The organism is Mesorhizobium sp. M7A.F.Ca.US.010.02.1.1, assembly GCF_004023085.1.
In the GTDB taxonomy this organism is placed as follows: Bacteria; Pseudomonadota; Alphaproteobacteria; order Rhizobiales; family Rhizobiaceae; genus Mesorhizobium.
In genome coordinates this window covers 56,421-111,968 of the sequence record NZ_RZRV01000011.1, presented here as the reverse complement: position 1 = coordinate 111,968, position 55,548 = coordinate 56,421, and the positions used below count along the sequence as shown (strand labels likewise).

Genomic DNA, 55,548 nt, shown 5'->3' with positions numbered 1-55,548 from the left:
TATTGCGATAGGCGCTCGAAACGCCGGCGGAAGCCGACAGCTGCGGCAACAGCGCGCCTTCGGCCGACTTCACCGAAAACGCGGCCGCGTCGACCAGATGCTGCGTGGCAAGGATGGCCGGATGCTCGTTCGAGGCCACCCCGACGGCGGCGGCGAGGCTCGACGGCAACAGCTTTGCCACCGGCGAAGCGCCCTTGAGCTTGCCCGGCTCGTCGCCGACGATCTGGCGGTAGATCGCCGCACTTGCCAGCGCCTGCGCCCGGGCGGCACTCAGCGATGCCACGGCGGCGGCCCGCGAAGCATCGGCCTGGGCGACATCGGTGCGCGTGCCTTCGCCAACTTCGAAACGCGAACGCGCCGCGCGCGCCGTTTCGGTCAGGAACTGAAGGTTCTGCTCAGTCAGCACGGCGACCTGCCGGTCGCGAATCACGTTCATATAGGCTTGGGCCGCGCTGAACAGGATACCCTCTTCGGTGTTGCGCAGGCTTTCGACGGAAGCGCGGACCTGCGCTTCGGCGGCAGCGACATTGTTCCTGGTCTGAAAGCCATCGAACAGCATCTGGTTTATCTGGACGCCAAAATTTCCGGTGGTCAGCCTCACGCTTGAATTGGTGCCATTGAGATGGCTGCTCGAATAATCAATATCCGCCGAGCCGGTGACAATCGGGCGGTAGCCCGACTTGGCGATGGCGACACCCTCGTCGGTGACACGAACGCCGGCGCGGGATGCATTCAGCGAAGAATTGTACTGATAGGCCTTTGCAAGCGCGCCGGAGATGCTTTCGGCTGAAGCCGCCAGTGGGGACAGCATGGTCGCCGAAACGAGGACGGCGGTGAAAAGTGACTTGCGTAAAGACGGCACGGTTAAACCCTCATTCGTTTTCCATGGGAACCGCGCCGCGCCTGCTTCTCTCATAGATCAGCCGGCGCCGCGTGTTCGATGTTCCCTGCTGCTCACCCCAAAGTGCCCCCAGTCTGGGATCCGCAGCGATCGTTCAAATGCAAGCGATCATGACACAGCCTCTCCTGCAAGGCCAAATCATTCAGAATTCGAAAGCACGAATGCGTTCAAACCCCGGTAGTGGCTTAATTGCCGCATTAAATGCACGTCTTCCGGTTACAACCCCCCCGGCTTTGAAAAAGAGACGGGCCACGCCGGAATTGCCCTGCCCTTCGACGGCGACAAGGCGGCCGCCTTCGGCGAGTTGGTCCAGCAGCGCCACCGGCACTTCCGCGACGCTGCCACCGACGAAGATGACGTTATAAGGCGCCTTAGCGGCATGCCCCTGCGGCAACGCGCCCTGGACGACGGTCACATTGCCGCAGCCCAGCGACGAAAGCGTCGATCTGGCGGTTTCCGCCAGCGCCGAATCACTTTCGAGCGCCACCACGGACCTGGCCAGTCGCGACAGGATGGCCGAGGCGTAGCCGGTTCCGCAACCGACATCGAGCGCCGAATCGGTCGGGTTGATCTCCGCCAGCTGGATAAGCTTGGCCAACGGCGATGCTTCCATCAGGTAGCGCGCGCCGTCCGCGCCGGCGGCAATGCGGATGTCCTCGTCGATATAGGCCAGATCGCGCTGGGCGGCGCCGACAAACATCTCTCTTGGGACGACAAGCATTGCATCGAGCAGCGGCGCGCTGGTCACATCGGTGGTGCGGACCTGGCCGTCGACCATCTTGACGCGTAGTTCGGAGAAATCAGCGCTCATGTCCCAACCAATCCGCTTGCCGCGCCAGAACCGCGGTCCATTGTGTCAGGAACTTCAGGCCCCTGCGCTGCCGCGCGGGGGCCCGGGCATTGGAGGCCTCGCCCGGAATCGAACCGGGGTGCAAGGATTTGCAGTCCTCTGCGTAACCACTCCGCCACGAGGCCTCATTGCTCCCGGCGTTCCACCCGGTTCCAATAGGTTGCGGCGAAAATGACGTCAAGCGGCCACCGTGCATTCCGAACGGTTTCCTCGCGTCAGTCCGGACGGCACCCGGCAAATCGTCGGATCGGGCCTGACCGCTCCATTAGCGGACAATTAAGCATAGCCTGCCCGGAGAAGAAACTCATCGGCGGCCGTGCGTTGGACATGGCAGGAGGAAGAGCCATGCACCGGACAGTGGCAGCAAATACAAGTGCCTCGTCCGGCCTGTCCCTGCCACAATGCGGAGAGCCTCTGCATTACGCAATCGACCGTCTGTCCATCGAAGGTGCGGACAGCCTGTCGCCGCATGACAGGGCAAGGCTTGCCTCGGCCGCGGCGATTCTCAAGCAGATCCGTGAGGCGCTGGAAGAGCACGCCGCCCGCTGAACACCCGCCTTGCGCTATCGGCGGTCAATCGGGCCGGCGACGCCGTTCCCACCAGACGACAAAGCGACGCCGGTGACGGCGAACCATGGCGAATTCATAGGACAGCACCAGCAATCCGAGCGGAACCATCCAGAAGCCGAGGATCGGCAGGAAACCGAGGACGCCGCCAACGGTCAGCAGGATGCCGATCGTGATTCTGAGCCCGCGCGAGCGCGGCATTTTGAACTCGCGCCCGAAAACGGAGATTTTCCGCGCCGGCATCTGGTTGTCTTGTGCTGTCATCGTCTCGAAAGATTGACCCGTTTGATTGTTCGCAAGCATGCTTGAACCAAAGCAGCCGCCGCGCTTTCGGTTCCATATCCCCGCCAAGACGGCTAATATGAGGGCTTCCTTCGACGATTGCGAGAAACGCCTGCGCGAAAAAGCCTCGGAAAAATGTGAAAAGCTTCTTTGCAAAGCCGAAAAGGGCAGCTATAGGCTGCGCCACTCACATAAGAGCATCCGTTCCCCGGTAGCTCAGTGGTAGAGCAACCGGCTGTTAACCGGTTGGTCGCTGGTTCGAATCCGGCCCGGGGAGCCAATCTTTTCAAAGCCTTGAGACGGTCAGGTCGCCCATAGGGGCTGATCTATGGCATGTCTGCAAAATCGCGGTCAGCAGGTTGATTCTCAACTTGACCTGGCCCCGCTGTCCAGCGCCGTCGATGACGCCGCGGCATCGGGACGGTTCGCGGGAGCAGGCATAAGGCCTTGCTTCGATCTCGGCGATCTCATCTCTTGTCGCCGTTCGGGTTGGGTGCCGGTGCCTCTCGCACATCTCGCGGTGGCGGGTCGACATGCTTAAGCTCTGGCGGGACTTCTTTGTCCCGGCGTTGCACAGGTATCTTCTCCGGTGCGGGCTTCGATGGTGGCTCTTTGATCTTGCTCGGCATAATCGAGTTAACCGCCCTGCCGGTCTCTTGTTCCGTAGCGAGCAGAAAACCTGAATGCGTGGGGAACCGGGAACATCGAAGAGCGTTTTCTCGCATGCTGAAGAAGATCGCCCTCGCCGCCGTGCTGGTCCAGGTTGCCGCGTTTTCGGCTCTCATCACCCAGACGGTCCTCTTCGCGTCCACGGCCACACAGGCCGCCGACGCGAAGCCCGGCGACGCAGTCGCCGTCACCATTGAGAACGAACGGGACAAGGCGGCGCAACCTATTGTTGCCGGCCAATGTCCAACGCGGCTTGTGGCGAGCAAGGTCTTCACGAGGAACGTAATTACGGCGCAACAATAGCTCGCCATCGATGCCGGCCATCCGTCGATCCCCCCAATTTAAGTCAGGGCAATGTGCTTGAAAGCACAATGATTCCTGTTACTTGCGACGTAGGGCGAGTGCGTTTGGGTTGGGCAAGAATTAGTATGATTTCATCGAATATGGAATGCCCGCGCTGTCATGGCAGCGGCAGGGTTTTCGACTGCTCCAAGTGGTATGCGTCAAACGGGCACTGCTGCCCGCAGGGAACCCATCGGGGTGGCTGCCCTGGAAAGACGGGCGCCTGCGCGGAATGCGACGGCCTGGGGACGATGGCGGAGCCTCCGCTGAGAGCCGTGGCGTAATCTGCGAGAGCCGCGCATGCCGCTGATGACGGCGCGGAGGCGCCCGAACGAGCATATTTTACTCTGTTGGTGTTTCTACGGGTGGTGCGGCCAGAACCGTGATGTCCATCCTGGCGATCTTGGATGCCGCGCGGCCTTGCGCGCCAGCATCCATATCGCCGCCTGCGGCAACCATGATTTTGGCCAGATGTCCCACGGCGTCCGCGCTGCGGCCCGGCGAAAATCCTTCCCCGGTTTGCGGCTTCCCCACTGCCGTTTGTTTTTCCGGGACATGCGGATGTTGACTTACGATAGCGGAAACCATTGAACCTCCTGTGGCGACGCTTCGAACATTATATTAGCGTTGACTGTTGCGAGGCTGACCTAGCCAGTCGCCAAAAACCGCACCAGGGAGTTCGAACAAAAGATCGAGCCGCCCCGCTACAAGGTGAACTGGTAGGGCAGCTCACCTTGCAGCGATGTGAAAACGACGATGCAGGCCCAGCCGTCCTGGTAGCGCCGCCCCTTTTATCAAGGCTAAGCGGTAATCCCACCGCGACCTGACCTTGTGTCCATCCAAGGGAACTGAGCAAGCGGGTCCTGCAGGATCTTGACGGATCTTGCGAAGCCGGCGACGGCATCGCGCGCCACCGTCAGCGGAACCTGGCCGTCGTAAGCACGCTGGCAGGCTCGAAAGGCCGTTTCGAAAATCGGACCCCGCCTTTCCCTTGGCCACTCGTCAAAGAAGTCAAAGGCGTCGTCGAGGCACCCTATTTCTTGAATGAACTCGCCATTCTTGACCAGGACCGGTTGGTCGAACGTCCTGTCACTCATGTAATCCTCCATTCGGCACGGTGGGTTGTTGCTGGTTCGGGTCATCATGCGATTGCATGCTCCGGCTCGGCCAACATGCCGCCACCTCCACGCCCAGGCGGTACCGTTGCAATGGCCGGGATTGGCGGCGGATCATCGTCGTCATCTCGCCAGGGGTGCCGCATCCAACCGAGGCGGCTCTTCCTGCGGCGCCGGTCGAAAGACGGGCTGACGGTGCCCGGCATCTTTGAAATACGCGGTTCCCGCCCGGATTCGTCCAGGAGGTGGAGGGCGCGAAGTATGTCGCTGACTTCCACGATGGCGCCGTTGTCCAATTGCCGCAACGCGGGATTGTCAGGAACCGCATGAACGTCGGAAGCCCAGAAAGCGAGCAAAGCCCGCTTTGCGCCGATTGTCATCGTCTCCTCGTTCAGGACGTCATCTGGCGTCCGCAACTCAGCGGATTCCGCGGCAAGATTTTTCGGTTCGGGTTGGTAAAAACTGTAAGCTTCGGTTCTCATCTCCATTCTCCGCGAGCTGTGCCTCCCGGCCGAACCGGGAGGCGGACCGTAGATCTAGGTTCCAGGGAATCAGGCGACCTCGCGCTGAGGCTCCGCATCGGAATCGATCAACTGCTTCTTGCCGGGTTGCTCGAGCGAAACCGCCTTGGCTTCGGACCCTATCTCAATGCGCCGAGGCTTGAGTTCCTTGGGCACTTCGCGGATCAGGTCCACCGACAGCAAGCCATTCTCGAGGTTGGCCGCCTTGACCTTTACGTGATCGGCAAGTTTGAACACCTGCTTGAAGTTGCTCGTCGCCAAGCCGCGATGAAGGACCTCCCGATTTTCCTGGTCGGGTTTCCTTTGGCCGATGACAGACAATTCGGGGCCGTTCTGTATGAGTTCGACTTCATCGAGAGCGAAGCCGGCGATAGCCATCGTAATGCGATAGTCGTTCTCGCCAATCTTCTCGATATTGTAGGGAGGCCAGTCGGAGCGCCCGCTTTTCTCGAGCATATCGAAGAGACGGTCGAAGCCGACCGTTGTGCGGTAAAGAGGGGTATAATCAAAGCTTCTCATAGCCATATCCTCCGTGAAGCAACATGGGTTACGAGGCTGTCGCAGCGCCGCTGCGACGCCAATATGTCGAGCCGAAGCCTCGACGGAAAACGATCTGGTAATCGTGTTTTTTTCCGTCAAGAGGGGCGTAAAAAATTTTCTGGCCGGCAGGCAGATCCAGCGAGCCATGCTCTTCGGCGGGGAATTCCGCCACACCGTACGAGGTCCGCTGAAGCGGGTGCCCAAGGCGCTGCCTTGCGTGCTGGCGGTCACTGCGCGATGTTGGCGGCGGGGTGGAGCGAATCATGCGAAAAATTTTGATGTCCGGACTGCTGCTCGCGGTGGCCTTTTCCGCGAACCCGGCCCACGCGCTGGACAGCAGCGGCACGCCTGTCGTCGTGACCCCTCTTGCGTCGCGCACGACGACCGCGTCCGGCCAGCCGATCACGCTGCCGCAGAAGAACGTGCAGGTGCTGGTCTCGAGCTACGACATCGCGTCGGGCGCGACCTTGCCGGTCCACAGGCACCCCTTTCCGCGCTACGCCTATGTCCAGGCCGGCACGCTGAAGGTCACCAATGTCGAGACCGGCATCAGCAACACCTACAAGGCTGGCGATTTCATCATCGAAATGATCGGCCAGTGGCATCAGGCCACCAATATCGGTGATGTCGAGGTGAAGCTTCTGGTGATCGATCAGGTCGAGCAAGGCGCCAAGAATACGGAATTGCGCCAATAACCGCGAAGTCTGTGCCCGAAGGCGGAAGGCTGTTCGCGCTTTCGCAGCAGCCGGCCCGGTGCTAGGGCTGGCCGGGAAATCATGGACTGGATCGCCCCTTGACCAAAGCTCTCCGCCTGCCGCTGATCGAAATCTGTGTCGAAGGCATTGACGGCCTGCTCGCGGCGCAAGCCGCTGGCGCCGACCGGGTCGAATTATGCGCCAGCCTCATCGAAGGCGGCATCACGCCGAGCCTCGGCACGGTCCGCGCCGCCATCGAGCAGGCAAGCGTGCCGTTTCACGTCATGGTGCGGCCGCGCGGCGGCGATTTTCTCTACAGTGAGACCGAATACGCCTCGATGCTGGCCGATGTCTCGGCACTGCGCGAACTCGGCGTGCCCGGCGTGGTGTTTGGCTGCCTGAACGCCGATGGCACCATGGATGAGGCGCGCATGAGCGAACTGACACAAGCCGCTGGCCCCTTGAACGTCACCTGCCATCGCGCCTTCGACATGACGCGCGATCCGGCCGAGGCGCTCGAATCGCTGATCCGCAGCAAGGTCGGCCGCGTGCTGACCAGCGGCCAGCGTGACACTGCCGTCGAAGGCTTGCCGCTGTTGGCGGATCTGGTGCGGCAGGCCGGTGACCGCATCGTCATTCTCGGCTGCGGCGGCCTGGATTTGCACAACATTGCCGAAGTGCGCAGCAAGACCGGCCTGTCCGAAATGCATTTTGCCGCCCTCAAGGATGTGCCGAGTGCCATGGACTACCGCAATCCCCATGTCGGCATGGGTGGCTCCGATCTCGATCGCGAGTATCGTAACACGCTCACCGACACACCACTGGTGGCGGCAACGATCGCGGCGGCGAAGGCATGACCTCGACCCCTGTCCCGATAGCCCGTGTAGCGGCCGCAGACGAAGCGGCGATCCTGGCGCTCAACAACGAGCATGCCGCCGAACTGTCGTGGCTGGAGGCTGAGCGGCTGTCCTTCCTGCTTGGCGAAGCATTCTATGCGCGCCGCATCGGCAATCTCGAAGCCTTCATCATGACCTTCGACCAGGACGCCCGCTACGACAGCCCGAATTTCCTGTGGTTCCGCGAGCGCTATGAGCGGTTCGTCTATGTCGACCGCGTCGTCGTGGCGGCGCATGCGCGCGGCCGCGGCCATGCCCGCCGCCTCTATCAGGATCTGTTCGGCCATGTTGAGCGCGCCGGCTACAATCTGGTCACCTGCGAAGTCAACACCGACCCGCCGAACCCCGCCTCGGATGCCTTTCACGCCGCCCTTGGCTTCACTGAGGCCGGCGACGCCGTCATCCATGGCGGCAAGAAAGCGGTCCGCTATTACATCAGACGAACCTCCGTCTGAGGCCAGGCGGATCGAACTGAAGACAGGGCTACTGGAACAAGGCTGTCGCACTCACCAGCGTCATCCAGAACCCCCAGACCAACGGGATGCCGACCAGCAGCCAGGCCAGCGTCAGTTTGATCGAATTGCCGTTGTCTTGCGCCATGGTCGGTCTCCTCAGAGCATGATCCCGAAATTGGGCTCCGGTTTCGGAAAAGATCATGCTCAAACAATACGATAGAGCCCATCCCGATTCTATCGGGATGGAACTGGCTCTAAGCCACCGCTGGTTCGGTCTTCATGTGGAAGCGCGCATTGATCGGCCGCATCATCAGGTTGAGCAGGAGGCCGATGACCAGCAGGCCGGCCATGATGTACATGGTGACCGTGTAGGCGTCGGCCTTCGCCACGCCGCTGTCGATCTGGTACTGCCTGATATAATTCACCAGCACCGGGCCAAGCACGCCCGCCACCGACCACGCGGTCAGCAATCGGCCGTGGATGGCGCCGACGTAACGCACGCCGAAGACGTCGCGCAGGTAGGCGGGAATGGTGGCGAAGCCGCCGCCATACATGCTGAGGATGATCCCGTAGAACAGCACGAACAGGAAGACGCTGCCGGTCTGGCCGGTCCAAGGCACCGCCGCATAGAGGACGACGCCCAGCGCGAAGAAGATGGCATAGGTTGTCTTGCGGCCGATATAATCGCTGGTCGAGGCCCAGAAGAAGCGGCCGAGCATGTTAAAGATCGACAACAGGCCGACGAAACCGGCGGCAGCGGCCGGCGAGATGCGTCCCGGGAACATCTCCTGGCTCATGGCCGAGGCTTGCCCGAGCACGCCGATGCCTGCCGTCACGTTGAGGCACAGCACACCCCATAGCAGCCAGAACTGCGGCGTCTTCAACGCATCGTCGAGATGGACATTGGACGTCGTCACCATCGCATTCTGTGCCGCTGGCGGCGCCCATCCGGCGGGCCGCCAGCCCTCCGGCGGCACCCTGACGATAACAGCCCCAATCAGCATGAAGACGAAATAGACGATGCCCAGCACGAGGAAGGTTTCAGCGACGCCGATATGCTCAGGCGTCGAAAACAGCTTCATCAGATAAACCGACAGCGGCGAGGCGATGAAGGCGCCGCCGCCGAAGCCCATGATCGCCATGCCGGTTGCCATGCCCGGCCGGTCCGGAAACCAGGTGATCAGCGTCTTGACCGGCGAGATGTAGCCGAGGCCGAGACCGATGCCGCCCAGCACGCCGTAGCCGAGATAGATGATCCACAACTGGTGCAGATAGACGCCGAGCGCCGAGACAATGAAGCCGCCACCGAAACAGCAGGCAGAAGCGACCATGGCTTTGCGCGGCCCGACACGATCCAGCCAGCCGCCGCCGAACGCCGCCGCAATGCCCAGGAACAGGATCGCGATCGAGAAAATCCAGCCAAGGCCGGTCAGCTTCCAGTCGTCGGGCGCCGAGTCGGTGATGCCGACCAACTTCGACATCGGCAGGTTGAAAACGCTGAACGCATAGGCCTGGCCGATGCAAAGGTGTATGCAGAGCGCCGCTGGCGGCACCATCCACCTGCTGAAGCCAGGTTCGGCGACGGTGCGTGAGCGGTCGAGCCAGCCGCCCGCCCTCTCCCCGGTCGTGTCCATTCCATCCTCCCAGATGCGTCTTCGAACCATCTTCTCAGATGTGTCCTGCGAACAAACTAGGAGGGTGAGCCGGTGAGGCAATAAGGAATGCCCGTCATAAGACCAATGTCTAATGAGACTGGCCTATATCGAAAGCAGGTCATTACTTTCCAAAAAATTATATTAGAGATAATTAATTGATTGTCTGCTTATGAAGCGCGATCCACTCCACCTGCACTCGCGATCATCTGGCCGGGCACGACGGCATTCACCAGTTGCGGTTGAGCCATTCGCGCGCCGGGCGCTCGATGAGGTAGTAGCTGCAGAGCGCGCAGGCAAAAACGCCGGCCAGCATCGGGATCGGCGCGCTGCCTTGTTCATAGACGAATTTGTAGAACGGCTGCTGCCACAGATAGAGCGAGTACGACCACAGGCCCAGCGTCGCCATCGGCCAGGAGGACAGCAATCCGGAAAAATACCGTGGGCTGAAATCGAGTGCGTTGACGGCCAGCGCCAGCAGCGGCACCGCGAAGAGATAGTGGATCGGCGTCGGCACCTGATCCAGGAACAGGACAACGGCACAGAACGTTGCCACCAGGGCCACATGCTTGCCTCTCAAAAACGCAGGCAGCCTGCCATCGGCCTTGAGCAGGCAGATCGAAGCCGACAGCAGGATCGACGCGATGTGCACGTCGGTGCGCCAATAAGTGGTTTCGTAGTCCATCCCGAAGACCCAGTACGAAACCGCGCCATTGGCCATGGCCAGCAAGGCCAGCGCCAGGAGCAGCACGACCACGCGAGAGCGACTTGAGACGATGACGCTGATCAGCGCCAGGATGATGTAGGCGTGCTCCTCGATGCAGAGCGACCAGATATGGTCGAGCGCCCCTGCCCGCGTCAGGAGAATGCCGGCATAGTTGTAGGTGAATGTCAGCGCCGTCAGCGCCGCCTTCCATTTGAAGGCGATGAACGTGCCGGCCAGCGCGATCATCGCGACGACTACGAAGACCAGAAGAGCTGGATAGATGCGGGAGAAGCGGCGTTTGAAGAATTTTTTCAGCGGGTAGCGTTCGATGAACAGGATCTCGCCCATCAGCCGGCCGCTGAGCACGAAGAAGAATTCGACGCCCAGCACGCCAAGATTGATTCCCGGAACCGGAAAGAAATGGCCGATCAGCACCAGCGCGATCGAAAGGCCGCGCCAGCCGTCGAGATAGGCCAGTCTTGTTCTGGTTGATCTGTCGGCGGCGGATCGGGACGGAACGACATGCGTCGCGGAAATGTCGGTCATGCCGATCCTCTCGCAATAGGTATGCGAAGGGTACGACGGTACATTTCGAACCCAGCTCGCATTCCCGCCCAAATCCATATTGCAGTGCAATATGGATTTGTGCAAGTGCGAGATTGCCGCCGGTGCAGTTCCAGGTGAAGTGTCGGCGGAAGAAATTGCTCAGGCAAACGATTGGTGCGGGGGGCGATTCCATCAAAATTGGACAACTACAGGTCGTCCCAAAAAGGAAAAGGGGCCGCATGACCCCTTCTCCCGTGTTCACAACTGACCGTATCAGGCGTTGGCGGCAGCCACCGCGCGCTTGGCCATCACCGCGATCAGATTGGCGCGATAGTCGGCCGAGGCATGGATGTCGGTCATCAAATTCTTCGCCGGCACTTTTACCCCTTCGAGTGCCGAGGCCGCGAAGTTCCCGGCTAATGCTGCCTCGATCTCCTTCGAACGAAAAACGCCGTCGTCGCCGGCACCGGTGACGGCGACGCTGACGCCATCCTTGCCCTTGGCCACGAACACGCCGACGATGGCGTAGCGCGATGCCGGATTGCGGAATTTTTCATAGGCCGCCTTGGCCGGCGCGGTGAAGGTGACGGCGGTGACGATTTCGCCATCCTTCAACGACGTTTCGAACAGGCCTTTGAAGAATTTGTCGGCTGATATCTGGCGCTTGTTGGTGATGATGGTGGCGCCCAGCGCCAGCAGCGCCGCCGGATAATCGGCCGCCGGATCGTTGTTGGCGATCGAGCCGCCGATCGTCCCCTTGTGGCGCACCGCCGGATCACCGATCAGCGATGCCAGATGAGAAAGCGCCGGACAGACCTTCTTCAGCTTCTCGTCATTGGCAACAGCGTGATGCGTGGTGGCGGCGCCGATGGCGACGGTCTTGCCCGACACCGTGACGCCCTGCAGCTCCGTGATCCGCGACAGGTCGACAAGGTCGGACGGCGCGGCAAGCCGCGTCTTCATCGCCGGGATCAGCGTCATGCCGCCCGAAAGCAGCTTGGCGTCGCCGGTCTTGATCAGCTTGGCGGCATCGGCGACCGAGGCGGCGCGGTGATAGTTGACTGCGTACATTTGTCTTTCTCCCCTGGGTGAAAGAGCGAACAGGAAGTAGCGAACATCGCGTTCTCCCCCTATTCGCTACTCCCTATTCGCCATTCGCGTTCAATGTTTCGTCGCGCGGATCGCGGCCCACACGGTGGACGGCGAAGCCGGCATGGCAAGATCGTTGCTGCCGATGGCATCGGTGATGGCGTTGATCACCGCCGGCGGTGAGCCGATGGCGCCGGCCTCGCCGCAGCCCTTGATCCCCAACGGATTGCCCGGGCAAGGCGTGTTCGAGGTCGAGACCTTGAACGACGGCAGATCGCCGGCGCGCGGCATGGTGTAATCCATGTAGCTCGCGGTCAGCAATTGTCCGCTGTTGTCGTAATAGGCGCCTTCGAGCAGTGCCTGGCCAATGCCTTGCGCCAGCCCGCCATGCACCTGGCCCTCGACGATCATCGGGTTGATGATGTTGCCGAAATCGTCAGCGGCGACGAACTGGACGATCTCGGTGACGCCGGTTTCCGGGTCGACCTCGACCTCGCAGATATAGCAGCCCGCCGGGAAGGTGAAATTCGACGGATCGTAGAACGCCGTCTCCTTGAGCCCGGGCTCCATGCCGCCCGGCAGGTTGTGGGCAGTGTAGGCGGCCAGCGCCATCTGGAACCACGGCACGTTCTTGTCGGTGCCGGCCACCTTCAGCGCGCCGTTCTCGATGATGATGTCGCCTTCGTCGGCCTCGAGCAGGTGCGCCGCGATCTTCTTGGCCTTGGCCTCGACCTTGTCGAGCGCCTTGACGATGGCCGACATGCCGACCGCACCCGAGCGCGAGCCATAGGTGCCCATGCCCATCTGCACCTTGTCGGTGTCGCCATGGACGATCGAGACCGAATCGAGCGGCACGCCGAAGCGCTCATTGACCAGTTGCGCGAAGGTCGTCTCATGGCCCTGGCCGTGGCTGTGAGAGCCGGTCAGCACCTCGATCGTACCGACCGCGTTGACGCGCACTTCCGCCGATTCCCAAAGGCCGACACCGGCGCCGAGCGAGCCGACGGCCGCAGACGGCGCGATGCCGCAGGCCTCGATGTAGCAGCTCATGCCGATGCCGCGCAGCAACCCCTTGTTGGCGGCGGCGGCCTTGCGCTTGGCGAAGCCGGCATAATCCGACGCCTGCATTGCCGCATCGAGCGAAGCGGCATAGTCGCCGGCGTCATAGCACATGATGACCGGCGTCTGATGCGGAAACGCTGTGACGAAGTTCTTGCGCCGCAGCTCAGCCGGCGAAACGCCGAACTGGCGGGCCGCCGTCTCCATCATGCGCTCCATGACGAAGGTCGCTTCCGGCCGCCCCGCCCCGCGATAGGCATCGACGGGCGCGGTGTTGGTGTAGATCGCCTTCACATTGGCGTGGATGGCCGGGATGTTGTACTGGCCCGACAGCAGCGTCGCATAGAGATAGGTCGGCGTCGCCGATGAAAACAGCGACATATAGGCGCCAAGATTGGCTTGGGTTTCCACCTTCAGGCCGAGGATCCTGTGGTCCTTGTCGAAGGCCATTTCAGCATGGGTGTGATGGTCGCGGCCATGCGCGTCGGTCAGAAAACTTTCGGTCCGGTCGGCCACCCATTTGACCGGCACGCCGGTCTTCTTTGACGCCCACAGGCAGACGATCTCTTCGGGATAGATGTAGATCTTCGAGCCGAAGCCGCCGCCGACATCGGGCGCGATCACGCGCAGCTTGTTTTCCGGCGCGACATTGTAGAAGGCGCTCATCACCAGCCGCGCCACATGCGGATTCTGCGAGGTCGTCCAGCAGGTATAGTGATCCTCGGCCTTGTCGTAATGGCCAAGTGCGGCGCGCGGCTCCATGGCGTTGGGCACCAGCCGGTTGTTGATGATGTCCATCTTGACGACATGGGCCGCCTTCCCGAAGGCCGCCGCGGTGTCGTCGGCATTGCCGATGTCCCAGTCGAAGATCAGATTGTTGTCGGCTTCGGGGTGGATCTGCGGCGCACCCTTGTCCATCGCCTTGGAGGCATCGACGACGGCCTTCAACTCCTTGTAGGTGATCTCGACCGCCTCGGCGGCATCACGCGCCTGCCCCTTGGTCTCGGCGACGACGATGACGACGGCGTCGCCGACATAACGGACCCGGTCGAACGCCAGTGGCGACCATGCCCCCATCTTCATCGGCGAGCCGTCCTTGGAGTGGATCATCCAGCCACAGATGAGATTGCCGATGCCGTCGGCCTTGAGTTCCTTGCCGGTCAGCACGCCGATGACCCCGGGCATGCCCTGGGCCTTCTTCACATCGATCTTCTTGATCTGCGCATGCGCGTGCGGACTGCGCACGAACGCGGCGTGCTTCATGCCGGGAACCACCATGTCGTCGACATAGCGGCCGGCGCCCGTGATGAACCGTTTGTCTTCCTTGCGCGCGACCCGAGCGCCAACACCTTCAATGCCCATCAGAAATTCCTCCGGAATTTATGGGAGTAGGGCAGTAGGGGAGTAAGGGAATAGGGAAAAAGAGGCCTCGTTGCGTTGGCCTTTTTGCCCTACTCCCCTACTGCCCTACTCCCTTATTCCCTTGCCTAAGCAGCTTGTTTCGCCTTACCCTTCGACCCCTTCATCGTCGTCGATGCGGCGAGAATCGCCTTGACGATGTTGTGGTAGCCGGTGCAGCGGCAGATGTTGCCGTCGAGCTCGGCGCGCACCGTCGCCTCGTCGAGCCCTTCGGGGTGGCGGCTGATCATGTCGGTCGCCGTCATGATCATGCCCGGCGTGCAGAAGCCGCACTGCAGCCCGTGATGTTCCTTGAAGGCGGCCTGCACCGGATGCAGGTCGGTGCCATTGGCCAGGCCCTCGATCGTCAACACGGTGGAGCCGGAGGCCTGCACCGCAAGCATCGTACAGGATTTGACCGCCTTGCCATCAACGTGGACGACGCAGGCACCGCATTGCGAGGTGTCGCAACCGACATGCGTGCCGGTAAGACCGAGATTTTCCCGTAGGAAGTGAACCAGAAGTGTTCGGTCCTCGGCAGCACCGCTGACCCGCTTTCCGTTCACCATCAACGAAACGTCCGACATGGTCCCTCCCTGGGTATCAACCTTGGTATCCACGCTGCCGACGCGGTATTCGCGCTTCGGTGGTGCATTATTCGTACACCGCACATCGGACAAAAAACAGCACGTCGCAAACGCGGAACATTGTACTTTCGGTCATGGCCGCGCCCAAACATGCGGTGCCGGTGGCCCCATTGCCAAACCGCCGATTGAAGGCAACAATGTCGGTCGACGCCCGCGCGCCAGAAGCATTTAAAAACAGCCGCGCACAAAAAAGCGTCGGAGGAAATGCGGAGAACATCGCTGGCCAATTCACAGACGCGCTATGCATGCGGCCTGTCGGCGCTCACCACGGACGAGCCCGACATGGAGGCGTTCGCCAAGGCGATCGCACTGGAAGCAGCCGCCATCGACGCAGGCTTTGCCCTGCTGTTCTTTTCCCAGAGCCTGGTCGAAGCCAGCGCCCTTTCCCAGGCGCTCATGACCCACGCACCGGCGCTCCACCACGCCGGCTGTTCGACTGCCGGCGAGATCACGCCGCAAGGTCTCGAGGATGGTCATGTGCTGGCCATGCTGCTTCCGTCCACCGCGTTCACCGCCGTTAGCGTGATGGTCGAAAATCTGTCCTCGTCGGGTATGGACAGGATCACCGGCGAGGTGGAGACCCTGCGGCGATCGCTGCGCGCGCGCCTCGGTTGCGATCGGACCAAAGGCACTTTCGCGCTCTGCTTCATCGACGGGCTCTCTTATGCCGAAGAAGCGGTGAGTTCAGCCATCCACTGGGGCCTCGATGACATACCGCTGCTTGGCGGCTCCGCCGGCGACGATCTGAAATTCGAGACGACGCGCCTGATCTCGAACGGCAAGGTCACCTCCGACAGCGCTATCATCGTGCTGATATCGACCGAAATTCCCTTCCATGTCTTCAAGACCGACAACTTCGTTCCCACCGATGAAAAACTGGTGGTGACGGCTTCCGATCCCGATCACCGCATCGTGCGCGAATTCAACGCCACCAATGCAGCGCAGGAATATGCCGCGTCCGTCGGCATCGTCGCGCAGATGCTGACGCCACTGAGCTTCGCCTCGCATCCCGTGGTGGTGAAGGTGGGCGGCCAATATTATTGCCGATCGATCCAGAAGATGCATGCCGACGGCTCGCTGTCGTTCTTCTGCGCCATAGACGATGGCGTCGTGCTGTCGATCGCCCAACCAAAGGACATGGTCGAATCGACGCGCGCCGCCCTGCGCGATGTCGAGGAGAGGCTTGGCGGCATCGACATGATCCTCGGCTTCGACTGCGTGCTGCGCCGGCTCGACGCGCGCAATCGGCAGGTGTTTCGCGAGATTTCGGAACTCTACCGGGTCAACAATGTCATCGGCTTCGGCACCTATGGCGAACAGTACCGGTCGATGCATCTGAATCAGACTTTTACCGGCATCGCCTTCGGCGAGCGCCAGGCGGCGGAATAGGACGGCGCAACAAGATGCCGCTGAGGGACATAAACGATCTTGAAAAGCTGAAGAAGATCAACGCGGCACTGGTCAGCCGCGTCGAGCGCTCTATGGACCAGCAAGGCAACGCCTTTTCGCTGTTCCAGACCGCGATTTCGCTGGAAAACCGGGTGCGCACCCGCACCGAGGAACTGCACTCGACCTTGCGCCGGCTGGAGCAGTCGAACATCGACCTCAGCGCCGCCAAGGAAAACGCCGAACTGGCGAACCTGTCGAAAACCCGTTTCCTCGCCGCTGCCAGCCACGACGTGCTGCAGCCGCTGAACGCGGCCCATCTCTCGGTTTCGGCCCTCGCCGAAGTTCAGACCAGCGACGAGGGCAAGAAACTGGTGCGGCAGGTCGAGCGCTCGCTGGAGACGATGGAGGATCTGCTTAGAACGCTGCTCGACATCTCAAAGCTCGATGCCGGCGTGGTGCAGCCCGACATAAGCGATGTCAGCCTGGAGGCGCTGTTCTCGTCGCTCCGCTCGGATTTCCTGCCGGTGGCGGAGATGAAAGGCCTGTCGCTGAAATTCCGGCCGGTCCATGCCGTCGTCCGCTCCGACCGCACGCTGCTGCGCCGTATCCTGCAGAACATTCTCTCCAACGCGCTGGGCTATACACGCTCGGGCGGCGTGCTTGTCGGCACCAGGCATCGCGGCGACACCATCCGCATCGACGTCGCCGATACGGGCTGCGGCATTCCCGACGACCAGCGCGAGGCGGTGTTCGAGGAGTTCCACCGCGGCACCTCGCCGGCCAATGCCGAACTGGACGGTGGCGGTCTCGGGCTCGGGCTCGCCATCGTGCGCCGCATGGCCAGCGCGCTCGGTCATCCCGTGACATTCTCGTCGAAGGTCGGACGCGGCACGATCTTCCACATCGATGTTCCCGTCGGCATCGGCGCGCCAGCCGATGCCATCGCCAGCGTTGCCGACATGGAACGGCCGCGCGGCTATGGCCTGTTCGGCACCAAGGTGCTGCTGGTCGAGAACGATATCGAAGTGCTGCAGGCCATGACCTTCCTGCTCGAACGCTGGCAATGCCTGGTGCGGGCCGCGACCTCGACCGACGATGCGCTCGACATGCTTGGCGACACCGACTGGGTGCCCGACATCGTCATTGCCGACCAGCATCTCGACGGCGGCGATCTCGGCACCACGACCATCGCCGAAGTCCGCGACTATCTCGGCCGCGCCGTGCCGGCGCTGATCGTCACCGCCGACAGTTCGGAAGCGGTCGCCAAAGCCGCCCGCTCCGGCGGCATCGAACTGATGCGCAAGCCGCTGAAGCCGGCACAGCTAAGGGCGCTGCTGGCACATTTGCTGGCTTAGGGGCCTACCTTACTCTTAATTCTGCGCTGTCACCGTAATGCCACTCTGTCCGACCGGCGCCAACGTCGTTCCACGACAGCGTTGAACGACCCCGGCTATTCGCTGAGCATCGCTGTCTATATGAATGAGTGTTCTGGCTGTTTGGATTTTACGGATCGACCGTTTGCAAAAGACTGTCCATGCGGTTCGAATAGGCCATGGGCTCAGGCTTGCCCCATCGGTCTCGCTCGGCACATGATGTCGGGCCGGTGCCAATTCAACTGCGGGTGGCTTTAACGCCCGACGCCACGCCCTTGAAGGGAGACGATGATGTCACGGTGTCGAGCATGGCGCACATCTTGTTCGGACCGTCAAAATTGAAGCCTAGACATCTCTGATCAGCGGCGCAGGCCACTACGCAGTCGGCATAGTTGCTCCGCACATTCGCGTAAGCGCCCCCAACGACTACTGTGTCCTTGGCGAAAACGAGGCTAGAGTACTGGAGATTCGCCTTGATGGATCCCTTCGCCGCCATCACTGCATCAGGGCTCCTAACCAGAATCGACCCATTATTTTTCATGAAACAGGCGGCGTGCTTCTTATCATAGGTGAGTGCTAGGCAGCGGCGATCTGCTTCGCATTGGGCCTGACACTGTTCAAGCGAGACATTCCAAGCGGGCATACCCGGCAGATCGTTTCCGATCGCGTCCCATCCGTCCTGCAGGGAGAATGCTTCGGCCGCTGCTGCTGCTTCTTTCCGCTCAGGGCCCATGTCGAAATCGCCTGGCGCGAAATTGGCCTCGTCGAGCCAGAGACAACGGCTGGCGAGTTCTCGTGCCGAATTGTCGTCAAGGCCCACCGATGCGAGTGTCTCGCTCGACGACACCGGTGCCTGCGGCGTCGATGTAGGTGAGGGTCTGTTGACGAGGCTTACCTGAACCTCGACCCCGGTGTTTGCCAGCCTCCGCGTGTAGCACCAAGCTGTATCCCAAGTTGGATTTTTCTCACTCTCAAAATGATGACCGGACTCGAGTTGCCAAGTGCTGCCAGCATAAGGCACTTTGCGATTGGCGAACTTTACGAAATCGAACGTATCTGGATTGGCTGGGTCTGCGGGCGGCGGCGTCGGCTGCTCGATTGACGGCGACTTCGGCTTATCTGTCTTTCCCTCTTCGGCGATTGTCTCTTCACCCGAAATTCTGTCTTCTGATTTCTTCGTCTCCTTTGGTAGGTTCTCGTTCGGGTTTGACGGTTGGTTTTGGGCGACCGGGGGCTCCGGTTGGATCACAGTAGGATCGCGATCAAAGACCAGCCATACACCCACGCCGATACCAATAGCGGCCAAGGCGATGGCAGCGCCGCTAGCCATTCGCCGAAATGCATTGGCACGAACGATCTTGTCGTGCGCATCTGCTTCTGCCTGCAGAGTTGGAATAGCCGACCGTTTGATCTGTAGATCAATCGCTTGTTCGAGCAACTTGGTGTTATGTCGTACGAGCACGTCTACTACCCCGTTTCGCCCCAGTCACCGACTTGTCGAAATCCAATTGCAGCTCACCTTCAAGGTCTTTCGCTATTTGGCCGTACTGCCCTTTTGCAGAAACCCTCACTAGGTCGACTACTTCCGGGGGTAATTCGCGATCCAACGCCCGGCGTAACGCATCCGGGTCGTCAGTGAGGACGGGAACATAGAGAATTTCCTTGACGATCTTTTCGACTTCGACCGGAACCTCGACGCGCCTTTCGACTTCTCTGTCCACCGGGACCTGCACGGGTACCTTGCGGACACGGCGCCACCGCCAGCTTAACAGCATTCGGCGTAACAAACGCGAGAGTTTGCTATCACGCTGAACTTCGGGCTGTGCGCCGATGCGTTGCAGGGCCAGCGCGACCATCGCCGTGATCGGCCCCGCCAATGCGGCGACGAACGCAAGCGAGGCGAACCAGATCGTCGACACCGTGCCGGCCTGAGGCTCTGTGACGTCTTCTGGCTTTACCCCATACCAGCGAGCTGCCAGCCTACGAATCTGATCGTTGCGAGCGACTGGGAGGCGCTCTGTTTCCAGGCGGCTGAGTTCCGTAGCGATCGCCTCTTGCCGCTGCTGATTCTTGGCGAGCGTCTCCGACTTGCGAGCTGCGGCTTCCTGAGCGGTCGCTAGCGCAGTACGTGCCTCGTCAAGCTTACGATCCCAATCGGCCGCGGTGCCATCATAGAGCTTCTCCAGATCGTTGCGCCTAGCCTCAAGGCGCTGTTTGTCTTGGAGAGTCATCGGAGGACTATCTTTCCGCAGCCTCTCATATTCCGCGCGGGCCGCCGCGACTGCGGGCTCCAACTCAGCCAATTTCGGCGCGAATTCGGCCTCTTTTTTAAGCCGCGGATTAGTCAACTTGTTCAGCCCTTCTTCGTTGCGCTGCACTGATGCAAGGTCGCCCGTTTCGCGCGCGCTCTTTATGCGATCCACGTAGCTATCCCGCTGTCGCTCGAACTGCTCCACGGCGTCCTTGATCTCTCGATCGCGCCGTTCCACCAGCGCGCTAAGCGCAGCTTGTTTCTCCTCGATAAATTCTTTGGTTCGCGCCGCCGCTGGTGAAAGGGTGGTTGCGGCCTGCAGCTCTTCGTCAACCTCAGTTATTCGTGCACGCAATTTGTCGCGCTCGGTGTCAGCCAATCCACCGAGCTGCTCCAGATCGCTTCGAGCTTTTGCCTCGTCGTCAGTGTTTCGCAAGCTTTCGGCTACTGCCTTGAGATTTTCGAGTTCTTGCTGGAGTCCTTTAGTTTGGTTGGCGAAATTGGCATATTGGACCTCGCGCATTGTACTGGCTCGCTCCAATCCGAGAAGGACTGTCTCAAAAGTGATGCCGGCCAATACAAGTAGAAACGCCAGGATAACAGGTTTCCAAAACCATGAGGCGCCGAACAAAAGCGTGGCGATTGGGATTTTCGTCAGCTCAGCAATCGCGATCATAAAGAACGGGGCGCTTGCAAGGACAAGGTCCATTGAGTCCGCTGCCTCATTGGCAACAAAGCCGCGGTAACTCAGAGCGACGCCGGTTGTTAGACCGATGATCGCCGCAACGATTTCAAGTGCCCACGCACCGCGATACGTCCACTGGCCATAGCTCGCCAGTTTCTGGCTCATTGCCGTGTGCATATGCAATCCCCACCCTTTGCCCAGCCCATCTTGACATGCAACGCTGGCGATTGCAGCAAAATTTGCCTGTGGATACAGCGTAACTTGGAACAAGGTGAATAACCGGCGAGCCGGTGACAATGAATTTATTGAGTCTGCTAGACCGATTTATTCGGGTGGTGCCTAATCTCGGCAGTGGCAATTGTGATGCCGCAAACAGCGTTGCCGATCACATCGGTGAGGCGCTTCGGGCCTTTGGATTCGGGCTTTTTATTTCCTTTCGCACACAAACGATGCGCTCGAGAGTTTCTGCGTCGGACATCGGCTTTGCTAGTTCGGCTCGTAGCGCCTCGGCGGCCTCCTCACATAGCTCTTACTCTCATAACCAGTGTTGGAATTACTGTGACAGTGCACTTTTTCTCTAGTCCGCACGGCCACCGATGTGAGAGCGCCCCCGCTCCACGGGTTGACCCTCGCTATGCGAGGGAGGCGAGGTTCAAAACCCCGCCTGATCGCGAAACAGCTCGGCATTGTCCAGCTTCGAAACCTCGATCACCGCCTGCGTGCGGCTGTAGACATTGAGCTTGCGCAATATCTCCGAGACATGCGCTTTCACGGTGGTCTCTCCCACCTGCAGCTCGTAGGCGATCTGCTTGTTGAGCAGGCCCTGGCGCAGCATCTGCAGCACGCGCAGTTGCTGGGGCGTCAGCGTCGACAGGCGCTGCACCATGTCGGCGCGGTCGACGCTTTCAGCGTCGGGTGTGCGGCCTTCATAAGTTTCCGGCACATAGATCGCGCCTTCCATCACCGAGCGTATGGCGGCGGCGAGGTCGCTCTTGCGCGCCGATTTCGGGATGAAGCCGGCGACACCATAGGACAGCGCCTCGGAAATGATCTTCGGCTCCTCATAGCCCGAGACGATGACCACCGGCAGGCGCGGATAGCGGGTCCGGAGCTGCAGCAGGCCTTCAAAGCCATGCACGTCGGGCATGTTGAGGTCGAGCAGCGCGAGATCGAACGGCTTGGCGCCGGCCAGAAGGTCCAGCGCCTCGGTGATCGAGCGCGCCTCCACGGTGTCGACTTCCGGGTAGGCCATCTGCACGGCGCTGTGCAGCGCCTCGCGAAACAGCGGGTGATCGTCGATGATCAGGAACCGGGCGCGATCGTGGGTTGCGGTCATAGGGGTTCATTTCAGTTCGTGGGCGATTAGAATAGCCTCGTCAGCATGGCCAGATTATTGCCAAATAGTATATCGCCATCTCCGGCGGAAAGTGCCGCCGGCACTTTCTCGACCAAATCGCCTTGTCCAAGCCCCCAAATCGGTCGAATGTTCCGGCAACCAAGCAGAGACCCACATGACAGAATTCGTCCTTCCCTTGCCCGCAACCGCATCGGTGGCCATTGCGGGCTCGTCCGATCGTTTCGCGGTGCGCCGTATCTACTGCGTCGGCCGCAACTACGCGGCGCATGCCCGCGAATTCGGCAATGACGAGCGTGATCCGCCCTTCTTCTTTACCAAGCCGGCCGACGCGGTGGTCGATTCCGGCACCGCTATCCCCTACCCGCCGCTGACGGCCGATCTACACCACGAGATCGAATTGGTGGCTGCGATCGGCAAAGCCGGCTTCCGCATTGCCCGCGACAAGGCGCTGGACCACGTCTGGGGCTACGGCGTCGGCATCGACCTCACTCGCCGCGATCTGCAGGACGAGGCCAAGAAGGCCGCCCGTCCGTGGGACTGGTCGAAGGCCTTCGACCGCTCCGCGCCTTGCGGCCCGCTGGTGCAAGCGCAGGAATCCGGCCACCCACGGAAGGGCCGCATCTGGCTCGCCGTCAACGGCAAGGTCAGGCAGGATGCCGACCTCGCTGAACTGATCTGGCCGATATCGGATATCGTGTCGATCTGCAGCGAGGCGATGGAGCTCGAGCCCGGCGACCTGATCTTCACCGGTACGCCGGCAGGCGTCGGCGCGGTTGGCCCCGGCGACACGATGACCGGCGGCGTGGACGGCATCGGGACCATCGAAGTGACCATCGGCCAGCCGAAGTGAGGCCATGAGCGAACTCGTCCTGCACAATTACTACCGCTCCTCCACCTCCTATCGGGTGCGGATCGCGCTGGAGATGAAGGGGCTGAGCTACGACTACGTCCCGCATCATCTGCGCCATGGCGAGCATCTGGAGCCCGCCTATCTCGCGGTGAATCCGCAAGGGTTGGTGCCGGCGCTGGTGCTCGGCGACGGCACGCTGCTGACGCAATCGCTGGCGATCATCGAATTCCTCGACGAGACCAGCCCGGAACCACCGCTGCTGCCGAAGGACCCGGCCGGCCGGGCACGCGTGAGAATGCTGGCGCAGATGATCGCCTGCGACATCCACCCGGTGAACAATCTGCGCGTGCTGACCTCGCTGCGCACGCTGTTCGGCGCCGGCGACGAAGACATCGCCAACTGGTTCCGCCATTGGGTGAACGAGGGCTTTCAGCCGCTTGAAAAGATCATGGCGTCGGCGGCGGAGAGGGGTACATTCTGCCATGGCGACGCGCCGGGCCTGGCCGACATCTGCCTCGCCGCGCAGATTGCCAGCAACGCCCGCTTCGGCGTCGACTTGACCCCCTACCCGACGATCGCGCGCATCAATGCCGCCTGCATGGCGCTGCCGGCCTTCCAGAAAGCCGCGCCCCGGAACCAGATCGATGCCGAGTAGAAAAGCCACCGACCCAGGTGAAGCCAAGGCGCTGGCCGATATAGAGGCTTATGGCTGCCACATCTTGCATGTGCTGGAGGAAGGCGACGATCCGCCTTTCACCTATTCGGTTGGAGTAGAGCACAACTTCAAGGCGCCGGAACTCATCGTCATCGGCCTGAAGCCGGAAATCTCCCAGTTCATCATCAACGAGTATTGCAGCCGCGTCCGCTCCGGCGAGGTTTTCCAACCAGGGCAGCGATCGTCCGGTTTTATCGAAGGTTTCGACTGTCAATTCGGCGCCGTTCATATCGAACACTATCGCGAGCATTTCGGCTGGGACCTCTGGTTCTACGACGGCCTGGATTTCGGTGTTCTCCAGCTGATCTATCCCACTGTGGACGGCATCTGGCCGTGGCAGGCCGAGGCGAGCGACTGGTTCCGAGCCTGGCAGCCGCTTCTCGACACCGCGCCGTGGCCATAGGCTTATCTGCCGACGCGCAGCGTCAACGCCCAGAACAGCAGCGCCAACAGGCCGATGCCGGCGCCAAGCACACAGACGCCATTCCAGCCCATTGCACCATAAGCCATGGTCGAGGCGATGGAGCCCAGGGCGCTGCCGACCGAGTAGAAGATCATGTAGCCGCCAACCAGTCGGCTGCGCGCATCCGGCCGCCGGGCGAAGATCAGGCTCTGGTTGGTGACGTGGACGGCCTGGATCGCCAGATCCAGCATGACTATGCCGGCGACGAGCAACCACAGAGACATGCCCATGAAGGCGATCGGCAGCCAGGCCGCCATCATCAGCAGCAGGCTGAGGCCGGTGACCAACTGGCCGCATCCACGATCGACGAGGCCGCCGGTCCAGCGCGCACCGAGCGCGCCGGCGACGCCCGCAAGGCCGAAAAGCCCGATCTCGGTATGCGAAAGTGAAAATGGCGCGACGCTCAACGGCAGTACCAGCGGCGCCCACAGCACGTTGAAGCTGGCGAAGATCAGCATGGCCAGCACCGCCCGCACGCGCAGCAGCGGCTCCTGCGCGAACAGCAGCAGCACCGAAGCGAGCAGGCGTGGATAGGATGTGCGTGGCCGCTCCGCCTCGTGGCGCGGCAGGATCAGGTAGAGAACCATCGCCATGACGAGCGTCAACATGGCCGAGACAAGATAAACCCAGCGCCAGCCGGCGAAATCGGCGACGACCCCCGAAGCGAAGCGGGCAAGCAGGATGCCCAGGATGACGCCGCTGGTGACGGTGCCGACCGCCCGCCCCCGCTCCGATGCTACAGCGAGGTCCGCAGCGAAGGCGACCAGCACCTGCACCACCACCGCCAGCAGCCCGACGACCGCGAGGCTCGCCAGCAGCATCGCCGCGTTGGGCGCGATCCCGACCGCCACCAGCGCCACGGCAGACAGAATCGCCTGCCCGGCAATCAGCTTGCGGCGATCGAACAGGTCGCCCAGCGGCACGATGAAGAACAGGCCGAGCCCATAGCCGATCTGCGTGACCGTCACCACGATGCCGACCGAGGCCGGCGCGATAGCAAAATCATGCGCTATGGCGTCGAGCAGCGGATGAGCGAAATAGATATTGGCGACGCTCAGGCCGCAGGCGATGGCGAAGATCAGCGCGGTCAATCGTGACAATCCCGTAGGCGGCGGCGCCACCCGATGCGGCCCATCGGATTGCTCGAGGCTTGTTGCACCGCTGTTCGCCACCTGCATGTTCATGTCTCTCTCCACAAAAGGTTTCAACTTGAAACCTCTTGCTGGATAGGCGGAACAGTTTTATGTTGCAACCGAAATTAGAGCATTGGACCAACGACTGCCATGGTGAAACGAACGAGCCACCACGAAGCGGATTGCTTCATAGCGCGACCACTGGACGCGATTGGCGACTGGTGGTCGCTGCTCATCGTGCGTGACGCCTTCGACGGCTTGCGGCGCTTCGGCGAATTCCAGAAGAGCCTCGGCGTCGCCAAGAACATCCTGTCGTCGCGGCTGCGCAATCTTGTCGCGCATGGCATCCTCGAAACGGTCCCGGCGCCCGACGGCAGCGCGCATCATGAATATGTGCTGACGCAAAAGGGACGCGGCCTGTTCTATGTCCTGGTTGCCCTGCGGCAATGGGGCGAGACCTACTTCGCCGGACCGGGCGAACCCTATACCTTCATGGTCGACAATCTCACCAGCCGGCCGATCAAGCGACTGGAAGTACATGCCGAGGACGGGCGGCAGCTTGCCCCCGGCGAAACCCGGCTTGCCGACTTTCGCAACCGCGGAACCGGTTAAGAGCTGCTGCCTGCCAACAGGCCAGGCGGAATCGATTTCTGCTCGACCAGACAGGGAATCGGCTATCGTTTCCTGCAGCACAGAGGGTGGAGTGACCGATGAAAGCCGTCGTCTTCGAGAAATTCGGCGAAGCGCCGAGGATCCAGACCGTTCCTGATCCGAAGCCGGCCGCTGATGGCGTCGTCATCAAGGTCGAGGCGACCGGTCTTTGCCGCAGCGACTGGCATGGCTGGATGGGTCATGACGACGGCATCACGCTGCCGCATGTGCCGGGCCACGAGCTGGCCGGCGTCGTTGTTGCCGCCGGCAAGCAGGTCACCCGCTGGAAAGCCGGCGAGCGCGTCACCGTGCCGTTCGCCGTCGGCTGCGGCCGCTGCTTCGAGTGCAATTCGGGCAATCACCAGGTCTGCGAACACCAGACACAGCCTGGCTTCACCGGCTGGGGCTCGTTCGCCGAATATGTCGCCATCGAACACGCCGATACCAATCTCGTGCGCTTGCCCGACGAGATGGAATTCGCCACCGCCGCCAGCCTCGGCTGCCGCTTCGTCACCTCGTTTCGAGCCATCGTCGACCAGGGCCGGGTGAAGCCGGGCGAATGGGTCGCGGTGCATGGCTGCGGCGGCGTCGGCCTGTCGGCGATCATGATCGCCAGTTCAATGGGCGCCAATGTCATCGCCATCGATCTCACCGACGAGAAACTGGATTTCGCCAAAAAGATCGGCGCCGTCGCCACCATCAATGCATCCACGACACCGAACGTGGTCAAGGCGGTCAAGCAGATCACCAATGGCGGCGCGCACATGTCGATGGACGCGCTCGGCCACCCCACCACCTCGTTCAATTCGATATCCAATCTGCGCCGGCGCGGCCGCCATGTGCAGGTCGGCCTGATGCTGGGCGAGCATGCCCGGCCGCAGGTGCCGATGGACAAGGTGATCGCCTTTGAACTCGAAATCCTCGGCAGCCACGGCATGCAGGCCTACCGCTACCAGGCGATGATGGACATGATCCGCAACGGCAAGCTGAAGCCCGAACTGCTGGTCGGCAAGAGGATCAGCCTCGACGAGGCGCCCGCGGCCCTGATGGCGATGGGCGGCTTCGAGGGCATTGGTATTGGGGTGGTCACGAAGTTTTAGGCGAGGACGGTACCGTCGTCAGGCGATCGCGCGTCGTGGCAATTCCTGCTTCGCGAATCGCTTGGCGCCGACGACGCAAAGCACGACGCCAAGCGTGACGACCACCATCAGCGGGCTGACCTGCTCGTGCAGCAGCGTCGCTGCCAGTGCCAGTCCGAAAAATGGCTGCAGCAGCTGCAACTGCCCGACCGCGGCGATGCCGCCTTGCGCCAGCCCGCGATACCAGAACACGAAGCCGATCAGCATGCTGAACAGCGAGACATAGGCAAGCCCTATCCACGCACTGACGCCGACGCCGTCGAACGACGGCGGCATGGTCATCAGCGTCAGCACCAGCATGATCGGCAGCGACAGCACCAGCGCCCAGCAGATCACTTGCCAGCCGCCAAGCTTGCGTGACAGCGCGGCACCCTCGGCATAGCCCAGACCGCAGGCGATGATGGCGGCCAGCATCAAACCATCACCCACCGGCGAGGCCGTCACGCCCTGCGTCAGGGCAAAACCCGCGACCAGCGCGCTGCCGATGCATGAAAACAGCCAGAACGCCGGGCGCGGCCGATCGCCGCCGCGCAGCACGCCGAAAATCGCAGTGGCCAGCGGCAGCAGGCCGACGAAGATGATGGAATGGGCCGTGGTGACGTGCTTGAGCGCCAGTGCGGTCAGCAAGGGAAAGCCGACCACCACGCCAAGCGCGACGATCACCAGCGACAGCAGGTCGCCGCGCTCCGGACGCTTTTGCCGAAACAGGAGCAGCAGTGCCAGGCCAAGCAGTCCGGCAATCGCCGCTCGGGCCGAAGTCAGGAATGTCGGATCGAAATCCCTGACCGCCACGCGCGTTGCCGGCAGCGAGCCGCTGAAGATCAACACGCCGATGAATCCATTCATCCAGCCGCTCGCGGTCTTGTCCATCGTATGCTCCGTTTGTCGGCTCCGTATCGCGCGGAGCCGGTAGTATCGCCAGAGACAATGCGGTACAATTACACACAACTGTCATGCTTAGAAGAGCAGTACGGATGGACAAACAGACAACAGGAAGCGAGAGCAGCGGAACGCTGGTCGAAGGCGTCATGGCGACGATCCGCCAGCGGATCGCGGCGCGCAGCCTGACGCCGGGAGCGCAATTGCCGTCGATCCGCACCTTTGCCAAATCCATGCGAGTGTCCAAATCCACCGTGGTCGAAGCCTATGAGCGGCTCGCCGCCGAAGGTGCGATCCGCTCGCGGCCGGGCTCCGGATTCTATGCCGCCGGATCGCTGGCGCCGCTGTCGCTGGCCGAGATTGGTCCTCGCCTCGACCGCGCGGTCGACCCCCTCTGGATCTCACGCCAGTCCCTGGAGGCCGGCGACGACATGCTGAAACCCGGCTGCGGCTGGCTGCCGGCCTCGTGGATGCCGCAGGCAGGTCTGCGCCGGGCACTGCGCACGGTAGCGCGTGCCGACGATATCGCACTGGTCGATTACGGCACGCCGCTCGGCCTGCCACCGCTGCGGCAATTGCTGGCGCGGCGTATGGCCGGGCACGGCATCGAGGCCTCTCCCGGGCAGATCATGCTGACGGAATCAGGCACGCAGGCCATCGACCTGTTGTGCCGGTTCCTGATCGAGCCGGGCGACACCGTGCTGGTCGACGACCCCTGCTACTTCAACTTCCACGCTCTGTTGCGCGCCCACCGGGCCAAGGTCGTCAGTGTCCCCTACACGCCGTCGGGGCCGGATATCGATCTATTCGCGCAAGCGTTGGCCGAGCACCGGCCGCGCCTCTACATCACCAATTCCGCCATCCACAACCCGACCGGCGCGGTGCTGTCGCCAGTCACCGCCCATCGGCTGCTCAAGCTCGCCGACCAATCGGATCTGACCATCGTCGAAGACGACATCTTCGCCGATTTCGAACATGCGCCCGCCCCGAGGCTGGCGGCGTTCGATGGTCTCAACCGCGTTGTCCACATCGGCAGCTTCTCCAAAACGCTTTCGGCGTCGGTTCGCTGCGGCTTCATCGCTGCACCGCGCGACTGGATCGAGCCCCTGACCGACCTCAAGATCGCCACTACCTTCGGCGGCGGCCGGCTCGCGGCCGAACTGGTGCTGACGCTGCTCAAGGACGGCAGCTACCGCAAGCATATGGATTTGCTGCGCGCGAAGCTTGCCCGCGCCATGGGCGAGACCAGCGTTCGTCTGAAGGCGATCGGTATCTCACCCTGGATCGACCAGCCGGCCGGCCTGTTCCTGTGGTGCAGCCTGCCGGATGGCGTCGATGCGGCTGAAGTGGCCCGCCGCGCTTTGGCCGACAACATCGTGCTGGCGCCCGGCAACGCGTTCAGCCTGTCTGGAACGGCCAGCCGCTTCCTGCGCTTCAACGTCGCCCAATGCACGGACGAGCGGATTTTCACGGTGATCGAAGCTGCGATGGCGCGTTGATGCCCATCAAGCTGATCCTGTTGCCTGGGCAACCTTCGGCTGCTAGGGAACCGCGAGCGCACTCGAGAGAATGTCCGCGCAATCATTCCGGGATAGTGGTTATGGGAACCAGCAAGTCAGCAGACAAGTAGGCCGCAACAGCAGTTCGTTGTTGCGGCGGCCCGTCATTTCCCATTTTCAGTGAGAACGGCAGATCGCCGCCAAATGTAGCCATTTGAGCGGATGTTCAATCATGCCTTGTCCAAAAAACCCGACATGGACCACTTCCCTGCCAGCAGCCATGGTGCTGATGGCGCCCTTCGACATCCTGGCCTCGCTGGCCATGGATATCTACCTCCCGATCGTCCCGGCGATGCCGGGAATCCTCAAGACATCGCCTGATGTCATCCAGCTGACGCTGAGCCTCTACATGATCTGTCTTGGGCTCGGCCAAATCGTCTTCGGCCCGATTTCCGACAGGATCGGCAGGCGTCCGGTGCTGATCGGCGGCGCGCTTTTATTTGCAGGCGCTTCCGGCCTGCTCGCCTGCACCTCGCTGGCCATGGTGTTCGTCGCCTTGCGGGTCGTGCAGGCCATCGGTGCATCCGCCATTCTCGTTGCGACCTTTGCAACGGTTCGCGACGTTTATGCGCAGAGGCCTGAAAGTGCCGTCATCTACGGCCTGTTCAGTTCGATGCTGGCCTTCGTGCCGGCGTTGGGGCCGGTTGCCGGTGCATTGATCGCCGACAATCTCGGCTGGCGCGCGATCTTCCTGACGCTCGGCGGTCTGGCGGTAGCCGCCACCCTCAACGCATGGCCGAGATGGCATGAAACACGGCCCACCAATGGCAACGACAGGCGAATGGCGTTTCGTCCCATTCTCTCCAGCTTAGCCTTCTGGACCTATACGCTCGGCTTCAGCGCCGCCATGGGAGCCTTCTTCGTGTTCTTTTCGACAGCGCCACGGGTGCTCATGGATCGCGCCGGCTTTTCACAACTCGGTTTCAGCCTTGCCTTTGCCACCGCGGCACTGGTCATGATCGTGACCACCCGCTTCGCCAAAAGGTTCATTGCACACTGGGACATCGCGGGCAGCGTCGCGCGCGGCATGGCGATGTTGCTGCTCGGCGCGGCACTGCTGGCATTCGGACAGGTATTCGCGGCACCGTCCTTCGTCACATTCGTCGGCCCGATGTGGGTCATCGCCGTGGGCATCGTCTTCACTGTTTCGGTCACCGCGAACGGCGCACTCGAGGCCTTCGGCGATGTCGCGGGAACCGCCGTCGCGCTCTACTTCTGCATCCAGAGCCTTGTCGTCGGCATCCTCGGCACGCTGTTCATCATCCTGCTTGATGGAGACACGGCGTGGCCGCTGGTGGGCTACTGTTCGGTCATGGCGACGCTCACACTAAGCGCGCTGAGATATTTGCGGAAACGCCAAACCGAATAAACGGGACAGATGAGAAGCCTGGGCGATTGGCGCAGGCTTCTCATCGTTGTCAGCGAGACGCCGCGCAGATCTCCCGCACGCAGTCGCGCAGCCAGCGTTGCGCCGGATCGGCATCCAGGCGCGGGTGCCACAGCATGGAGATGGTGACCCCAGCCGTGGCAACAGGCAGGGCAAAACTGTGCATGCCGACGCGTGCGCCCTCGGTGTGCCGCTCCGGAACGCTGGCGATCAGGTCTGATGTGCGGGCCATGGCAAGGGCTGCCGAGAACCCGGACACCATGCACACGATTGTCCGCTGCAGCCCGAGCCGGTTCAAAGCCTCGTCGATCGGCCCTTTCTCGCGGCCACGCCGTGAAACGCTGATGTGCCGGCCTGCGGCATAGCGCTCTGGCGTCACCGTGCCCTCGCTCAACGGATGGCCCATTCGCACGGCGCCGATGAAGCGGTCGCGAAGCAATGCCTGGATGCGCACCTCCGGTCCGGTCTCGCCAGCGACGCCTATGTCCAGGTCGATCGCCACATCGCGCAGCGACATGACGTCTCCATCGGACTTCGGTGCAAAGCGGAGCCGCACGCCGGGCGCATCGGCCTGGATACGGGCAACGAGACGAGGGGCGAACTCTTCGACGAAGCTCTCATTGGTGCGCAGCGTGAAGACCCTGTCCAGGCTCGGGAGATCGAGCAAGGTGGCAGGACGCAGCAGCGCCTCCGCATCCTGGACGACACGACCAGCCTGTTGTCGCAGTTCTTCCGCACGCGGCGTCGCCACCAAGCCGCGACCGGAGCGAACCAGCAGCGGATCGCCCGTCGCCTGGCGCAGCCGCGCCAGCGTCCGACTCATCGCCGAGGGGCTGAGGCGCAGGCGGTTGGCGGCGCGCGCCACGCTGCCTTCGGTCAGCAGGACGTCGAGAGCGAACAGCAGATTGAGATCGGGCGATGTCATCGGCGGATCATGGCATGATATGGCGCCAAACGCACGAGTAAGATGCAAACGCTGCGCCTTCCGCCACATCTACCAAGGGACTAGATCTCCAGCAGTTCCGGTTATGGACTGATGGAAGGGGATCGCCGTGGCAATTGCCGAGCAAAATCTGGACGGGCGCGCATCGGCGCCGCCACGGATGCAATCCGCCCGCTGGGCGCTGGCAAGCCTGTCGCTCGCCACGCTGCTGTCGTCGTTGGGAACCAGCATTGCCAGCGTCGGGCTACCGTCGCTGATGCAGGATTTCGACGCGACGTTCCAGTCCGTGCAATGGGTGGTTCTGGCCTATCTGCTCGCCATCACCACACTGATCGTCAGCGCCGGACGGCTGGCCGACATGTTCGGGCGCAGGCCGTTGCTGCTTGGCGGCATCGCGCTGTTCACATCGGCATCGGTGCTCTGCGGCCTGGCGCCGACACTCTGGCTGCTGATTGCCGCACGCGCCGTGCAGGGACTTGGCGCGGCGCTGATGATGGCGCTGACGCTGGCCTTTGTCGCCGAAACCGTGACCAAAGACAGAATTGGCAGCGCCATGGGCCTGCTCGGCGCCATGTCCGCGATCGGCACGACACTTGGCCCTTCGCTCGGCGGCCTTTTGATCGCCGGCTTCGGCTGGCGAGCGATCTTCCTCGTCAATGTCCCGCTGGGTGTGCTCACCTTCGCTCTCGCCTGGCGTGCCCTGCCGGCACACAGCAAGACAGCGCAGCAGGTCGACCGAGGCACGTTCGATGTCGTGGGCACCGCCTTGCTGGCCTTGACGCTGGCCGCCTATGCACTGGCCATGACGTTTGGCCGAGGCAATTTCGGCGCACTCAACATCAGCCTGCTGATAGCTGCCGGCATCGGCGTGTTTCTCTTCGCCGCCGCGCAGGCGAGAGTGAAAAACCCCTTGATCCAGCTTGCCAGCTTCCGCGACCTCCAACTGAGCGCCAGTCTCGCCATGAGCCTCGTCGTCGCCACGGTGATGATGGCGACCCTGGTGGTGGCCCCGTTCTACCTGTCGCGAGGACTTGGGCTCGATGCCGCAATGGTCGGCCTCGCGCTGTCGACCGGGCCGCTCGTCTCGACCTTGTCGGCGCTGGTGGCCGGACGCCTGGCCGACCGCTTCGGCGCCCACAGGATGATGGTCGCAGGCCTGCTCAGCCTCGCGACAGGCACGTTCCTGCTGTCGCTCGCCGTGACCAGACTCGGCATTGCCGGCTATGTCGTTGCGATCACCGTCACCTGCATCGGCTATGCCCTGTTCCAGACATCCAACAATGCAGCCGTCATGACCGGTGTCGGCGCCGGCCAGCGCGGCGTCGTTTCCGGCCTGCTCAACCTTTCGCGCAATCTCGGGCTGATCACCGGCGCATCGGTGATGGGCGCCATATTCGCCGTCGCATCGGCCAAAGGGCAGGAAGGCATTGGACTTCTGAGTTCCGAGGCCGCAGCACGGGGAATGCAGGTCACATTTCAGACGGCCACGGTGCTGGCGCTGGCTGCACTGTTCCTCGCACTGCTCTCGGCCCGCGCCGAGTTCAAGCGGCAGAGGCTGGTGGAAGTATCACAAGACCTCTGATTTTGCGCTCCAGGTGAACAGCCTCTCACGCCCCTGCCCGCTTGCGGCGTTCATAAAGCATGACCAGCGTTTCGGCCATCAAAGCAGGCTTTTCCTCGCCTTCGATCTCGACCGTGTTGGCGGCCTTCATCAGATACTGGCCGGGGCCCCTGTCCTCCATGGACAGCAGCGTGATGCGCAGTCTGATGCGGGCACCGACCTTGACCGGTGCCAGGAAGCGTACCTTGTCGAAGCCATAATTGAAGGCGGCCTGCGTACTCTCGGGCACGATGCCCATGCCGAGCGCCAGTGCGCCGATGATCGACAGCGTCAGATAGCCATGCGCGATCGTCGTGCGGAACGGGCTTTGCCGCCGCGCCCTTTCAGGGTCGACATGAATCCATTGATGGTCGCCGGTGCATTCAGCGAACTGGTCGATGCGGTTCTGGTCGACCGTCGTCCACTCCGACACGCCGAGTTCCAGCCCGGCCATCGTCCTCAACTGCTCGTAGGTAGGCGGCGTTTTAGGCCGTATTTCGTTCATTCCTGGTTTCCCGATCGCTTCCAGAGCCTCCGGACCACGAACTGACGGCCTCTGTCAATTCGCTCTGCGCGAATCCGTTCCGTCGATTTCGGCCGCAATCGTGCCACGCCGCCGGCGCAGTCGCAGGTCAAATCGGGCTTTCCGGGCTTCAGGGCGCTGTCGGCAGCAATGAGCCGGCCCCGGCCACATCCGCTACTTCTTCTCGTAGCCGGCGCGGATTTCCTCCATCGCCTCCTTGATGCGGGTGCGCAGGATGTCGACCGATTCGGCACCGGATTTCTTGACCAGTTCAGCCACTTCGCCCGCATTCTTCAACGCGGCCTCGAAGGACTTCCTGGCAAACTCCCTCCGTTTGGCCATCAGTTCCTGCGGATTGCCCGGCGCCCTGTAGCTTTGCGCGATATCGGTGACCTCGCGCAGCGTATCCTGCAGCATCTCGCGCTGCCGGGACAACAGCGAGGTGGCGCCGGCGGCACCGGCTCGTGCCGATTTCTCCAGCGCTTCGATGTTCTTGCGATGATGGGCGAGGATCGCCTCGACATCGACATTGGGCACCTTCAGGTCGCGGCCGAACCTGCCGAACATGTCCATGAAAGAATCGGATTCCGGTTGTTTTGCCATGCTCGTTTGCTCCCCTTTGCCGCATGATGCGGGCACCCTCGGCGGGAGAATAGCACTCGCATGCCGCGAGTCCATGAACGCGGAGGAATGAGCGCCAATCGGGCCGCGCATCAATTCACGAGGAACAGCCGCTCGGCCACATAGAGCACGACACCGGCGAGGCCGCCGATGATCATGCCGTTGAAGCGGATGTATTGCAGGTCCTTGCCGATGTTCATCTCGATCAGCCGCGTCAGCTGGGCAAGGTCCCAGCGCTTGACCTGGTCGGCGATGAATGTCGACACGCCGGCCTTCTGGCTCTCCACGAACGACGCCAGCGCCACCACGAACCCCTGGTTCATGTCGGCCCGGATCTGCGCATCGCCGGCAAGATGGCGGCCGACCTCGACGAACATGTTGGCAAGATGCGCGCGGACAACCGAATTCGGCGCCTTGGCGTCCTGCTCGATGAACTGGCTGAGGCTTGCCCACATGTCGCCGGCCAATCCCCTGACTTCCGGCCGGGCCAGGAAATCGCGCTTCAGCTTCTCGGCACGTTTGGCGTATTGCTTCGATGTCCTCAGCTTTTCGATGAAGCCTTGAGCGAAATGGTCGAATTCGGCGCGCATCGGGTGATCGGGATCGGCCCTCACCTCGTCGAGCAGCGAACCGGCCGAGGCGACGATCTTCTTCAGGAGATAGGCGTCGGCGCGGAACAGGTTGAACAGCGACGGCAGTTCCTCGCGGATCTTCTCGCGCATCGTCGCCAGCGCCTGTTCGTCATTGAGGAACCTGCCGATCACCTTGGTGAACTCGTCGAACAGTTTCTGGTGGCGGCGGTCGTCGGTAAGCGCTGACAACAGCTCGGCGGCCAGCGGCGCCAGCGGCACCTTTTCAATCTGTTCGAGCATGCGGCTGGTGACGAAGCCGCGCAGGCCGGATTGCTCTATCGCCGCCAGCGTCTGCGGCACCAGCCGCACGACGAAGCGCGACAGGCCGGCGGCGCGCTCCGCATCGGCCAGCCAGTCGGCGACGAGTGCCGAGAAATCGACCTCGGCGAGCTTTTCACGCACCGGTTCAGGCGCCAGGAAGTTGACCTCGATGAAGCGGCCGAGATTGTCGGCGATGCGGTTCTGGTTCTCGGGTATGATGGCGGTGTGCGGGATCGGCAGCCCCAGAGGTCGCCTGAACAGCGCCACCACCGCGTACCAGTCGGCCAGCCCGCCGATGGTCGCCGCCTCGGCAAAGGCAGCGACGAAGCCGAGCCACGGGTGGATGTGCTCGAACGATTTGGCGAGCGCAAACACCGCCACGCAAAGCGCCAGCGCGGCGGCCGCGAGGAATTTCGTCCGCCGCAACGCGGAAAGCTTGGCATCCGCTTCGGCATCGAAACGGACCGGCGCCAGGGGCGAAGCCGATTGTGACATGGGTGAGCCGCTCCTCGTCGATCTCAGCCTATTTAGTGTTCCGAGCGCCGAAATACCCGCGACAGCGGGTTTCGTCCGGCATCTTCTCCGGCTGCGCACACAAAGTTGAGGAGAAAATTCATCTATCGCACGAAGCTAGTCTGGAATTATTCCAAGGTATAGGCCATATTCCGCCCGAGCCAATGTGGCGAATCCGGAAATTCGGGTCAAAGCCGCATCAGCAAGAATTTCCAGATCTGGCGTGGTTGCACCGCACCAGTGCCTTGTGAGGACAAAATGCGGCTTACGCGCCAGACCAATTATGCCATGCGCATCTTGATGTATTGCGCGGCCAATGATGACCGATTGAGCCGCATCCCGGAGATCGCGGCCGCGTATTCGGTGTCGGAGCTTTTCCTGTTCAAGATCCTGCAGCCCCTGGTCGAGCACGGCCTTGTCCAGACCGTGCGGGGCAGGAATGGCGGCGTCAAGCTTGGCCGTGCCGCCGAAGCCATCAGCCTGTTCGATGTCGTGCGCGTGACAGAAGAGAGCTTCGCCATGGCCGAATGCTTCGAGAACGATGCCGCCGAATGCCCGCTGGTCGACAGCTGCGCGCTGAACTCGGCGCTGCGCGAGGCGCTGAACGCGTTCTTCGCCGTGCTCGCCCGCTACACGATCGCCGATCTGGTAGCGGCGCGGCCGAATGTGCGCAACCTGCTCGGCATCGACATGTTGGAGCGCCGCGCCCCGGCTGCCTAGCCCAGCCAGGGGCGCGGGCTAGGTTTGCAATAAATTAAGCTGCTGACTGAGGCAGCACGAACGGCATATTGCCGGCCGGCAGCACGCCGACCCTGAGCCGGCAGTCGAACACTTTTTCGATCAGGTCATCGCTCAGCACATCCCGCGGCGACCCGGTGGCGGCGAGCCGGCCGCGATGCATGACGAAGATCCGGTCGGCATACATGGCCGTCAGATTGAGGTCGTGCAGGATGGCGACCACGCCGCCGCCCCTTCTGGCGAAGTCGCGGGCAATGTTCATGATGATCAGCTGGTGCTTGATGTCGAGACTGGAAACCGGCTCGTCGAGGAACAGAAAGCGCGGCTTGCCGTCGAGCACCGGCGCCCAGACCTGGCACAGCACGCGTGCGAGCTGAACGCGCTGTTGCTCGCCGCCCGAAAGCTCCTGGTAGAAACGGCCGGCAAAGCCGTCGAGATCGACACGCGCCAGCGCCCGTTCCGGCAGCCGCGCATCCTCGCCCGGCAGGACGCCTGAGCGGCCGCCGACAAGGCCAAGCTTGACCACTTCCCGCACGGTGAACGGGAACGACAGCGTCGTCGCCTGCGGCAGCACAGCGCGATGGACGGCCACCTCGACCGGCTTCATCGTCGAGAGATCTCGGCCGTTGAGGGCAACGCGCCCGGTATAGGCGAGTTCGCCGGAGAGTGCTTTGAGGAAGGTCGTCTTGCCCGAACCATTGGGGCCGACGATGGCGGCGATCTCGCCGGGCCGCGCGTGGAAATCGACACCACTGACGATAGGCTTGCCGGCGATATCAACCGAAACATCCTTGGCCTCGATCATCAAGCCTCACAAATCAACCACGCCGCGCTTGCGCAGCAGGATCCAAAGGAAAAACGGCGCGCCCGCTATCGCGGTGACGATGCCTATCGGCAGTTCGGCCGGCGCAACGATGGTGCGTGCGACCGCATCGGCCAGAAGCAGCAGCGAGGCGCCGAGCAGCGCCGACGCCGGCAGCAGATAGCGATTGTCCGGACCAATCAGCAGGCGCAGCAGATGCGGCACCACGATGCCGACGAAGCCGATGCCGCCGCTGACGGCGACGGATGCGCCGACCGCGGCAGAGACGCCGACGATAGCCGTGTATTTCAACCGCTGCACCGGAATGCCGAGATGACCGGCGGTCGCCTCGCCAAGCGCCAGCGCGTTGAGGCCGCGTGCCAGGAACGGCATCGCCGCCAGCGCCAGCACGATGATCGGCCCTACCGACGCGATCTTCGCCCAGGTCGCGCCACCGAGCGATCCGAGTTGCCAGAAGGTCAGGTCGCGCAACTGGCGATCGTCGGCCATGAAGATGAGGATGCCGGTCAGCGCCATGGCGAGCGCCGCCAGCGCGATGCCGGCAAGCAGCATTGTGGCAACCGAGGTTTGCCCCCGCCGCGTCGCGACCTGATAAAGCACCAGCGTGGTGGCGAGCCCGCCACAGAAGGCCGCCAGCGGCAATGCGAGCGTGCCGAGCAAGACGGTCACCGGAGCCAATATCGTGGCGCCGAGCACGATGACGGCAACCGCGCCGAGGCTGGAGCCGGCCGAGACGCCGATCAGGCCGGGGTCGGCCAGCGGATTGCGGAACAGTCCCTGCATGACCGCGCCGGAGACCGCGAGCGCCGCGCCGACCAGCATGCCGAGAATGATGCGCGGCAGGCGGATGTCGTAGACAATCAGGCTGTCGCGGGCGCTCACCGCGGCGTCATCAGGCACTGTGCCGAACAGCCAGTCGCCAATGACGTTGACGGCCGAAGCGTCCGAAGCCCCCGATGTCAGCGACAGAAAAATGGCAGCCGCGAGCCCCAGGCACAGCAGAAGGATGACGATGCGGGCGCGGCCCGACCGGTCGCCTTCGGATACGCTTGCCATCACCGGGCCGGCGATCGATTGATCGACCATGATCCGCCCGTTCAGTCCGTGACCTGCCCGCCATAAAGCGAGACAGCGAGGTCGTGGATGGCATCGGCCGTGCGTGGCCCGAAGCCGAGCAGATAGGCACCGTCGATGCGGATCAGCTTGCGCGCCGTTCCGGCCGGCGTCGAGGCGATCGACGGATTGCCGAACAGTTCGTCGTCCGACACCGGAGGCCCGGCATTGCTCATCATCAGGATCACGTCCGGTCTGGCGGTTATGATCGCCTCGTCGGACATTTGCTTGTAGCCGGAAAAGCCCTCGACCGCGTTGACGCCGCCAGCCAGCTTGACCATACCGTCGGCCGCGGTCTCGCTTCCGGCCGCCAGGATCTTGCCGCCCTGTATCGACAGCACGAACAGGATGCGCTTGCGCTCCTTGATCGACGCCGTCTGCTTCTCAGCTGCCGTGAGCTTGGCATCGAGCTCCCCGGCGAGCACCTCGGCCTTGGCATCGACGCCGAGCGCCTTGCCGACGATACGGACCTTTTCGAGGATGCCTTTGTGGCTATAGTGCTCGGGCACTTCGATGAACGGGACGCTCGTCTTCTTCAAGACATCGACGGCTTGCTTGGGACCGCTGCCATGCAGCGCCAGGATGCCGGTCGGGTTAACCGACAGCACCCCCTCCGGCGACAGCGCGCGCATGTAGCCGACATCGGGCAGCTCAAGCGCCGCCTTTGGGTACCGGCTGGTGGAATCGCGAGCCACCAGATGCTTTTCCTCGCCGAGCGCATAGACGATCTCGGTGATCGAGCCGCCAACGGCCACGATTTTCGAAGGATCGGCAAACACGGCCGTGCCTTCCATGGCGCTAGCGGATTGCAATGCGATAACAGCCATGGAGAGACCGATCACCGGCCCGAAAATAGATCCGCGCACGGTCGACAATCTTGGGAAAAAACGCATCGCATTTTCCTCAGGCTGCGGTCGGGTTTGGGATGCGCGGCAGGTTTTCCGCCAGGAAGCGCCAGTCGTCCCGCTCGCTTTCGCCTTCATGACGCTTGCCGAAGAACTGGATGAACATCTTGCCGTCGACGTCATAGACCTCAAGCGAGGTGACATGACCGTCCTTGGTCGGCTTGCGCACCGCCCAGACCTCCTGGATGTGGTCGGTCCGCAAATGCAGGTGGAAGGTTTCGTCCAGCACGTTGATCCATGGCCCCATCGGCTTGATCGACTTGATCGGACCGGAATGGATCTGGATACAGCCGCGGTTTCCCACAAAGCACATGATCGGCATCTCGCCCTCCGCAGCGTGATGAAACATGGCACGGACGGCATCATTGTCGAGCTGCCAGGCATAGTCTTGCCCGACCAGGCGGACCGCCTGCCGGCGGCTGAGCTTCAGCGTCTTCAGCATGCCGAAGAACTGGTGCACATCGGTCAGCCGGCTCCAGCGGTCGCGGAGATCGTCGAGATTGGCGGTCGTTTCGTCGCCATAGATCTCGTCATCGGGGAGTGGTCCTGAAATGTCGACCGTCGGCTCCTGATTGGACGATTCGAGCGCGGCAACCAGTTTCTGATAGGCATAGAGGCTGGAGGCCGGACGCAAATGCACCTTGTGCACGGCCTCGCCCGCCGCATCGAAAAACTGCAGGCTGCGGCGGATTTCGTCGCCGTCTCGCTTCTCGACGGCAAAGCCGTGTGCCCAGACCTTCGGGAAGATGCGCAGGTCGATGTTTTCGCCAAGCACCATGGCATTGTGGTTGCCGGTGACGACTTTGTCATAGACGCCGATCTTCTCGTGCACCGCGCTTTCATTGCGGGTCAGCGCCATGACCTCGCCGACGGCTTCGAGACCGGTCAAAAGATCGTTGACGCGTGGCTCGACACGGACGACGCCGTCGCCGCAGTGGGCTGCGACCAGCTCGGCCTCCGAAATGCCGAGCTGGGCGGCGAGATCACGCTCGCGCGTCTTCGGATTGTCTGTCCGTGCCCGCCGGATTTCATGCGGGGCGGGTTTTACGCGCTGGTCCATGTCTTGGTCCCTGTGGCCTTGCCTTACTTGTTGAGAATGAGCTTGCCCTGGCGGGTGATCTTCAGCCGATAGAGCGCGCCATGATGCTCGATGCCGATCTCGTGCTCGCCCTGGAACAGGGTGTTGCTGGACAGGGTTCGCACCGCCAGCGGAACCCGGTCGAAACGGGCGGAGGCATCGTCGGAACGGCGGACGCGATAGCGAAAATCGTTGGGATTGTGGGTGTTCATCTGGATGGATCCCTTTCCTGTGCCGGGCGTCTGGCTAGGCGTTGCGTAATCCGATTCATTTCTTGACTTGAATAATCATGTTTACTAGTCAGTGCAATACCGGATTAAATGAGTCAACATTTAAGACCCCGGACATGATCAAAAATGCCAGCCAGCCCCGGGCCAGCCAGCATGAAACCTGGACTTTGGAGTTGGGGCATGGGGTTTGTGACTTGGGAATGGCGCGGCCGGTCGGCGGCGAACGGCGCAGCGGCTTTGCTGGCAAGCGTGGCGGCGATCGCCTTGTCGGCGCAGCTGGCCAACGCTCAGCAGGCGGCGCAGCCGGCGGACCAGCAGACAGATCAAACGAAGAAGGCCGACGAAGAAAAGGCGGCACAAGCGGGCGCAACGCTGCTCGACAAGATCCTCGTCATCAGCCGCACCGGCGAAACGGCGATCGAATCGCTGGCATCGACCAGCCATGTCGGCCAGGAACAGCTCGACCGCCGCATGGCGACGACGCCGAACGAGATGCTGCTCGGCGTGCCTGGCGTCGCCGCGCAGGCCGACGCCAGGCGTGTCAGCACCAGCATCAACATCCGCGGATTGCAGGATTTCGGCCGCGTCGCGGTGATCGTCGATGGCGCGCGCCAGAATTTCCAGCGCTCAGACCACGGCACGCAGTCGACCTTCTACATCGACCCCGAACTCGTCAAATCCGTCGACGTGATCCGCGGTCCTGTCGCCAACACCTACGGCTCGGGCGCCATCGGCGGCGTTGTCTTCTTCGATACCAAGGACGCCGAGGATTTCCTCAAGCCGGAAGAAACATGGGCCGGCTCCGTCACGGGACGCTATGAGAGCAACGGCAAGGGCTGGACAACAAGCGCATCCGGTGCCTACCGCCTCAACGAGAACTGGGATGTGCTCGGCAACATCGTCTACCGCAACTATGACGACTACAAGGATGGCGGTGGCGACACGGTCAAGGGCACGGGCTTCGATGTGCTGAGCGGTCTGCTCAAGACCACCATCCGCCCGACCGACAACAGCGAACTGAAGCTCGGTTGGGTCGGCTCAAGCGACGGCTGGAACGAGATCAGCGGCGGCGTGCCGGTCAATGAGGTCGACCTGAAGTCGAACACCTTCACCGCCCGCTACAACATTACGGATGAGGACAAGAGCTGGCTCGATCTCCATATCAACACCTCCTACAACAAGACCAATCTCGATCTGACCAGCCTCGTGCCTCTCAACCGGTTTGATCCGAGCACCGGCCTTCCCGTTGTTTTGCCGGCTGGCTCGACATCGACATTCGACATCGGCACGACCAGCATCGACATTTGGAACACGTCCAGATTCGAGACTGCCGCCATCGCGCACGAACTGACCTATGGCGGCGACTGGGCCGGCGATAACGTCGAGACCGGCGGCACGGCCGGTGGCGACAGCTTCTATACGCCTTCCGGTAAGCGGAACGTCTCCGGCGCCTATGTCCAGGACAAGCTCACCTGGGAGTGGCTCGAAGTCATCGCCGGGCTGCGTTACGACAATTACAGCCTCAAGGATGACACACACGAAACGTCGGGGGACCGGTTGTCGCCGCGCATCACCGTCGGCGTCTCGCCTTTCGACAGCGCCAGCCTTGCCGGCCTGCAATTCTACGGCACCTATGCGGAAGGATACCGGTCACCCTCCCTGTCGGAAACACTGATCAGCGGTCGCCATCCGGCGGGTGTCACCTTCCCGTTCCTGCCCAATCCCAATCTGCGGCCGGAAACCGGAAAGACCGTCGAATTCGGCGTCAACTACAAGCAGAATGACATCCTCGAAGCCGGCGATGCGCTGCGCATCAAGGCAGCCTATTTCAACAACGATGTCGAAGACTACATCGATGGCGTTACCCTGTCGCGGTTTGACCCGACAGCCGGCTGCCCGAGCGGACCCGGTATCCCGATATGCTTCCAGTACCAGAATTTTGCCAAGGCCAAGATCGACGGCTTCGAACTTGAGGGCGTCTATGATGCCGGATGGGGCTATGCCGGGCTTTCGGCCTCAATCACCAATGGTCATACCATTTCCTACAAGGACGTTCGGGCCGACCTGCTGACCATCCCCTCATCCCAGGTCACCGCGCAGCTCGGCTTACGCTTCCTCGAGGACAAGCTGACCGTGGGCGGCGAAGTGCAATACAATGGCAAGCCCAAGGGCAATCCGATCGCCGAGGACTACACGCTGGTCAATGCTTTTGCCAGCTACCAGGCGACGGACAATTTGAAGATTGATTTCCGCGCCGACAATCTGTTCGATGTCAAATACGCCAACCCGCTCAACCTGACCACGGCCGGCCAGCCGCCGCAGCCGGTCTTCGCGGCCTACGAGCCCGGCGTCACTCTGAAGCTGGCGGCGACGATGCGATTTGGAGGCTGATGACCATGACGAGCTTGATGACATCCCTTCGTCTGCTGACCTCGATGCTGGCGATGTCGCTTGCGATGGTTCCGGCGTGGGCACAAGAGTCCGCGCCGGTCCCCGCACTCACCCTAGAACTCAATGGTGCGCAACCTTCCGACAAGGGTTGCCGCCTGACGTTCGTGGTCAACAACAATCTCGGCGCCGACCTGTCCAAGGCTGCGTTCGAGATCGCCTTGTTCAACGAGGCAGGCGTCGTCGACCGGCTGACCGTGCTCGATTTCAAGGAATTGCCGGCGGGCAAGACCAAGGTGACGCGTTTCGATCTGGCCGGCACCGAGTGCTCGAAAGTCAGCCGCGTGCTGATCAACAGCGCGACCGAATGCACCGGTACCGGCGTCGAACCGAACGCCTGCATGCGCAAGCTGAAGACGGACACCAAGACCGGGATCGCTTTCGGCGTCTGAGGTGGGACTGCATCCCGCATTCCTGCAAAACAATGCGGCGTGGCCAGTTGCCGGCCACTGCCGACTGCCGCTGCGAGCGAACGATCTTGATTTGACAATTCTGCTCTTGTCGCTGCAGGTCTCGCGGCGAGACATGCAGGATATCAGTCCCCTCCCCGAAGCCAGCGCCGAGCTGGCGATAGAGCCAACCGAGCCGCTCGCGCTGCCGCGGCCATCGGCCTGGAACCGCAAGTGGACGGCGGCGATCGTCGTCTCCTGCCTGCTCCATGCCGCGGTGGCAGCGGCCTTTCTGATCTCCCCTACGGGGATTTCCAGTTTCCAAGATGCCGAGCAGCCGGAAGGCAGTGAACAGTCGGGCACCAACGTGGTCGGCAGCGCGCTGGACAAGGACCCGACGGCAATAAACGTTGCACTGGTGCCGAACCCGCAACCCGCCACACCACAGCCAGCAACGCCGCCCAAGCCAACGCCGCCAACAGAGCCTTCGCAACCCGCGAAGGACGCAGCAAAGCCGCTCAAGCCTTTGCCGGAACCTGCCAAACAGCAGACGGTGACGCCCGACATATTGGTGGCCGGCGCCCCTCGCCCCGATGACCAGAGCGTGGCTCCCAAGGCCGAAACGCCGGCGCAGCCGATCGTGCAGGCCGAGAGCGCCGAAGTGCCTGTCGCCGTTCCAGAGCAGCCACCGATCCCCAGCGCCAGGCCAACGTCGGCAGCTGCCCCTTCAAAGACGGCGGATGAGAAGCGCGGCACGGCGAATGGCGAGGACCGGTCGGCGCAAGCAGCCAGCAAGGGCAAAAGGCAAAAAGAGGCAGGCACGGCCGCGGAAGACAATTACCGCGGCGATGTTTTTAGAAAACTCGGCAGCGTCAATCGCACCCTCCCGCCTTCCCTACAGCTGGCGGCACGCAACAATGCGGTTGTCACATTCGTCATAGGCAGGAAGGGCAACATAAACGAGTTGCGCATCCTGGAGACCTCAGGGTCGGCGGCTTTCGATCAGGCGGCGCTTGGCATTGTCCGCAAGGCAGCCCCCTTCCCTCCAATTCCACCACAGGCAGCAAGCGCAAATTTGGAGTTCGAGACCGAAATCGGCCCATTTTGAATGTGCGCAGAACAAACGCTGCAGCCGCCAATCATCAACATCCGCACGAAAGGAACCGCCATGTACATCGCCATGAACCGCTTCAAGGTGCAGACCGGCTCGGAGAACGATTTCGAAGCCGTGTGGAAGAACCGCGATTCCAGCCTCGCTGAGATGAAGGGTTTTCGGGAATTCCACCTGCTGCGTGGCCCGGTCAACGAGACCGAAGGCTACACGCTGTTTGCGTCGCACACGGTGTGGGCGAGCCACGAGGATTTCATCGCCTGGACCAAGTCGGAGAATTTCCGCGCCGCCCATCGAAATGTCGGCACGACGAAGGTCCACTATCTCGGTCACCCCCAGTTCGAAGGTTTTTCGGTCGTCGAAGGCGCTTAAATACTGGCCGGGCTCAAGCTCCGGCCAGCAGGCTCGCATTGCCGCCGGCGGCGGTGGTGTCGACGCAGACAGCCCGTTCATGTGCATAGGCCGCCGGGTTCAGTACCTCGCTGACCAGCGGCACGATCGGGCCGGAGCGGTCGGCGATGACCTTGCGCACGATGCGTGCAGCCTCCGGCGTGCCCGAAAAGGCGACGACATCGACGCGCAGTGAGCGTGCTTCGACCGGATCCGGCCGACCATCGATGGCGGCCAGCGGCAAGCCCTTGCCGGTCAATGGGGAAAGGGCAGCCGGTGCGCCGGGCGCCACGGCCAGCACCGCATTGCCGGCGGCGAGCGCCTGGATCGTCTGCGCCAGCAGCGTATCGCCATCGGGACCGAGGCACAGCACCCGTCCGCGTGGCGAGAGCGAGAGCGTGTTGGCCTCGCCGGTCGGCCCGGGCAGGTCGATCTGGCCGAAATCGATGCCGGCGGCCGCACCTATGGCCGCAGCACCCTTGCCGCGCAGATGCTTCCTCAGAATGGCGATCCGGTCCGGACGCGTCGACCAGCCGCCAAGTGTGGGATCAGGCAGATTGTCGGCAAGCTCGGTCGCCGTGACCTTATGGCCATCCTGCAAATGGGTGCCAGCCTCCGGCCCTTTGCGGAACCGGCGGAGGTAGTGCGGGCCGCCGGCCTTCGGCCCGGTGCCTGAAAGCCCCTCGCCACCAAACGGCTGCGAGCCGACCACGGCGCCGATCTGGTTGCGGTTGACGTAGATGTTGCCGGCATAGATGCCGTCGACGAAATGCTGCACGCGGCCCTCGATACGGGTGTGCAGGCCGAAGGTCAGGCCATAGCCCTTGCGGTTGATGGCGGCGATGACCGCGTCGATTTCGTCGGCGTCGAACGTAGCGACATGCAGCACCGGCCCGAACACCTCGCGCTCCATGTCCTCGATACCCTTGACCCGGAAAACATGCGGCGCGACGAAGCGACCTTCCTTCGGCGCCTCGAGCTTGGCGATCAGCCGGCCCTGCAGGCCCATTTTCGTGCAGTACTCGCGGATCGAGCTTTGCGCTTCGTCGTCGATGACAGGGCCGACATCGGTCGAAATCCGCCAGGGATCGCCGATGCTGAGCGCCTCCATGGCGCCCTTCAGCATCTCCAGCATCTTCTTCTCCACGTCCTTCTGCACATAGAGCACGCGCAGTGCCGAGCAACGCTGGCCGGCACTCTGGAAAGCCGAGGCGAGGATGTCACGCACCGCCTGTTCGGGCAGCGCGGTGGAATCAACGATCATGGCGTTGAGGCCGCCCGTCTCGGCGATCAGCATGGCGTTGGGCGCGGCCGTCTCGGCCAGTTGCTTCTCGATCAGCTTGGCGACCTCGGTCGAGCCGGTAAAGCAGACGCCGGCGATGCGCGGATCTGATGTAAGCGGCCCGCCGACCGATGGGCCGTCGCCAGGGAGCAACTGGATGACGTCTTCCGGCACACCGGCCCCGCGCAGCAGCTCGACAGCCCGGAAGGCGATCAGCGGCGTCTGCTCGGCCGGCTTGGCGATGACCGAATTGCCGGTGACAAGTGCGGCCGCGATCTGGCCGGTGAAGATGGCGAGCGGGAAATTCCACGGCGAAATGCACACGATGGCGCCGCGCGCTTGCGTGCCCGCCTCCGCATTAGCCGCCTCGGTGGCGTAGTAGCGCAGGAAGTCGACCGCCTCGCGCACTTCGGCGACGCCGTCGGCCAGCGATTTGCCGGCCTCGCGGGTGGCGAGTGCAAAGAACTCGACGGCATTGGCTTCATAGAGATCGGCGGCACGGTTGAGGATGGCAGCGCGCTCGGCGACGGAACGTTTTGCCCATGCCGGCTGCGCTTCCACCGCAAAGCGCACGGCGGTCGCGACTTGCTTGGCGGCGGCTTCGCTGACCGTACCGACCACTTCGGAAGGCTTTGCTGGGTTGACTATGGGACGCTGCTTGCCGTAGCCGGCGGCACGGGTGATCGGCTTGGCATGCCAACGATCCGGCCCAGCGAAGGCCGCCCTGGCCTTGTCGATCGCCGCCAGCGTCACCGTGTCGGTGATGTCGAATCCTTTCGAATTGCGACGCTCGGCCCCAAAAATCTCGGAAGGCCGGGCAATCGCCGGATTGGCGGCCGGACCCTGGCTCTCGACCGTTTCGAGCGGATCGCGCGCAATGTCCTCCGGCTCGACGTCCTCGTCGGTCAGCTGGTGCACGAAGGAGGAATTGGCGCCGTTCTCCAGCAACCGGCGGACCAGATAGGCCAGCAGATCGGAATGCGCACCGACCGGCGCGTAGATGCGGCAGCGCGTGCCTTCGGACCGGCGCACCGTCTCGTGCAGCGCCTCGCCCATGCCGTGCAGGCGCTGGAACTCGAAGGAATGGCGATTATCCGCCATCGCCAAGATGGCGGCGACGGTGTGGGCATTGTGGGTGGCGAATTGCGGATAGATGCGGTCGGTCATCGATAGCAGCTTTTTCGCGCAAGCCATGTAGGAAACGTCGGTGTTGGTCTTGCGGGTGAAGACGGGATAGCCTGACAGTCCGAGCGTCTGCGCCCGCTTGATCTCGGTGTCCCAATAGGCACCCTTGACCAGCCGCACCATGATGTTGCGGTCGTATTTCCTGGCCAGCGCATAGAGCCAATCGATGGCGAAAGCCGCGCGTGGCCCATACGCCTGCACCACCACGCCGAAGCCGTTCCAGCCGGCGAGCTCCGGCTCGGCCAGCACCCGCTCGATGACGTCGAGCGACAGATCGAGGCGATCGGCCTCCTCGGCATCGATGTTGAGGCCCATACGCGAATGGCGCGCGGCAAGCGCCAGCGACAAGAGCCGCTCGGCCATCACAGGCAGCATCTCTTCCTTCTGCGCCACCTCGTAGCGAGGATGCAGCGCCGAAAGCTTGACCGAAATGCCGTGGTTCTGCCTGATGTCAGGACCGTTGGAGCCGGAATCGAGCGACGAAATCGCGTCGGCATAGGCCTTGTGATAGCGCAAGGCGTCGGCCTCGGTGCGGGCCGCCTCGCCCAGCATGTCGAAGGAATAGAGATAGCCCTTCTGCGTCATCGGCCGGCCGCGCTTGACGGCTTCCGTGATGGTGCGGCCGAGCACGAACTGCTCGCCCATCTCGCGCATGGCGGCGGCCACCGCCTTGCGGATGACCGGTTCGCCCAACCGCCGCACCATAGAGCGCAGCGTGCCCTCGATGCCGCCCTCGCCTTCATCGAGGACGCGGCCGGTCAGCATCAGCGCCCAAGTCGAGGCGTTGACGAAGATGGAGCTCGAACCGCCCGAATGCGCCGACCAGTCGTGCGGCGCGATCTTGTCGGCGATGAGGTCGTCCATCGTTTCGGTATCGGGCACGCGCAACAGTGCCTCGGCTAGGCACATCAGCGCGACGCCTTCCTTGGTGGAGAGACCATAGGCCGAGAGGAAGACTTCCATCAGCCGGGGATCGGACGAACCGCGCACCGCCCGCACCAGATCGGCGGCGCGGGCCGAGATCGCCTTGCGGTCTTTCCCGGAGAGCGCCGTCGCGTCGGCAAGCCGCTTCACGGCCTCGTCTTCATCGGGCAGGTAGTTGGCGCGGATCTGCTGGCGGATGGCATCGAGCGCTGGCATGGCGGTCCCATGGATCGAGCAAAGGGATCGGGCCGGCGGTCACCGGACCGAATGGTGGAAGCTAGCACAGATGCGAATTTTCAATCGGTCCGAAGAAATCGACATTGCAGGTCATTCGATCTATCGTAGCAGCTCAAAACCGACATATGGACTGCATTTTCGATGACAGAAGACCAATTGGACCGCATCGACAGGAATATCCTGGCGGCGCTGGCAAGCGATGGCCGGCTTTCGATGTCAGAACTGGCGGCAAACGTCGGCCTGTCGAAAACGCCGGTGCAGGCGCGGGTGAAGCGGCTGGAGAAGGACGGCTACATCAGGGGCTACCAGGCGATCATCGACCGCGAGCGCATGGGCGAAGGCCATGTTGCATTCGTCCAGGTGAAATTGTCCGACACCAGGTCCGCCGCGCTCGATGCCTTCAACCGATCCGTGCAGGCCGTGCCGGAAATCGAGCAGTGCCACATGATGGCGTCGAGCTTCGACTATCTGCTGAAAGTCCGCACCAGGGACATCGCCGCCTACCGCCGCGTCCTCGGCGAACGCATCTCGGCCCTGCCCCACGTCGCCCAGACCTCGACCTTCGTGGCGATGGAGACAGTCAAGGATCGATGACCATGATCCCGAAAAGGGGAAGCCGGTTTTCGGACAAGATCATGGTCAAACGTAGAGCCCCATCCCGATACATCGGGATGGATCGGGCTCTAACTCACTCCGAAAGCGTCTTCAGGAAAGCCACCAGCGCCGCACGTTCACGATCCGACAGCCCCAGCGGATGAACTTCGGACGTACCCTCCACGCTGGGTGCAGCCTTGGCGTAGTGCGCCACGACCTCGTCGAGCGACGAAAACTGCCCGGCATGCATGTAGGGCGACCGCGTTGCCGCACCGCGCAGCGACGGCGTCTTGTAGGCGCGGATCAGTTGCGGGCCATCCTTGACCATGAAGCGCAACTCGCCGCAGGCGCTGGCGTCGCCATCGCGATAGGCGCCGAAACAGTTGAACGGGTCGGCTTCGACTTGGCGCACCGCATCGATGCGGCCGCGGTCCGGCGGCAGGCCCGCAATGGGTGGCACGCCGGTGTTGTGAAAGCTGTTGTCGGTGAAGCGCGGGCCGTTGTGACAGGTCACGCAATTGGCCTTGCCGATGAACAGTTTCAGCCCAAGGATTTCTTGCTTGGAAAAGACCGCATGGCCTTTCGGCTCAGCGCCGGTGACGAGATCCAGCGCAAAACGGTCGAAACGCGTCGGCGCCGGCTCGATCGAGCGTTCGAAGGCGGCGATCGCCTTGCCGATATTGGCAAAGACGCCGTCGATTGCGCTGCGCTGCGCGCCGCTCATCGCATTCCAGGCCGCCTTCTCGGCATCGTTTCCAAGCGGGCTGGCATTCGACGGCATGCCCGAAAGATCGGGCAGCGGCCCGAAGATGCGCTCATAGCGCTCGCCGAAGCGCGCCTTGATGTAATGCGCGTAGGCGGTGCGGTTTCCCGCCTGCTCCAGCGGGTTTTCGAGCGGCGTCAGCGCTTGCGCCCACAGGCTGTCGCGGCGGCCGTCCCAGAAGAACCAGGGATCGCGCGCGACGCCGGCCAGCGGCATGGTGCGCCGGCTGGTACGGCCGACCCCGACCGCCTGCGGCAGGTCGTCCTGGAACTGGCGGTCGATCTTGTGGCATGTCGAACAGGATATCGACCCGTCACCGCTCATGCCTTGGTCGAAGAACAGCGTCGAGCCGAGTGCGGCAGCCGCCGGCACGTCGGCAAAACGATTGGTGGTGTCGGGCTTGAGCGCCGGCAGCGACGACAGCGCCAGCGAGGCGATGGTCGTCTTCTCGGCGTCGGAAAAATCCGGCTTCGTGCAACCGGTAAGGACAACGGCCACCATTAGCGCCAGAAAACGCGAACGCCGCCTCATGTCCTGCTCACAGCACCACGTTGAAGAGCACCGTATCGGAGCCTGCGGTGGCCGAGATAGCGAAATGCAGCTGCCACCAGCCGCTCATGGTGAATTTCACCCCTTCGATCCGGTAACGCCCGTCGCCGAGATAGTCGGTCGCTTGCGGGCTGGTCGGCAGGCCGTGACTGTGCAGCGGCATGCCGCCGGAGATCGCGATCGCCGCCCCTTCCACCGGAGCTCCAGCCTTTGTCTTCAGCGTCAGCAGCCAGGATTGCAGTTGGCCTAGCCGCACAACGCCTCGCTCCGGCGCGAAGCTTGCCACGAACAGCCCGTTGGCGGTGTTCTTCGTCCGAGAGACATCCGGGCCGGCGGGCCGCGCCGACCGCGGCGCCGTCAGGTAAACGACCGCGAGAATGCCGACCAGCAAGGCAGCCAGACCAAGACCTGCCAGAAGATAACGCCATATCGATGCCAAACCGGTTCCTCTTCTGCAGACAACGCTCTGCCGAACGGATCGCATCCCGCCAGCCTGTGGGAAAACGCTGTGGCGGAAAAAACCCTGCTTGCCAAGCATGGCGCTGCCGGTGGCAAAAAGCTACAGCACCGAGATCACTGGAGGATTGCAGATGGCGGGAAACGGCGTCGCCTCGATCGGCGAATGCATGCTCGAACTGTCGGGCCAGACGGGACCGAACTGGCGCATAGGCTTTGCCGGCGACACGTTCAACACGCTGTGGGCGCTGCATGCACTGAGCGCTGAGCGGCCGGCAACCTATGTCTCGGCCTTCGGCGACGATCCATTCTCGCAAGGCCAGATCGATTTCTTCGCTGAAAACGGCATCGGCATCGGCTCCAGCCCGCTCATAGCGGGCGCGCGGCCCGGCCTCTATGCCATCACGCTGACGGGAGCCGAACGTTCCTTCACCTATTGGCGTGGCGACGCCGCCGCGCGGCAGCTTGTCTCGGACCCGGCCGCATTATCGAAAAACCTGGAAAATCAGGCACTTGTCTATTTTTCCGGAATCACTTTGGCAATTCTGGACGAAGCCGCGCGCGCTGAGTTGCTGGCCGCCGTCGCCAAGGCGCGTTCGGCTGGTTCACTTATCGCCTTCGACCCCAACTATCGGCCGCGGCTCTGGCGTGAGCGCGAGGATGCGCAGGCAGCGATCGTCGAAGCCCTTGCCGTCACCGACATCGCATTGCCGACCTTCCCCGACGAGCAGATGCTGTTCGGCGATCCAACACCGCAAGCCACAGCGAAGCGGCTCGGGCAACTCGTCGGCGAGGTCGTCGTCAAGAACGGCGAAGCACCGGCACTGATTGCCCAAGCAGGAACGCTGCGCGAAGTCCCGGCAATCCATGTCGCCGCTCCCGCCGATACGACGGGCGCCGGCGATTCCTTCAACGGCGGCTATCTTGCGGCTCGACTTGCCGGCCACGACCCGCTTGAAGCAGCACGCCGTGCGCATCGCGTCGCCGCCGCCGTGGTGCAGGTGCGCGGCGCGCTGGCGCCGTTCGAGACGCTGCGCGCGGCCTTCGCCGGCTAAAGTCTGTTGCGATTCAGGTCAGGCGGGCTTCACCTGAACATTGGCAGGCCTCAGGGCAGACGGAATCTGTATTCCGTCACGTGGTGGTAGATCGCGCCCGGCCACAGCGTCGCCTGCGGGAAATAAGGCCGGTTCGGCGCGTCCGGCCAAATCTGCGGCTCCAGGCAGAAGCCGCAAAAAGCCTTGTAGTCGCGGCCTTCCAACCCGGTGCGCGGCGTCACGTACTGGCCGGTATAGAGCTGGACGCCCGGCTCAGTGGTCCAGACCTCCATCTCGACACCGGAACTGGCGCCTTGCGCCCATGCCGCCTGCTTGAGCGGCCCGCGTGCCGAAGCGAGGCAGAAATTCTGGTCGTAGGGCAGCTGTTCGCCCTCGGTCTCCATGCGCAGCGGCCGCGCCTGGCGGAAATCGAACGGCGTACCGTCAACCGGCTTGACCACGCCGGTCGGGATCATGTCGCCATCGACCGGCAGGTAGGCGCCGGCATTCAGCATCATCCTGTGGTCGAGAATGTCGCCGGCGCCGCCATCATCCAGGTTGAAATAGGAATGCTGGGTCAGATTGCACAGCGTCGGCTCCTCGCAGGTGGCGGTCAGCTCGACGCTGAGCGTGCCGGGGATCTTCAACCGGTAGGTACAAGTGACATCGAGCGCGCCGGGAAAGCCCATCGCGCCGTCGGGATCGTGCAACGTCAGCGTGACGAAATCCCTGCCATGCAACGAAACCGTCCACGGCCTGTGGGAATAGCCTTGCGAGCCGCCATGCAGCGTATGCTTGTCGAGGAAGTTTTGCTCGGTCTGGTAGCGGCTGCCGGCGATGGTAAAGCGGCCGTCGCGGATGCGGTTGGCATAGCGGCCGACAACCGCTCCAAAGAAGCCCGTATCCGTCTCGTAGGCCGCCAGATTGTCGTAGCCAAGCACCAGCGGCGCATCGTGCCCGGTCAGGCGCAGATCCTGGATGATCGCGCCCAGACCGATGATGTTGGCGGTGATACCGCCGCCCCTGATCGTGAAGCGACGCACCGGCTCGCCTGCCTGCGTCGTGCCGAAAACCTCGCCGTCCTTCATCGCCATGCCCGTAAATGCCAGTTGATCCAGAAGACTTCGGCTGGTTTTCCCATGAGAGACAGGCAGGCCATCGGCCTCCCCATCTCAGGGAATATCCTATCAGAGGCCGAGGCCGCCGATGCAGACATATTTGGTGTCGAGATAATCCTCGATGCCCTGATGTCCGCCTTCTTTGCCGAGACCCGATTCCTTGACGCCGCCGAACGGCGCCTCCGGCGTGGTGATGAGGCCTTCATTGACGCCGACCATGCCGTATTTCAGCCCTTCCATGACGCGGAAGGCGCGGCCGAGATCGCCGGTGTAGAAATAGCAGGCGAGGCCGAATTCGGTGTCGTTGGCGAGTGCTATCGCCTCCTCTTCGGTCTCGAACTTGAACACCGGTGCGACCGGGCCAAAGATCTCTTCCTTCATGAAGCGCATCTTGGGCGTCGCATTGGCAATGACCGTCGGCTGGAAGAACGAACCGCCGAGCGCATGGCGCTTGCCGCCGGCAACGATCTTGCCGCCCTTGGATGTGGCGTCGGCGATCAGTTCTTCGACCTTCTCGACCGCCTTCTCGTCGATCAGCGGCCCCTGCTGCACGCCGTCCTCGAGGCCGGAGCCGACCTTCAGCCCGTTGCTGGCGGCAGCGAGCTTCTCGACGAACTTGTCATAGACACCAGCCTGGACAAGGAAGCGGTTGGTGCAGACGCAGGTCTGGCCGGAATTGCGATACTTGGCGGTGATCGCACCAGCGACCGCACGCTCGAGGTCGGCGTCATCGAAGACAATGAACGGCGCGTTGCCACCGAGCTCCATCGACACTTTCTTGACGGTGACCGACGACTTCTGGATGAGAAGCTTGCCGACTTCGGTCGATCCGGTGAAGGTGATCTTCGACACCAGCGGATTGGCGCAGATCTCGTCGCCGATCTCGCTTGCCGAACCGGTCAGGATGTTGACGACGCCCTTGGGGAAGCCGACCTCCTCTGCGAGCGCACCCCAGGCGAGGCCTGAATATGGTGTCTGCGAGGCCGGCTTGACCACTGCGGTGCAGCCGGCGGCGAGCGCCGGGCCGAGCTTGCGGGCCAGCATCGAGGACGGGAAATTCCACGGCGTGATGGCGGCGATGACCCCGACCGGTTCCTTGGTCACCAGGATGCGGCGGTCCGCCCATGGCGACGGCACGACGTCGCCATAGGTGCGGCGGCCTTCCTCGGCGAACCACAATATGTAGGCCGCGGCAGAGCCGATCTCGCCCTTCGATTCGAACAGCGACTTGCCCTGTTCGATGGTCAGCAGTTCGGCCAGCACGTCCTGATTGTCCATCATTGCGTCATGCAGCTTGCGCAGCAGCTTCGAGCGCTCGAGCGCGGTCGTCTTGCGCCAGGTCTTGAAAGCTTCCGCGGCGGCTTCGATGGCGCGGCGGGTTTCGGCTTTGCCCGACTTCGGCACGGTGCCGATCTTGAGGCCGGTGGCCGGGTTGTTGACGTCAACCGTCTGGCCGCTGTCGGCCTGCACCCATTCGCCATTGATGAGATTGGCCTGCCGCATGAAATGGCTGGTTTTCTGAAGCATGGTCTATCCTCCGTTCGGCGCGCTGACGGCCGGTCTGTGAAATCTTCGGTGAGCGTGCGCCATGGACTGAAGCCGGCACGCCGGAGCCACTGCTCTTTACCGAGGGCAAGGCCCGCAAGCAATCGCAAGATGGCATATAGGGGTTGGACCAGCCCGAGGCGAGAGCAGGCCGGACATATGCCGTGCCGATCGCTGGCCGCACCATCTGGCTATCTATCCGAAAACGTGGAGCACCACCGTCAGCCAGAAGGCGGTTGTAACAACCGCGCTCGCCGTGGCGATTGTCATCTGGTTCGACGCCAGCGCCTGGCCGGTGTTGAACTGCACGGCGATGAGATAGGAATTGATGCCGGATGGTAGCGCCGCCACCACCACCGCCACTTTGGCCGTCAATGGCGGCAGGCCAAGCAGCCAGACCAGACCGAGAACCAGAGCCGGCATCAGGAACAATTTCAGCACCGAAAGCGCCAGAGCCGGCCGGACATTGCCGGAGATACCGAAGCGGCGCAGGCTGAGGCCCATGGCGAACAGCGCCACTGGCCCGGCAGTGTCAGCCAGCGCATCGACCAGCCGTGTGGCAAGGTTCGGCAGCGGCGCGCCGGTTAGGCGCCATGCCAGCCCGGCCAGGATGCCGATGATCAGGGGATTGGTGAACAGTCTTCTCAGAAAGCTCTGGATGATGCGCAGCGGGTGTACGGGCTCGCTGCCACCGCGGCCAAATATCTCGAACATGATGATCGACGCCATCATCATGGTCGGCAGATGCACGGAAACGAGCAGCGACAGCACTTCGAATCCGC

54 protein-coding genes and 2 tRNA genes (2 of these 56 running past the window's edge) are annotated in these 55,548 nt (G+C 62.6%); 23 read left to right on the top strand and 33 right to left on the bottom strand.

Translation table 11 applies throughout. From position 1 onward, the window contains the following. The 3 genes from EOA19_RS14625 to EOA19_RS14615 form a co-directional block, all read right to left on the bottom strand. On the bottom strand, positions 1–862 hold the 5' portion of the coding sequence (locus EOA19_RS14625) for a TolC family outer membrane protein (protein ID WP_023812204.1). It extends 530 nt beyond the left edge of the window; 862 of the gene's 1,392 nt are visible here — the first part of the coding sequence; its start codon is at positions 860–862; its stop codon lies off the left edge, out of view. A gap of 181 nt (positions 863–1,043) precedes the next feature. Continuing rightward, positions 1,044–1,712 carry a protein-L-isoaspartate O-methyltransferase gene (locus tag EOA19_RS14620; protein ID WP_023812205.1) on the bottom strand — a complete coding sequence of 223 codons (669 nt, stop codon included), beginning with the start codon at positions 1,710–1,712 and terminating at the stop codon, positions 1,044–1,046. Between the two features lie 90 nt (positions 1,713–1,802). Further along, positions 1,803–1,876: transfer RNA gene (locus EOA19_RS14615), tRNA-Cys, on the bottom strand. A gap of 220 nt (positions 1,877–2,096) precedes the next feature. Here EOA19_RS14615 and EOA19_RS14610 point away from each other — a divergent pair. Continuing rightward, entirely contained in the window at positions 2,097–2,300 is a 204-nt protein-coding gene (locus EOA19_RS14610; protein WP_128304002.1) for a hypothetical protein, read from the top strand. Between the two features lie 24 nt (positions 2,301–2,324). Here the strand turns inward: EOA19_RS14610 and EOA19_RS14605 are convergent, their stop codons facing one another. After that, the gene (locus tag EOA19_RS14605) at positions 2,325–2,582 is read right to left on the bottom strand and encodes a hypothetical protein (RefSeq protein WP_023812207.1); all 258 of its coding nucleotides are present in this window, start codon (positions 2,580–2,582) and stop codon (positions 2,325–2,327) included. Positions 2,583–2,805: 223 nt separating this feature from the next. Here EOA19_RS14605 and EOA19_RS14595 point away from each other — a divergent pair. Both EOA19_RS14595 and EOA19_RS14590 read left to right on the top strand, forming a co-directional pair. Then, positions 2,806–2,880: transfer RNA gene (locus tag EOA19_RS14595), tRNA-Asn, on the top strand. Between the two features lie 443 nt (positions 2,881–3,323). Continuing rightward, on the top strand, positions 3,324–3,572 hold the full coding sequence (locus tag EOA19_RS14590) for a hypothetical protein (RefSeq protein ID WP_023812208.1): 249 nt from the start codon (positions 3,324–3,326) through the stop codon (positions 3,570–3,572). Positions 3,573–3,953: 381 nt separating this feature from the next. Here EOA19_RS14590 and EOA19_RS14585 read toward each other — a convergent pair whose 3' ends face one another. The 4 genes from EOA19_RS14585 to EOA19_RS14570 all read right to left on the bottom strand — a co-directional run bounded on the left by EOA19_RS14585 (position 3,954) and on the right by EOA19_RS14570 (position 5,766). After that, positions 3,954–4,199 carry a hypothetical protein gene (locus EOA19_RS14585; RefSeq protein ID WP_023812209.1) on the bottom strand — a complete coding sequence of 82 codons (246 nt, stop codon included), beginning with the start codon at positions 4,197–4,199 and terminating at the stop codon, positions 3,954–3,956. A 212-nt stretch (positions 4,200–4,411) separates the two neighbouring features. Further along, positions 4,412–4,708, bottom strand: a complete 297-nt coding sequence (locus EOA19_RS14580; RefSeq protein ID WP_023812210.1) for a DUF982 domain-containing protein — start codon at positions 4,706–4,708, stop codon at positions 4,412–4,414. A gap of 44 nt (positions 4,709–4,752) precedes the next feature. After that, positions 4,753–5,208, bottom strand: coding sequence for a hypothetical protein (locus EOA19_RS14575; RefSeq protein WP_023812211.1), 456 nt, complete (start codon positions 5,206–5,208; stop codon positions 4,753–4,755). A 69-nt stretch (positions 5,209–5,277) separates the two neighbouring features. Next, positions 5,278–5,766: an Hsp20 family protein gene (locus EOA19_RS14570; RefSeq protein WP_023812212.1), complete on the bottom strand. Its 489-nt coding sequence runs from the start codon at positions 5,764–5,766 to the stop codon at positions 5,278–5,280. A gap of 284 nt (positions 5,767–6,050) precedes the next feature. Here EOA19_RS14570 and EOA19_RS14565 point away from each other — a divergent pair, with 284 nt between their 5' ends. The 3 genes from EOA19_RS14565 (at position 6,051) to EOA19_RS14555 (ending at position 7,833) form a co-directional block, all read left to right on the top strand. Beyond that, complete coding sequence (locus tag EOA19_RS14565) at positions 6,051–6,482, top strand: cupin domain-containing protein (protein WP_023812214.1); 432 nt, start codon at positions 6,051–6,053, stop codon at positions 6,480–6,482. A 98-nt stretch (positions 6,483–6,580) separates the two neighbouring features. Continuing rightward, the gene (locus tag EOA19_RS14560) at positions 6,581–7,339 is read left to right on the top strand and encodes a copper homeostasis protein CutC (protein ID WP_023812215.1); all 759 of its coding nucleotides are present in this window, start codon (positions 6,581–6,583) and stop codon (positions 7,337–7,339) included. Beyond that, positions 7,336–7,833, top strand: a complete 498-nt coding sequence (locus EOA19_RS14555; protein ID WP_128304001.1) for a GNAT family N-acetyltransferase — start codon at positions 7,336–7,338, stop codon at positions 7,831–7,833. The genes EOA19_RS14560 and EOA19_RS14555 overlap by 4 nt, the downstream gene beginning before the upstream one ends. A gap of 254 nt (positions 7,834–8,087) precedes the next feature. On the opposite strand, the gene EOA19_RS14545 is transcribed toward EOA19_RS14555, so the two are convergent. The 5 genes from EOA19_RS14545 to EOA19_RS14525 all read right to left on the bottom strand — a co-directional run bounded on the left by EOA19_RS14545 (position 8,088) and on the right by EOA19_RS14525 (position 14,870). After that, complete coding sequence (locus tag EOA19_RS14545; protein ID WP_128303999.1) at positions 8,088–9,467, bottom strand: OFA family MFS transporter; 1,380 nt, start codon at positions 9,465–9,467, stop codon at positions 8,088–8,090. A 247-nt stretch (positions 9,468–9,714) separates the two neighbouring features. After that, entirely contained in the window at positions 9,715–10,737 is a 1,023-nt protein-coding gene (locus EOA19_RS14540) for an acyltransferase (RefSeq protein WP_023812219.1), read from the bottom strand. A 273-nt stretch (positions 10,738–11,010) separates the two neighbouring features. Further along, entirely contained in the window at positions 11,011–11,808 is a 798-nt protein-coding gene (locus tag EOA19_RS14535; protein WP_023812220.1) for a xanthine dehydrogenase family protein subunit M, read from the bottom strand. 90 nt (positions 11,809–11,898) lie between these two features. Beyond that, complete coding sequence (locus EOA19_RS14530; RefSeq protein WP_023812221.1) at positions 11,899–14,247, bottom strand: xanthine dehydrogenase family protein molybdopterin-binding subunit; 2,349 nt, start codon at positions 14,245–14,247, stop codon at positions 11,899–11,901. A gap of 125 nt (positions 14,248–14,372) precedes the next feature. After that, positions 14,373–14,870, bottom strand: a complete 498-nt coding sequence (locus EOA19_RS14525) for a (2Fe-2S)-binding protein (protein ID WP_128303998.1) — start codon at positions 14,868–14,870, stop codon at positions 14,373–14,375. 264 nt (positions 14,871–15,134) lie between these two features. On the opposite strand from EOA19_RS14525, the gene EOA19_RS14520 reads away from it, so the two are divergent. Together EOA19_RS14520 and EOA19_RS14515 are read left to right on the top strand one after the other, a co-directional pair. Continuing rightward, a complete protein-coding gene (locus EOA19_RS14520; RefSeq protein ID WP_050592709.1) occupies positions 15,135–16,319 on the top strand; it encodes an FIST signal transduction protein in 1,185 nt (394 codons plus the stop codon). 14 nt (positions 16,320–16,333) lie between these two features. Next, the gene (locus EOA19_RS14515; RefSeq protein WP_023812224.1) at positions 16,334–17,674 is read left to right on the top strand and encodes a hybrid sensor histidine kinase/response regulator; all 1,341 of its coding nucleotides are present in this window, start codon (positions 16,334–16,336) and stop codon (positions 17,672–17,674) included. Between the two features lie 256 nt (positions 17,675–17,930). Here the strand turns inward: EOA19_RS14515 and EOA19_RS14510 are convergent, their stop codons facing one another. From EOA19_RS14510 to EOA19_RS14500, 3 genes are all read right to left on the bottom strand, one after another. Next, positions 17,931–19,154 (bottom strand): PAN domain-containing protein, encoded by a 1,224-nt coding sequence (locus EOA19_RS14510; RefSeq protein WP_206638037.1) that lies wholly within the window; start codon positions 19,152–19,154, stop codon positions 17,931–17,933. Further along, a complete protein-coding gene (locus EOA19_RS14505; protein WP_127291593.1) occupies positions 19,138–20,793 on the bottom strand; it encodes an ABC transporter permease in 1,656 nt (551 codons plus the stop codon). The genes EOA19_RS14510 and EOA19_RS14505 overlap by 17 nt, the downstream gene beginning before the upstream one ends. Before the next feature lie 487 nt (positions 20,794–21,280). After that, positions 21,281–21,964: a response regulator transcription factor gene (locus EOA19_RS14500; protein WP_023812226.1), complete on the bottom strand. Its 684-nt coding sequence runs from the start codon at positions 21,962–21,964 to the stop codon at positions 21,281–21,283. Between the two features lie 175 nt (positions 21,965–22,139). Between EOA19_RS14500 and EOA19_RS14495 the strand changes: the two genes are divergently transcribed. From EOA19_RS14495 to EOA19_RS14485, 3 genes are read left to right on the top strand one after another with little or no spacing between them, the layout of a single operon-like run. Then, positions 22,140–22,835 carry a fumarylacetoacetate hydrolase family protein gene (locus tag EOA19_RS14495; protein ID WP_128303997.1) on the top strand — a complete coding sequence of 232 codons (696 nt, stop codon included), beginning with the start codon at positions 22,140–22,142 and terminating at the stop codon, positions 22,833–22,835. 4 nt (positions 22,836–22,839) lie between these two features. After that, the gene (gene maiA, locus EOA19_RS14490; protein WP_128303996.1) at positions 22,840–23,490 is read left to right on the top strand and encodes a maleylacetoacetate isomerase; all 651 of its coding nucleotides are present in this window, start codon (positions 22,840–22,842) and stop codon (positions 23,488–23,490) included. Then, positions 23,480–23,953, top strand: a complete 474-nt coding sequence (locus EOA19_RS14485) for a DUF4262 domain-containing protein (protein ID WP_128303995.1) — start codon at positions 23,480–23,482, stop codon at positions 23,951–23,953. Before maiA ends, EOA19_RS14485 begins: the two co-directional genes overlap by 11 nt. Positions 23,954–23,955: 2 nt before the next feature. Here the strand turns inward: EOA19_RS14485 and EOA19_RS14480 are convergent, their stop codons facing one another. Continuing rightward, positions 23,956–25,197, bottom strand: a complete 1,242-nt coding sequence (locus tag EOA19_RS14480) for an MFS transporter (RefSeq protein WP_128303994.1) — start codon at positions 25,195–25,197, stop codon at positions 23,956–23,958. 99 nt (positions 25,198–25,296) lie between these two features. Here EOA19_RS14480 and EOA19_RS14475 point away from each other — a divergent pair, with 99 nt between their 5' ends. Both EOA19_RS14475 and EOA19_RS14470 read left to right on the top strand, forming a co-directional pair. Next, positions 25,297–25,758, top strand: coding sequence for a helix-turn-helix domain-containing protein (locus tag EOA19_RS14475; RefSeq protein ID WP_023812232.1), 462 nt, complete (start codon positions 25,297–25,299; stop codon positions 25,756–25,758). 98 nt (positions 25,759–25,856) lie between these two features. Beyond that, the gene (locus EOA19_RS14470; protein WP_023812233.1) at positions 25,857–26,897 is read left to right on the top strand and encodes a zinc-dependent alcohol dehydrogenase family protein; all 1,041 of its coding nucleotides are present in this window, start codon (positions 25,857–25,859) and stop codon (positions 26,895–26,897) included. A gap of 18 nt (positions 26,898–26,915) precedes the next feature. Here EOA19_RS14470 and EOA19_RS14465 read toward each other — a convergent pair whose 3' ends face one another. Continuing rightward, a complete protein-coding gene (locus EOA19_RS14465) occupies positions 26,916–27,806 on the bottom strand; it encodes a DMT family transporter (protein WP_023812234.1) in 891 nt (296 codons plus the stop codon). 104 nt (positions 27,807–27,910) lie between these two features. On the opposite strand from EOA19_RS14465, the gene EOA19_RS14460 reads away from it, so the two are divergent. Next, entirely contained in the window at positions 27,911–29,314 is a 1,404-nt protein-coding gene (locus EOA19_RS14460; RefSeq protein WP_023812235.1) for a PLP-dependent aminotransferase family protein, read from the top strand. 232 nt (positions 29,315–29,546) lie between these two features. After that, entirely contained in the window at positions 29,547–30,743 is a 1,197-nt protein-coding gene (cml, locus tag EOA19_RS14455) for a CmlA/FloR family chloramphenicol efflux MFS transporter (protein ID WP_023812236.1), read from the top strand. Between the two features lie 49 nt (positions 30,744–30,792). Here cml and EOA19_RS14450 read toward each other — a convergent pair whose 3' ends face one another. Next, complete coding sequence (locus tag EOA19_RS14450; protein WP_023812237.1) at positions 30,793–31,686, bottom strand: LysR family transcriptional regulator; 894 nt, start codon at positions 31,684–31,686, stop codon at positions 30,793–30,795. A gap of 127 nt (positions 31,687–31,813) precedes the next feature. Between EOA19_RS14450 and EOA19_RS14445 the strand changes: the two genes are divergently transcribed. Next, positions 31,814–33,286 carry an MFS transporter gene (locus tag EOA19_RS14445; RefSeq protein WP_023812238.1) on the top strand — a complete coding sequence of 491 codons (1,473 nt, stop codon included), beginning with the start codon at positions 31,814–31,816 and terminating at the stop codon, positions 33,284–33,286. Between the two features lie 25 nt (positions 33,287–33,311). Here the strand turns inward: EOA19_RS14445 and EOA19_RS14440 are convergent, their stop codons facing one another. The 3 genes from EOA19_RS14440 to EOA19_RS14430 all read right to left on the bottom strand — a co-directional run bounded on the left by EOA19_RS14440 (position 33,312) and on the right by EOA19_RS14430 (position 35,836). Continuing rightward, positions 33,312–33,809: a MaoC family dehydratase gene (locus EOA19_RS14440; protein ID WP_128303993.1), complete on the bottom strand. Its 498-nt coding sequence runs from the start codon at positions 33,807–33,809 to the stop codon at positions 33,312–33,314. Positions 33,810–34,001: 192 nt separating this feature from the next. Continuing rightward, positions 34,002–34,430 (bottom strand): phasin family protein, encoded by a 429-nt coding sequence (locus EOA19_RS14435; protein WP_128303992.1) that lies wholly within the window; start codon positions 34,428–34,430, stop codon positions 34,002–34,004. A 110-nt stretch (positions 34,431–34,540) separates the two neighbouring features. Further along, complete coding sequence (locus EOA19_RS14430) at positions 34,541–35,836, bottom strand: DUF445 domain-containing protein (protein ID WP_128303991.1); 1,296 nt, start codon at positions 35,834–35,836, stop codon at positions 34,541–34,543. 276 nt (positions 35,837–36,112) lie between these two features. Here EOA19_RS14430 and rirA point away from each other — a divergent pair, with 276 nt between their 5' ends. After that, positions 36,113–36,574: an iron-responsive transcriptional regulator RirA gene (gene rirA / locus EOA19_RS14425; protein WP_023812242.1), complete on the top strand. Its 462-nt coding sequence runs from the start codon at positions 36,113–36,115 to the stop codon at positions 36,572–36,574. Positions 36,575–36,608: 34 nt separating this feature from the next. Here rirA and EOA19_RS14420 read toward each other — a convergent pair whose 3' ends face one another. From EOA19_RS14420 to hemP, 5 genes are read right to left on the bottom strand one after another with little or no spacing between them, the layout of a single operon-like run. Further along, positions 36,609–37,397 carry a heme ABC transporter ATP-binding protein gene (locus tag EOA19_RS14420; RefSeq protein WP_023812243.1) on the bottom strand — a complete coding sequence of 263 codons (789 nt, stop codon included), beginning with the start codon at positions 37,395–37,397 and terminating at the stop codon, positions 36,609–36,611. A 6-nt stretch (positions 37,398–37,403) separates the two neighbouring features. Beyond that, on the bottom strand, positions 37,404–38,501 hold the full coding sequence (locus EOA19_RS14415) for an iron ABC transporter permease (protein ID WP_128303990.1): 1,098 nt from the start codon (positions 38,499–38,501) through the stop codon (positions 37,404–37,406). An 11-nt stretch (positions 38,502–38,512) separates the two neighbouring features. Beyond that, a complete protein-coding gene (locus EOA19_RS14410) occupies positions 38,513–39,421 on the bottom strand; it encodes a hemin ABC transporter substrate-binding protein (protein WP_128303989.1) in 909 nt (302 codons plus the stop codon). Between the two features lie 10 nt (positions 39,422–39,431). Continuing rightward, a complete protein-coding gene (locus tag EOA19_RS14405) occupies positions 39,432–40,493 on the bottom strand; it encodes a hemin-degrading factor (protein ID WP_128303988.1) in 1,062 nt (353 codons plus the stop codon). Between the two features lie 23 nt (positions 40,494–40,516). Next, complete coding sequence (gene hemP / locus EOA19_RS14400; protein WP_023757683.1) at positions 40,517–40,723, bottom strand: hemin uptake protein HemP; 207 nt, start codon at positions 40,721–40,723, stop codon at positions 40,517–40,519. A 198-nt stretch (positions 40,724–40,921) separates the two neighbouring features. On the opposite strand from hemP, the gene EOA19_RS14395 reads away from it, so the two are divergent. The 4 genes from EOA19_RS14395 to EOA19_RS14380 all read left to right on the top strand — a co-directional run bounded on the left by EOA19_RS14395 (position 40,922) and on the right by EOA19_RS14380 (position 45,061). After that, the gene (locus EOA19_RS14395; protein WP_128303987.1) at positions 40,922–43,132 is read left to right on the top strand and encodes a TonB-dependent hemoglobin/transferrin/lactoferrin family receptor; all 2,211 of its coding nucleotides are present in this window, start codon (positions 40,922–40,924) and stop codon (positions 43,130–43,132) included. Between the two features lie 5 nt (positions 43,133–43,137). Then, a complete protein-coding gene (locus EOA19_RS14390) occupies positions 43,138–43,581 on the top strand; it encodes a hypothetical protein (protein WP_023812248.1) in 444 nt (147 codons plus the stop codon). Between the two features lie 91 nt (positions 43,582–43,672). Continuing rightward, on the top strand, positions 43,673–44,686 hold the full coding sequence (locus EOA19_RS14385) for a TonB family protein (protein ID WP_348629835.1): 1,014 nt from the start codon (positions 43,673–43,675) through the stop codon (positions 44,684–44,686). A gap of 60 nt (positions 44,687–44,746) precedes the next feature. Further along, complete coding sequence (locus tag EOA19_RS14380; RefSeq protein WP_023812250.1) at positions 44,747–45,061, top strand: antibiotic biosynthesis monooxygenase; 315 nt, start codon at positions 44,747–44,749, stop codon at positions 45,059–45,061. A gap of 13 nt (positions 45,062–45,074) precedes the next feature. Here EOA19_RS14380 and putA read toward each other — a convergent pair whose 3' ends face one another. Next, positions 45,075–48,686, bottom strand: a complete 3,612-nt coding sequence (gene putA / locus EOA19_RS14375) for a bifunctional proline dehydrogenase/L-glutamate gamma-semialdehyde dehydrogenase PutA (protein ID WP_128303986.1) — start codon at positions 48,684–48,686, stop codon at positions 45,075–45,077. A 162-nt stretch (positions 48,687–48,848) separates the two neighbouring features. On the opposite strand from putA, the gene EOA19_RS14370 reads away from it, so the two are divergent. Next, a complete protein-coding gene (locus EOA19_RS14370) occupies positions 48,849–49,301 on the top strand; it encodes an Lrp/AsnC ligand binding domain-containing protein (RefSeq protein ID WP_023812252.1) in 453 nt (150 codons plus the stop codon). Positions 49,302–49,395: 94 nt separating this feature from the next. Here the strand turns inward: EOA19_RS14370 and EOA19_RS14365 are convergent, their stop codons facing one another. Further along, complete coding sequence (locus tag EOA19_RS14365) at positions 49,396–50,595, bottom strand: cytochrome c peroxidase (RefSeq protein WP_128303985.1); 1,200 nt, start codon at positions 50,593–50,595, stop codon at positions 49,396–49,398. A gap of 7 nt (positions 50,596–50,602) precedes the next feature. Then, positions 50,603–51,052: a FixH family protein gene (locus tag EOA19_RS14360; RefSeq protein WP_023812254.1), complete on the bottom strand. Its 450-nt coding sequence runs from the start codon at positions 51,050–51,052 to the stop codon at positions 50,603–50,605. Positions 51,053–51,203: 151 nt separating this feature from the next. On the opposite strand from EOA19_RS14360, the gene EOA19_RS14355 reads away from it, so the two are divergent. Then, on the top strand, positions 51,204–52,124 hold the full coding sequence (locus EOA19_RS14355) for a sugar kinase (RefSeq protein ID WP_128304045.1): 921 nt from the start codon (positions 51,204–51,206) through the stop codon (positions 52,122–52,124). 50 nt (positions 52,125–52,174) lie between these two features. Here the strand turns inward: EOA19_RS14355 and EOA19_RS14350 are convergent, their stop codons facing one another. From EOA19_RS14350 to EOA19_RS14340, 3 genes are all read right to left on the bottom strand, one after another. After that, positions 52,175–53,197: an aldose epimerase family protein gene (locus EOA19_RS14350; RefSeq protein ID WP_023812255.1), complete on the bottom strand. Its 1,023-nt coding sequence runs from the start codon at positions 53,195–53,197 to the stop codon at positions 52,175–52,177. A 93-nt stretch (positions 53,198–53,290) separates the two neighbouring features. Beyond that, positions 53,291–54,748, bottom strand: coding sequence for an NAD-dependent succinate-semialdehyde dehydrogenase (locus EOA19_RS14345; protein ID WP_127291661.1), 1,458 nt, complete (start codon positions 54,746–54,748; stop codon positions 53,291–53,293). Between the two features lie 213 nt (positions 54,749–54,961). Next, on the bottom strand, positions 54,962–55,548 hold the 3' portion of the coding sequence (locus EOA19_RS14340) for an AEC family transporter (RefSeq protein ID WP_128303984.1). Its footprint extends 364 nt past the window's final position; only the last 587 of its 951 coding nucleotides appear in the window; the start codon falls outside the window, past its right edge; the stop codon is at positions 54,962–54,964.

What these genes read in the sequence shown, in the direction of transcription:
- EOA19_RS14525 (WP_128303998.1), bottom strand. Translation starts at nt 14,870, where the DNA reads ATGTCGGACGTTTCGTTGATGGTGAACGGAAAGCGGGTCAGCGGTGCT.
- EOA19_RS14410 (WP_128303989.1), bottom strand. Translation starts at nt 39,421, where the DNA reads ATGCGTTTTTTCCCAAGATTGTCGACCGTGCGCGGATCTATTTTCGGG.
- EOA19_RS14470 (WP_023812233.1), top strand. Translation starts at nt 25,857, where the DNA reads ATGAAAGCCGTCGTCTTCGAGAAATTCGGCGAAGCGCCGAGGATCCAG.
- EOA19_RS14610 (WP_128304002.1), top strand. Translation starts at nt 2,097, where the DNA reads ATGCACCGGACAGTGGCAGCAAATACAAGTGCCTCGTCCGGCCTGTCC.
- EOA19_RS14430 (WP_128303991.1), bottom strand. Translation starts at nt 35,836, where the DNA reads ATGTCACAATCGGCTTCGCCCCTGGCGCCGGTCCGTTTCGATGCCGAA.
- EOA19_RS14405 (WP_128303988.1), bottom strand. Translation starts at nt 40,493, where the DNA reads ATGGACCAGCGCGTAAAACCCGCCCCGCATGAAATCCGGCGGGCACGG.
- EOA19_RS14415 (WP_128303990.1), bottom strand. Translation starts at nt 38,501, where the DNA reads ATGGTCGATCAATCGATCGCCGGCCCGGTGATGGCAAGCGTATCCGAA.
- EOA19_RS14350 (WP_023812255.1), bottom strand. Translation starts at nt 53,197, where the DNA reads ATGGCGATGAAGGACGGCGAGGTTTTCGGCACGACGCAGGCAGGCGAG.
- EOA19_RS14380 (WP_023812250.1), top strand. Translation starts at nt 44,747, where the DNA reads ATGTACATCGCCATGAACCGCTTCAAGGTGCAGACCGGCTCGGAGAAC.
- EOA19_RS14435 (WP_128303992.1), bottom strand. Translation starts at nt 34,430, where the DNA reads ATGGCAAAACAACCGGAATCCGATTCTTTCATGGACATGTTCGGCAGG.
- EOA19_RS14520 (WP_050592709.1), top strand. Translation starts at nt 15,135, where the DNA reads ATGCGGAGAACATCGCTGGCCAATTCACAGACGCGCTATGCATGCGGC.
- maiA (WP_128303996.1), top strand. Translation starts at nt 22,840, where the DNA reads ATGAGCGAACTCGTCCTGCACAATTACTACCGCTCCTCCACCTCCTAT.
- EOA19_RS14460 (WP_023812235.1), top strand. Translation starts at nt 27,911, where the DNA reads ATGGACAAACAGACAACAGGAAGCGAGAGCAGCGGAACGCTGGTCGAA.
- EOA19_RS14485 (WP_128303995.1), top strand. Translation starts at nt 23,480, where the DNA reads ATGCCGAGTAGAAAAGCCACCGACCCAGGTGAAGCCAAGGCGCTGGCC.
- EOA19_RS14535 (WP_023812220.1), bottom strand. Translation starts at nt 11,808, where the DNA reads ATGTACGCAGTCAACTATCACCGCGCCGCCTCGGTCGCCGATGCCGCC.
- EOA19_RS14580 (WP_023812210.1), bottom strand. Translation starts at nt 4,708, where the DNA reads ATGAGTGACAGGACGTTCGACCAACCGGTCCTGGTCAAGAATGGCGAG.
- EOA19_RS14420 (WP_023812243.1), bottom strand. Translation starts at nt 37,397, where the DNA reads ATGATCGAGGCCAAGGATGTTTCGGTTGATATCGCCGGCAAGCCTATC.
- EOA19_RS14440 (WP_128303993.1), bottom strand. Translation starts at nt 33,809, where the DNA reads ATGAACGAAATACGGCCTAAAACGCCGCCTACCTACGAGCAGTTGAGG.
- EOA19_RS14500 (WP_023812226.1), bottom strand. Translation starts at nt 21,964, where the DNA reads ATGACCGCAACCCACGATCGCGCCCGGTTCCTGATCATCGACGATCAC.
- cml (WP_023812236.1), top strand. Translation starts at nt 29,547, where the DNA reads ATGCCTTGTCCAAAAAACCCGACATGGACCACTTCCCTGCCAGCAGCC.
- EOA19_RS14565 (WP_023812214.1), top strand. Translation starts at nt 6,051, where the DNA reads ATGCGAAAAATTTTGATGTCCGGACTGCTGCTCGCGGTGGCCTTTTCC.
- EOA19_RS14575 (WP_023812211.1), bottom strand. Translation starts at nt 5,208, where the DNA reads ATGAGAACCGAAGCTTACAGTTTTTACCAACCCGAACCGAAAAATCTT.
- EOA19_RS14605 (WP_023812207.1), bottom strand. Translation starts at nt 2,582, where the DNA reads ATGACAGCACAAGACAACCAGATGCCGGCGCGGAAAATCTCCGTTTTC.
- EOA19_RS14555 (WP_128304001.1), top strand. Translation starts at nt 7,336, where the DNA reads ATGACCTCGACCCCTGTCCCGATAGCCCGTGTAGCGGCCGCAGACGAA.
- EOA19_RS14355 (WP_128304045.1), top strand. Translation starts at nt 51,204, where the DNA reads ATGGCGGGAAACGGCGTCGCCTCGATCGGCGAATGCATGCTCGAACTG.
- rirA (WP_023812242.1), top strand. Translation starts at nt 36,113, where the DNA reads ATGCGGCTTACGCGCCAGACCAATTATGCCATGCGCATCTTGATGTAT.
- EOA19_RS14465 (WP_023812234.1), bottom strand. Translation starts at nt 27,806, where the DNA reads ATGGACAAGACCGCGAGCGGCTGGATGAATGGATTCATCGGCGTGTTG.
- EOA19_RS14395 (WP_128303987.1), top strand. Translation starts at nt 40,922, where the DNA reads ATGGGGTTTGTGACTTGGGAATGGCGCGGCCGGTCGGCGGCGAACGGC.
- EOA19_RS14545 (WP_128303999.1), bottom strand. Translation starts at nt 9,467, where the DNA reads ATGGACACGACCGGGGAGAGGGCGGGCGGCTGGCTCGACCGCTCACGC.
- EOA19_RS14390 (WP_023812248.1), top strand. Translation starts at nt 43,138, where the DNA reads ATGACGAGCTTGATGACATCCCTTCGTCTGCTGACCTCGATGCTGGCG.
- EOA19_RS14590 (WP_023812208.1), top strand. Translation starts at nt 3,324, where the DNA reads ATGCTGAAGAAGATCGCCCTCGCCGCCGTGCTGGTCCAGGTTGCCGCG.
- EOA19_RS14515 (WP_023812224.1), top strand. Translation starts at nt 16,334, where the DNA reads ATGCCGCTGAGGGACATAAACGATCTTGAAAAGCTGAAGAAGATCAAC.
- EOA19_RS14345 (WP_127291661.1), bottom strand. Translation starts at nt 54,748, where the DNA reads ATGCTTCAGAAAACCAGCCATTTCATGCGGCAGGCCAATCTCATCAAT.
- EOA19_RS14365 (WP_128303985.1), bottom strand. Translation starts at nt 50,595, where the DNA reads ATGAGGCGGCGTTCGCGTTTTCTGGCGCTAATGGTGGCCGTTGTCCTT.
- hemP (WP_023757683.1), bottom strand. Translation starts at nt 40,723, where the DNA reads ATGAACACCCACAATCCCAACGATTTTCGCTATCGCGTCCGCCGTTCC.
- EOA19_RS14450 (WP_023812237.1), bottom strand. Translation starts at nt 31,686, where the DNA reads ATGACATCGCCCGATCTCAATCTGCTGTTCGCTCTCGACGTCCTGCTG.
- EOA19_RS14475 (WP_023812232.1), top strand. Translation starts at nt 25,297, where the DNA reads ATGGTGAAACGAACGAGCCACCACGAAGCGGATTGCTTCATAGCGCGA.
- EOA19_RS14530 (WP_023812221.1), bottom strand. Translation starts at nt 14,247, where the DNA reads ATGGGCATTGAAGGTGTTGGCGCTCGGGTCGCGCGCAAGGAAGACAAA.
- EOA19_RS14495 (WP_128303997.1), top strand. Translation starts at nt 22,140, where the DNA reads ATGACAGAATTCGTCCTTCCCTTGCCCGCAACCGCATCGGTGGCCATT.
- putA (WP_128303986.1), bottom strand. Translation starts at nt 48,686, where the DNA reads ATGCCAGCGCTCGATGCCATCCGCCAGCAGATCCGCGCCAACTACCTG.
- EOA19_RS14480 (WP_128303994.1), bottom strand. Translation starts at nt 25,197, where the DNA reads ATGAACATGCAGGTGGCGAACAGCGGTGCAACAAGCCTCGAGCAATCC.
- EOA19_RS14370 (WP_023812252.1), top strand. Translation starts at nt 48,849, where the DNA reads ATGACAGAAGACCAATTGGACCGCATCGACAGGAATATCCTGGCGGCG.
- EOA19_RS14585 (WP_023812209.1), bottom strand. Translation starts at nt 4,199, where the DNA reads ATGGTTTCCGCTATCGTAAGTCAACATCCGCATGTCCCGGAAAAACAA.
- EOA19_RS14505 (WP_127291593.1), bottom strand. Translation starts at nt 20,793, where the DNA reads ATGAGCCAGAAACTGGCGAGCTATGGCCAGTGGACGTATCGCGGTGCG.
- EOA19_RS14620 (WP_023812205.1), bottom strand. Translation starts at nt 1,712, where the DNA reads ATGAGCGCTGATTTCTCCGAACTACGCGTCAAGATGGTCGACGGCCAG.
- EOA19_RS14570 (WP_023812212.1), bottom strand. Translation starts at nt 5,766, where the DNA reads ATGAGAAGCTTTGATTATACCCCTCTTTACCGCACAACGGTCGGCTTC.
- EOA19_RS14540 (WP_023812219.1), bottom strand. Translation starts at nt 10,737, where the DNA reads ATGACCGACATTTCCGCGACGCATGTCGTTCCGTCCCGATCCGCCGCC.